This is a genomic window from Stenotrophomonas sepilia (assembly GCF_003244875.1).
GTDB lineage: Bacteria > Pseudomonadota > Gammaproteobacteria > Xanthomonadales > Xanthomonadaceae > Stenotrophomonas > Stenotrophomonas sepilia.
Genome location: NZ_LXXZ01000048.1, coordinates 56,763 through 113,347, shown reverse-complemented (window position 1 = coordinate 113,347; position 56,585 = coordinate 56,763). Strand labels below are relative to the sequence as shown.

Annotated in this window: 48 protein-coding genes and 1 riboswitch (1 of these 49 only partly in view); of the genes, 27 read left to right on the top strand and 21 right to left on the bottom strand. The window is 67.2% G+C overall.

Going from position 1 to position 56,585, the window contains the following annotated elements; translation table 11 throughout:
* Positions 1 to 91, bottom strand: partial view of a glutathione synthase gene (gene gshB / locus A7X97_RS09220; RefSeq protein ID WP_061478899.1) — the 5' end (the start) only. Its footprint begins 857 nt before the window's first position; 91 of the gene's 948 nt are visible here — the first part of the coding sequence; its start codon is at positions 89 to 91; its stop codon lies beyond the left edge, outside the window.
* A 240-nt stretch (positions 92 to 331) separates the two neighbouring features.
* Here gshB and pilG point away from each other — a divergent pair, with 240 nt between their 5' ends.
* From pilG to A7X97_RS09185, 7 genes are all read left to right on the top strand, one after another.
* Complete coding sequence (gene pilG, locus A7X97_RS09215) at positions 332 to 733, top strand: twitching motility response regulator PilG (protein ID WP_005418455.1); 402 nt, start codon at positions 332 to 334, stop codon at positions 731 to 733.
* Positions 734 to 751: 18 nt separating this feature from the next.
* Positions 752 to 1,114, top strand: coding sequence for a response regulator (locus A7X97_RS09210; protein ID WP_005410717.1), 363 nt, complete (start codon positions 752 to 754; stop codon positions 1,112 to 1,114).
* Positions 1,114 to 1,644 carry a chemotaxis protein CheW gene (locus A7X97_RS09205; RefSeq protein ID WP_065178184.1) on the top strand — a complete coding sequence of 177 codons (531 nt, stop codon included), beginning with the start codon at positions 1,114 to 1,116 and terminating at the stop codon, positions 1,642 to 1,644. Before A7X97_RS09210 ends, A7X97_RS09205 begins: the two co-directional genes overlap by 1 nt.
* A 41-nt stretch (positions 1,645 to 1,685) precedes the next feature.
* On the top strand, positions 1,686 to 3,722 hold the full coding sequence (locus tag A7X97_RS09200; RefSeq protein ID WP_049415562.1) for a methyl-accepting chemotaxis protein: 2,037 nt from the start codon (positions 1,686 to 1,688) through the stop codon (positions 3,720 to 3,722).
* A gap of 100 nt (positions 3,723 to 3,822) precedes the next feature.
* Complete coding sequence (locus tag A7X97_RS09195; RefSeq protein ID WP_088496838.1) at positions 3,823 to 10,563, top strand: Hpt domain-containing protein; 6,741 nt, start codon at positions 3,823 to 3,825, stop codon at positions 10,561 to 10,563.
* Entirely contained in the window at positions 10,550 to 11,887 is a 1,338-nt protein-coding gene (locus tag A7X97_RS09190) for a chemotaxis protein CheB (RefSeq protein ID WP_088496837.1), read from the top strand. The genes A7X97_RS09195 and A7X97_RS09190 overlap by 14 nt, the downstream gene beginning before the upstream one ends.
* Entirely contained in the window at positions 11,884 to 12,348 is a 465-nt protein-coding gene (locus A7X97_RS09185; RefSeq protein WP_005418442.1) for a chemotaxis protein CheW, read from the top strand. The genes A7X97_RS09190 and A7X97_RS09185 overlap by 4 nt, the downstream gene beginning before the upstream one ends.
* A gap of 88 nt (positions 12,349 to 12,436) precedes the next feature.
* On the opposite strand, the gene A7X97_RS09180 is transcribed toward A7X97_RS09185, so the two are convergent.
* Together A7X97_RS09180 and bioA are read right to left on the bottom strand one after the other, a co-directional pair.
* Positions 12,437 to 13,174: a 16S rRNA (uracil(1498)-N(3))-methyltransferase gene (locus tag A7X97_RS09180; protein ID WP_111007840.1), complete on the bottom strand. Its 738-nt coding sequence runs from the start codon at positions 13,172 to 13,174 to the stop codon at positions 12,437 to 12,439.
* Positions 13,165 to 14,556 carry an adenosylmethionine--8-amino-7-oxononanoate transaminase gene (bioA, locus tag A7X97_RS09175; protein ID WP_216358873.1) on the bottom strand — a complete coding sequence of 464 codons (1,392 nt, stop codon included), beginning with the start codon at positions 14,554 to 14,556 and terminating at the stop codon, positions 13,165 to 13,167. The genes A7X97_RS09180 and bioA overlap by 10 nt, the downstream gene beginning before the upstream one ends.
* Positions 14,557 to 14,633: 77 nt before the next feature.
* Here bioA and nudE point away from each other — a divergent pair, with 77 nt between their 5' ends.
* From nudE to gcvH, 7 genes are all read left to right on the top strand, one after another.
* Complete coding sequence (gene nudE / locus A7X97_RS09170) at positions 14,634 to 15,197, top strand: ADP compounds hydrolase NudE (protein WP_005418435.1); 564 nt, start codon at positions 14,634 to 14,636, stop codon at positions 15,195 to 15,197.
* Positions 15,194 to 15,997: a 3'(2'),5'-bisphosphate nucleotidase CysQ gene (gene cysQ / locus A7X97_RS09165; RefSeq protein WP_111007839.1), complete on the top strand. Its 804-nt coding sequence runs from the start codon at positions 15,194 to 15,196 to the stop codon at positions 15,995 to 15,997. The genes nudE and cysQ overlap by 4 nt, the downstream gene beginning before the upstream one ends.
* 13 nt (positions 15,998 to 16,010) lie before the next feature.
* Positions 16,011 to 16,850, top strand: a complete 840-nt coding sequence (gene mazG, locus A7X97_RS09160) for a nucleoside triphosphate pyrophosphohydrolase (protein ID WP_088496835.1) — start codon at positions 16,011 to 16,013, stop codon at positions 16,848 to 16,850.
* Positions 16,847 to 17,176, top strand: a complete 330-nt coding sequence (locus A7X97_RS09155) for a YnfA family protein (protein WP_072168556.1) — start codon at positions 16,847 to 16,849, stop codon at positions 17,174 to 17,176. The genes mazG and A7X97_RS09155 overlap by 4 nt, the downstream gene beginning before the upstream one ends.
* Before the next feature lie 124 nt (positions 17,177 to 17,300).
* Positions 17,301 to 17,603 carry an Mpo1-like protein gene (locus tag A7X97_RS09150; RefSeq protein WP_088496834.1) on the top strand — a complete coding sequence of 101 codons (303 nt, stop codon included), beginning with the start codon at positions 17,301 to 17,303 and terminating at the stop codon, positions 17,601 to 17,603.
* Between the two features lie 159 nt (positions 17,604 to 17,762).
* On the top strand, positions 17,763 to 18,875 hold the full coding sequence (gcvT, locus tag A7X97_RS09145; protein ID WP_049438098.1) for a glycine cleavage system aminomethyltransferase GcvT: 1,113 nt from the start codon (positions 17,763 to 17,765) through the stop codon (positions 18,873 to 18,875).
* A 93-nt stretch (positions 18,876 to 18,968) separates the two neighbouring features.
* Positions 18,969 to 19,364: a glycine cleavage system protein GcvH gene (gene gcvH, locus A7X97_RS09140; protein ID WP_005418426.1), complete on the top strand. Its 396-nt coding sequence runs from the start codon at positions 18,969 to 18,971 to the stop codon at positions 19,362 to 19,364.
* A 292-nt stretch (positions 19,365 to 19,656) separates the two neighbouring features.
* On the opposite strand, the gene A7X97_RS21685 is transcribed toward gcvH, so the two are convergent.
* Positions 19,657 to 20,028, bottom strand: coding sequence for a hypothetical protein (locus A7X97_RS21685; RefSeq protein WP_146260235.1), 372 nt, complete (start codon positions 20,026 to 20,028; stop codon positions 19,657 to 19,659).
* Positions 20,029 to 20,139: 111 nt separating this feature from the next.
* On the opposite strand from A7X97_RS21685, the gene A7X97_RS09135 reads away from it, so the two are divergent.
* Positions 20,140 to 20,646, top strand: a complete 507-nt coding sequence (locus A7X97_RS09135) for a hypothetical protein (RefSeq protein WP_032954412.1) — start codon at positions 20,140 to 20,142, stop codon at positions 20,644 to 20,646.
* A gap of 64 nt (positions 20,647 to 20,710) precedes the next feature.
* On the opposite strand, the gene A7X97_RS09130 is transcribed toward A7X97_RS09135, so the two are convergent.
* A complete protein-coding gene (locus A7X97_RS09130) occupies positions 20,711 to 21,625 on the bottom strand; it encodes a LysR family transcriptional regulator (protein WP_111007838.1) in 915 nt (304 codons plus the stop codon).
* A gap of 114 nt (positions 21,626 to 21,739) precedes the next feature.
* Between A7X97_RS09130 and A7X97_RS09125 the strand changes: the two genes are divergently transcribed.
* Positions 21,740 to 22,498: an SDR family NAD(P)-dependent oxidoreductase gene (locus A7X97_RS09125; RefSeq protein WP_088496841.1), complete on the top strand. Its 759-nt coding sequence runs from the start codon at positions 21,740 to 21,742 to the stop codon at positions 22,496 to 22,498.
* A gap of 93 nt (positions 22,499 to 22,591) precedes the next feature.
* Here A7X97_RS09125 and A7X97_RS09120 read toward each other — a convergent pair whose 3' ends face one another.
* On the bottom strand, positions 22,592 to 23,992 hold the full coding sequence (locus tag A7X97_RS09120; RefSeq protein WP_005418422.1) for a serine hydrolase domain-containing protein: 1,401 nt from the start codon (positions 23,990 to 23,992) through the stop codon (positions 22,592 to 22,594).
* A gap of 285 nt (positions 23,993 to 24,277) precedes the next feature.
* Between A7X97_RS09120 and A7X97_RS09115 the strand changes: the two genes are divergently transcribed.
* Together A7X97_RS09115 and A7X97_RS09110 are read left to right on the top strand one after the other, a co-directional pair.
* On the top strand, positions 24,278 to 25,606 hold the full coding sequence (locus tag A7X97_RS09115) for an NTP/NDP exchange transporter (RefSeq protein ID WP_072168559.1): 1,329 nt from the start codon (positions 24,278 to 24,280) through the stop codon (positions 25,604 to 25,606).
* Between the two features lie 42 nt (positions 25,607 to 25,648).
* Positions 25,649 to 25,999, top strand: coding sequence for a DUF1304 domain-containing protein (locus A7X97_RS09110; RefSeq protein ID WP_072168560.1), 351 nt, complete (start codon positions 25,649 to 25,651; stop codon positions 25,997 to 25,999).
* A gap of 192 nt (positions 26,000 to 26,191) precedes the next feature.
* Here A7X97_RS09110 and A7X97_RS09105 read toward each other — a convergent pair whose 3' ends face one another.
* From A7X97_RS09105 to A7X97_RS09095, 3 genes are all read right to left on the bottom strand, one after another.
* A complete protein-coding gene (locus A7X97_RS09105) occupies positions 26,192 to 26,659 on the bottom strand; it encodes a hotdog fold domain-containing protein (RefSeq protein ID WP_072168561.1) in 468 nt (155 codons plus the stop codon).
* A 76-nt stretch (positions 26,660 to 26,735) separates the two neighbouring features.
* Positions 26,736 to 29,213, bottom strand: coding sequence for an acyl-CoA dehydrogenase (locus A7X97_RS09100; RefSeq protein WP_088496272.1), 2,478 nt, complete (start codon positions 29,211 to 29,213; stop codon positions 26,736 to 26,738).
* A complete protein-coding gene (locus tag A7X97_RS09095; protein ID WP_032954411.1) occupies positions 29,210 to 30,127 on the bottom strand; it encodes an alpha/beta fold hydrolase in 918 nt (305 codons plus the stop codon). Before A7X97_RS09095 ends, A7X97_RS09100 begins: the two co-directional genes overlap by 4 nt.
* 153 nt (positions 30,128 to 30,280) lie before the next feature.
* On the opposite strand from A7X97_RS09095, the gene A7X97_RS09090 reads away from it, so the two are divergent.
* Positions 30,281 to 30,883 (top strand): TetR/AcrR family transcriptional regulator, encoded by a 603-nt coding sequence (locus tag A7X97_RS09090; protein ID WP_005418411.1) that lies wholly within the window; start codon positions 30,281 to 30,283, stop codon positions 30,881 to 30,883.
* A gap of 141 nt (positions 30,884 to 31,024) precedes the next feature.
* Here the strand turns inward: A7X97_RS09090 and A7X97_RS09085 are convergent, their stop codons facing one another.
* The 3 genes from A7X97_RS09085 to hslO form a co-directional block, all read right to left on the bottom strand.
* Positions 31,025 to 33,913, bottom strand: coding sequence for a TonB-dependent receptor plug domain-containing protein (locus A7X97_RS09085; RefSeq protein WP_053496147.1), 2,889 nt, complete (start codon positions 33,911 to 33,913; stop codon positions 31,025 to 31,027).
* A 373-nt stretch (positions 33,914 to 34,286) separates the two neighbouring features.
* Positions 34,287 to 35,135 (bottom strand): XOO1806 family protein, encoded by an 849-nt coding sequence (locus A7X97_RS09080; RefSeq protein ID WP_061478882.1) that lies wholly within the window; start codon positions 35,133 to 35,135, stop codon positions 34,287 to 34,289.
* 116 nt (positions 35,136 to 35,251) lie between these two features.
* A complete protein-coding gene (gene hslO, locus A7X97_RS09075) occupies positions 35,252 to 36,145 on the bottom strand; it encodes an Hsp33 family molecular chaperone HslO (protein ID WP_072168563.1) in 894 nt (297 codons plus the stop codon).
* Positions 36,146 to 36,222: 77 nt separating this feature from the next.
* Here hslO and mtgA point away from each other — a divergent pair, with 77 nt between their 5' ends.
* The 3 genes from mtgA (at position 36,223) to A7X97_RS09060 (ending at position 38,444) form a co-directional block, all read left to right on the top strand.
* Positions 36,223 to 36,972, top strand: a complete 750-nt coding sequence (gene mtgA / locus A7X97_RS09070; protein WP_088496273.1) for a monofunctional biosynthetic peptidoglycan transglycosylase — start codon at positions 36,223 to 36,225, stop codon at positions 36,970 to 36,972.
* 61 nt (positions 36,973 to 37,033) lie between these two features.
* Positions 37,034 to 38,053, top strand: a complete 1,020-nt coding sequence (locus tag A7X97_RS09065) for a glycosyltransferase family 2 protein (protein ID WP_072168565.1) — start codon at positions 37,034 to 37,036, stop codon at positions 38,051 to 38,053.
* A complete protein-coding gene (locus tag A7X97_RS09060) occupies positions 38,013 to 38,444 on the top strand; it encodes a CBS domain-containing protein (protein WP_005418405.1) in 432 nt (143 codons plus the stop codon). The genes A7X97_RS09065 and A7X97_RS09060 overlap by 41 nt, the downstream gene beginning before the upstream one ends.
* Positions 38,445 to 38,935: 491 nt before the next feature.
* Here the strand turns inward: A7X97_RS09060 and A7X97_RS09055 are convergent, their stop codons facing one another.
* The 4 genes from A7X97_RS09055 to A7X97_RS09040 form a co-directional block, all read right to left on the bottom strand.
* Positions 38,936 to 40,909 (bottom strand): AsmA family protein, encoded by a 1,974-nt coding sequence (locus tag A7X97_RS09055; protein ID WP_111007837.1) that lies wholly within the window; start codon positions 40,907 to 40,909, stop codon positions 38,936 to 38,938.
* 82 nt (positions 40,910 to 40,991) lie between these two features.
* On the bottom strand, positions 40,992 to 41,630 hold the full coding sequence (gene trhA / locus A7X97_RS09050) for a PAQR family membrane homeostasis protein TrhA (protein WP_005418403.1): 639 nt from the start codon (positions 41,628 to 41,630) through the stop codon (positions 40,992 to 40,994).
* 159 nt (positions 41,631 to 41,789) lie between these two features.
* Positions 41,790 to 43,394, bottom strand: a complete 1,605-nt coding sequence (locus A7X97_RS09045) for a peptide chain release factor 3 (RefSeq protein ID WP_049415910.1) — start codon at positions 43,392 to 43,394, stop codon at positions 41,790 to 41,792.
* Between the two features lie 66 nt (positions 43,395 to 43,460).
* On the bottom strand, positions 43,461 to 44,345 hold the full coding sequence (locus tag A7X97_RS09040) for a M23 family metallopeptidase (protein WP_088496802.1): 885 nt from the start codon (positions 44,343 to 44,345) through the stop codon (positions 43,461 to 43,463).
* Positions 44,346 to 44,492: 147 nt separating this feature from the next.
* Positions 44,493 to 44,611, top strand: a riboswitch (SAM riboswitch).
* A 76-nt stretch (positions 44,612 to 44,687) separates the two neighbouring features.
* Here A7X97_RS09040 and metX point away from each other — a divergent pair.
* The 3 genes from metX to A7X97_RS09025 are packed head-to-tail and all read left to right on the top strand — an operon-like array spanning position 44,688 to position 48,015.
* Entirely contained in the window at positions 44,688 to 45,719 is a 1,032-nt protein-coding gene (gene metX / locus A7X97_RS09035; protein ID WP_049415906.1) for a homoserine O-succinyltransferase MetX, read from the top strand.
* A complete protein-coding gene (locus A7X97_RS09030) occupies positions 45,716 to 46,951 on the top strand; it encodes an O-succinylhomoserine (thiol)-lyase (protein WP_088496803.1) in 1,236 nt (411 codons plus the stop codon). The genes metX and A7X97_RS09030 overlap by 4 nt, the downstream gene beginning before the upstream one ends.
* Positions 46,948 to 48,015: a homoserine dehydrogenase family protein gene (locus A7X97_RS09025; RefSeq protein ID WP_111007836.1), complete on the top strand. Its 1,068-nt coding sequence runs from the start codon at positions 46,948 to 46,950 to the stop codon at positions 48,013 to 48,015. Before A7X97_RS09030 ends, A7X97_RS09025 begins: the two co-directional genes overlap by 4 nt.
* Positions 48,016 to 48,122: 107 nt before the next feature.
* Here the strand turns inward: A7X97_RS09025 and A7X97_RS09020 are convergent, their stop codons facing one another.
* Positions 48,123 to 49,118, bottom strand: coding sequence for an alpha/beta fold hydrolase (locus A7X97_RS09020; RefSeq protein ID WP_072168570.1), 996 nt, complete (start codon positions 49,116 to 49,118; stop codon positions 48,123 to 48,125).
* 127 nt (positions 49,119 to 49,245) lie between these two features.
* A complete protein-coding gene (locus A7X97_RS09015) occupies positions 49,246 to 50,628 on the bottom strand; it encodes an L-serine ammonia-lyase (RefSeq protein WP_049415888.1) in 1,383 nt (460 codons plus the stop codon).
* Between the two features lie 100 nt (positions 50,629 to 50,728).
* Between A7X97_RS09015 and A7X97_RS09010 the strand changes: the two genes are divergently transcribed.
* Positions 50,729 to 50,959, top strand: coding sequence for a glutaredoxin family protein (locus A7X97_RS09010; RefSeq protein ID WP_072168604.1), 231 nt, complete (start codon positions 50,729 to 50,731; stop codon positions 50,957 to 50,959).
* A 71-nt stretch (positions 50,960 to 51,030) separates the two neighbouring features.
* Here the strand turns inward: A7X97_RS09010 and A7X97_RS09005 are convergent, their stop codons facing one another.
* Genes A7X97_RS09005 through A7X97_RS08995 form a run of 3 tightly spaced genes read right to left on the bottom strand, consistent with a single transcriptional unit; the run spans position 51,031 to position 52,822 of the window.
* Positions 51,031 to 51,603: a YceI family protein gene (locus A7X97_RS09005; protein WP_021202032.1), complete on the bottom strand. Its 573-nt coding sequence runs from the start codon at positions 51,601 to 51,603 to the stop codon at positions 51,031 to 51,033.
* A 3-nt stretch (positions 51,604 to 51,606) separates the two neighbouring features.
* The gene (locus A7X97_RS09000; RefSeq protein WP_088496805.1) at positions 51,607 to 52,179 is read right to left on the bottom strand and encodes a cytochrome b; all 573 of its coding nucleotides are present in this window, start codon (positions 52,177 to 52,179) and stop codon (positions 51,607 to 51,609) included.
* Between the two features lie 10 nt (positions 52,180 to 52,189).
* A complete protein-coding gene (locus A7X97_RS08995; RefSeq protein WP_088496806.1) occupies positions 52,190 to 52,822 on the bottom strand; it encodes a YceI family protein in 633 nt (210 codons plus the stop codon).
* Positions 52,823 to 52,986: 164 nt separating this feature from the next.
* Between A7X97_RS08995 and A7X97_RS08990 the strand changes: the two genes are divergently transcribed.
* Positions 52,987 to 56,529, top strand: coding sequence for a hybrid sensor histidine kinase/response regulator (locus A7X97_RS08990; protein ID WP_111007835.1), 3,543 nt, complete (start codon positions 52,987 to 52,989; stop codon positions 56,527 to 56,529).
* Positions 56,530 to 56,585 lie beyond the last annotated feature (56 nt).

Genomic DNA, 56,585 nt, shown 5'->3' with positions numbered 1-56,585 from the left:
GCTGGGCTTCCAGCAGCATGGCGAAGGTGGTGTCCTTGGCGATCTTGATGTGGGCGATGGGGTCCATCACCACGATGACGTTCAACGGCATGGGCGCACCTGTCAGGCAAGGCGTTGATGGTAGCGGCAACGCCGGTCGCGCGCCTCCCCGCCATACTGCAACGCAGCGTCCGCCCGGCGGTCGCGCACTCATTGCGAAACCCGTCACGTTCAGGAGGGGGCCATGCCCCGCGCCGTGGGGCGGCCTTGAAGCGGGCGCGGAAAGTGCGATATAGATACGCTTTCGCAGCGGCCCCCGCCAGAGATCGGGCCGTGCGCTTGGGGATAGGCAATGACTGAAAACACGACTGCGGGCGGGGAACTCGCAGGACTCCGGGTGATGGTCATCGATGACTCGAAGACCATCCGCAGGACTGCGGAAACGCTGCTCAAGCGCGAAGGCTGCGAGGTGGTCACCGCCACCGACGGCTTCGAAGCGCTTGCCAAGATCGCAGACCAGCAACCGCAGATCATCTTCGTCGACATCATGATGCCGCGCCTGGACGGGTATCAGACCTGCGCGCTGATCAAGGGCAACCAGCTGTTCAAGGCGACCCCGGTCATCATGCTGTCGTCCAAGGATGGCCTGTTCGACAAGGCGCGGGGACGCATCGTCGGCTCGGAGCAGTACCTGACGAAGCCTTTCACGCGTGAAGAACTGCTGGGTGCCATCCGCACATACGTCAACGCCTGACCAGGGGGGAAAGGCACAATGGCTCGTATCGTCCTGATCGAGGATTCACCGACCGACCGCGCGGTGTTCACCCAGTGGCTGCGCCGTGCCGGCCACGAAGTGCTGGAAGCGGACAACGCCGAGGATGGCCTGCAGCTGGTCCGCGACCAGGTGCCGCAGCTGGTGCTGATGGACGTGGTCCTGCCCGGCATGAGCGGCTTCCAGGCGACCCGTGCGATGGCCCGTGATGCGGCGATCAAGCACATCCCGGTGATCATCGTCAGCACCAAGGCGATGGAAACCGACAAGGCCTGGGGCCTGCGCCAGGGCGCCGCCGATTACATCGTCAAGCCGCCGCGCGAGGATGAACTGATCGCGCGGATCAACGAACTGGTGGCCTGATGCGCTCGCCCTTCGACATCCTTGAAGCCTATGAACGGCGCAGCCTGGCCCATGCGGTGCAGTTGCCCGGAAAACAGTTTGCCCAGGACCTGTGGCGTGGCGTGGGTTTCCGCGTCGGCCAGCGCCGGCTGGTGTCCGATTTCCGCGAAGTGGTGGAAATCGTACCGATGCCGCCGGTGACCCCGGTACCCTGTGCGCAGCCCTGGCTGCTGGGCGTGGGCAACCTGCGCGGCAACCTGTTCCCGGTGGTCGACCTGAAGTACTTCCTGGAAGGCACGCGCACCGTGCAGCAGGAAGGCCAGCGCGTGCTGATCATGCGCCAGGCCGGCGGCGACGTCGCACTGACCATCGATGAACTGTTCGGCCAGCGCAGCTTCGAGCTGGACCAGCAGATCGAAGCGGGCACGTTGGCCGATGGCCGCTACGGGCATTTCGTCGATCGTGCTTTCCATGCCGACGGCCATGACTGGGGCGTGTTCTCGCTCTCGCTGCTGTCGCGCACCCCTGAATTCCGGCAAGCCGCGGCCTGAGGCCAGGCATCGCCCCCTGCATTGAAGATCGAGGTTGAACGATGAGTACTGCTTCGGACGCCACCAAGACCGGCAAGCTGCGGCTGGGCGGCAGCAACCTCTGGCTGTTCCTGCTGCTGGCATCGATGATCCTGTTCGGCGTCAACACCGGCGTCGCCACCTGGCAGGGCAGCCGCCTTGCCGACGCCGGCTCCAAGGCCGCCGACCTGCAGGTGCTGTCGCAGCAGCTGGCCAACCAGGGACGTGACGCGGTCGGCGGCAACGCCCAGGCCTTCACCGCCTTCAAGGCCACCCGCAACGCGATCGAGCAGAACGTGTCGACCCTGCAGGGACGCTACGGCAAGGAGCCGGGCGTAGCCGGTGCCATCGCCACCCTCGGCGAGACCTGGGCGCCGCTGGGCAAGCAGGCCGGGCAGCTGGTGGCCAGCGAACCGGCCGTGCTGGCGCTGGCCGGCAACGCGAACAACTTCACCGGCGCAGTGCCGGGCCTGCAGGCCCAGCTGAACGAGCTGGTGCGTGCGATGTCCGCTTCCGGCGCGCCGTCGTCGCAGGTGTACAGCGCGCTGCAGCAGGTTGTGGTGGCCGGTTCGATGGCCCGCCGCGTGACCGAAATGCGTGCCGGTGGCAGCGCCGCGGCGACCTCCGGCGATGCGCTGGCACGTGACATCACCGTGTTCTCGCAGGTGCTCGACGGCCTGCGCAACGGCAACGAGGAACTGGGCATCACCGCCGTGCGCGGTGCCGCCGCCGTGGCCGCGCTGGAACAGTCGCAGCAGAAGTGGGAAGCGATGAAGCAGGACGCCGACGCGATCCTGGCCAGCTCGCGCCAGCTGTTCGCGGCGCAGTCCGCTGCCACCGCGCTGGGCCAGGGTTCGGCCCACATGCTGGATGACAGCCGCAAGTTGTTCGACGCGTTCTCCTCGTTCGGCTCGGTATCCGACACCCGCCTGTTCCCGAACTTCTGGATTGGCGTGGTCTCCGGTGCGCTGTCGCTGATCGCGATCATCGGCTTCGTCTCCACCAACGTGCGCAGCCGCTCGCGCGAGCAGGAACTGCGCTACCAGACCCAGGTGGAATTCAACAGCCGCAACCAGCAGGCGATCATGCGGCTGCTGGACGAAATCTCCTCGCTCGGCGAGGGCGACCTGACGGTGAAGGCCTCGGTGACCGAGGACATGACCGGCGCGATCGCCGACGCGATCAACTACGCGGTCGACGAGCTGCGCCACCTGGTGACCACCATCAATGACACCTCGGCCAAGGTCGCGATGTCCACCCAGGAAACCCAGGCCACCGCCATGCAGCTGGCAGAGGCCGCAGGGCACCAGGCCAACCAGATCACCTCGGCTTCGGACCGCATCGGGGAGATCGCGGCGAGCATCGAGCAGGTGTCGCGCAACTCGGCCGAGTCGGCCGACGTGGCACAGCGCTCGGTGGTGATCGCTGCCGAAGGTGCCGGCGTGGTGCGCGAGACCATCCAGGGCATGGACCAGATCCGTGACCAGATCCAGGAAACCTCCAAGCGCATCAAGCGCCTGGGCGAGTCGTCGCAGGAAATCGGCTCGATCGTGGAACTGATCAACGACATCTCCGAGCAGACCAACATCCTGGCGTTGAACGCGGCGGTGCAGGCCGCGTCGGCCGGTGAAGCGGGCCGCGGTTTCGCGGTCGTGGCCGACGAAGTGCAGCGCCTGGCAGAACGCACCTCGGGTGCGACCCGACGCATCGAAAACCTGGTCCAGGCCATTCAGGCCGACACCAATGAAGCGGTCACCTCGATGGAGCAGACCACGGCCGAAGTGGTGTCTGGTGCGCGCCTGGCCGAGGACGCCGGTACCGCGCTGACCGAGATCGAACGCGTGTCAAACGCGCTGAACACCCTCATCAAGAACATCTCGATCGCCGCCCAGCAGCAGTCGGCCGCCGCCTCGGACATCACCCGCACCATGGGCGTGATCCGGCAGATCACCGGGCAGACCTCGCAGGGTGCCGGACAGACCGCCGAGTCGATCGGCCACCTCGCGCAGCTGGCGGCGGACCTGCGCCGTTCGGTCGCCGACTTCAAGCTGCCGGCGTGACGCGGGCAGGGCGGCGAGCAAGGAACCAGTCGATGAAGCATTTCCATTCCCCACGCCAGAACTCGCGCGGCCACCGCGCGGCGGCGAACGGAGCGCGTCCATGAGCAGTCTGCGCGATGCGATGAGCCACGCAGCGCTGGGCTGGGTAAAGCCCGAGCTGGACGAGACCCTGCGCCAGGTGCGCAACGAGGTCGAGTACTACGCCGAAGACCCGACCGATGCCAGCCGCATGCGCATCTGCGCCGGCTACCTGCACCAGGTGCAGGGCACCCTGCGCATGGTCGAGCTGTATGCCCCGGCGATGGTGGCCGAAGAACTGGAGCAGCTGGCCAATGCCATCGGCGCCGGTCGCGTGGCCGACCGTGATGAAGCCTGCGCAACCCTGATGCGTGGCAGCGTGCTGCTGCCCGACTATCTGGAACGCCTGCAGAACGGCCATCGCGACATTCCGATCGTGCTGATGCCGCTGCTCAACGAGATCCGTGCGTCGCGCGGCGAAGAAGGCGTCACTGACAGTGTGCTGCTGGCCTTTGCGCCGGAGAGCGTCACCGCCACCGAGGCCGAGCTGGACCATGCCCGTGGCAGCCTGAGCGGACGCAACCGTGAGCTGCTCGACACGGTCGGCAGTGCGGTGAAGGAAGAACTGCTGCGCATCAAGGATGCGCTTGACCTGCACCTGCGCACCGGTGGTGCGCCGGAACAGCTGCAGACCCAGGCCAACGAGCTCGGCGCCGTGGCCGATACGCTGGGCATGATGGGCCTGGGCGTGGCCCGCGGCGTGGTCGTGCAGCAGCGCGATGCGCTGCGCGGCGTGGTCGAAGGTCGCCAGCAGATTGACGAGAACCTGCTGCTGGATATTGCCGGTGCACTGCTGTACGTCGATGCCTCGCTGGACGACCAGGTTGCCCATCTGGGCGCCGGCGGCAGTGGCGAGGACGATCCGAGCGCGGTCGAGAACCGGCGCACGGTGGAGGTGCTGGCGCATGAAGCCATCGCCAACTTCGCCGCTGCCCGCGAGCATTTCGTCGCCTTCATCGAAACCAGCTGGAACCATGCCGAGCTGCAGGATGTACCACGCCTGCTGGGCGATGTGTCCGGCGCGCTGCGCATGCTCGACCTGGGTACCGCCGCCGATTACCTGCGCGGCGTGCAGCAGTACATCGAGGCCGAACTGATCGGCCGCCAGCGCGTGCCCAGTGGCCGCCAGCTGGACACCCTGGCCGATGCCATGGCCAGCCTGGAGTACTACCTGGAAGCCCTGCGCGACCGCCGCCCGGGCCGCGAGGACATCCTCGAAATCACCCGCAGCAGCCTCGAGGCTCTGCGCTACTGGCCGCTGCCGGAGCACAATGCCGTCGCGCCGGACGCGCCGGCACTGCTGCCGGTCGAACGTGAGCCGGTTGCGTTGCAGGCCGAGCCCCTGCAGCCGGAGCGCGTCGAGGTTCCGGTGCAGCCTGCGGCGCCCGCTGCCGGCGACGTGCCGGTGCCACTGCCGGACTTCACCTTCGATCCGCCGCCGGCCTCGCCGGCGCCGATGGTGTCCGACAACCGCCTGATGTTCGGCGCACTGGGCACCGTGGCCGCCGTGGCCGCCAGCAAGGCTGATATCGATGCTTCGCCGTCGCCGACGCACGACGATGCGGGGGCATCGCTGGTCTTCGCGGCGTCCAGCGCACCTGCGCCGGATGTCCCGCAGTGGGAGCTGGCGCCGTTCCATCCGGAGGCCGACGCCATCGTGCCTGCCGATGACGAGCGCAGCCCGACCTTCGCCAGTTTCGATCCGGTCAGCTTCGAACTGGCTGACAGCGGCCCCCCCGGTGCACCGCAGTGGTCGCTGTCCGAGGCGCCGCAGATGCTTGAGGACACCGCAGCGCCTGTGATCGATGAGAGGACGGACGCGGTGGATTCCTCCGCGACCGCTTTCGATGCTGCACCGGTATTCGACCCGGTGGCGGCCGAACAGGATGCCGTGGCCGACGACGTGGTGTTCCGCTTCGATGCCGACGCGCTGGACAACGCTGACGACGTGCTGTCGCTGCATGCGATGGAAACGCTGTCGCTGGACGATGACGCCGCGTTGCATCCTTCGCTGGAGATCGTCGATGCCGTCGTCCCGCCGCTGGCCGATGTATCGCCCGCAGTGCTGGCCGAGGTGGATGAGGCCCCGGATGACCTGCCGGCAACGTTGATCACGCCGCCGTCGATCGAAGCGCCCATCCCGGCAGCGGAAACCTCGGCGCCGGCCGTGTCGGTGATCGATATCGACACCATCGCGCCGATCGATTTCAGCGAGGCCGACGCCCAGTTCTTCGCCGAGTTGAGTGCGGCCGCTGCCGGCTTCAATCCACAGGCGATGGCCGCTGCGGCAGCGCCGGAGGCGGTGGATTCGGCCGTTGCCGGGACCGATGCCGACACCAATGCGGGCTTCGACGCTGGTTTCGACGACGATGCCGAGAACATCGACGAGGACATCCGCGAGGTGTTCCTGGAAGAGTTCGACGATGAGCTGGCCAATCTCGGCACGCTACTGCCGGCATGGCGGATGCAGCCGGACAACATGGACCGGCTGCGCCCGATCCGCCGCATCTTCCATACCCTCAAGGGCAGTGGCCGCCTGGTCGGCGCACGCACCCTGGGTGAGTTCGCGTGGAAGATCGAAGGCATGCTCAACCGCGTGCTGGATGGCAGCCGCGCTGCATCCCCCGCCGTGCTGGCGATGGTCGACAACGCGCATGCGGCGCTGCCCCAGCTGAACGCGGCGCTGCGCCATGGCCAGCGCATCAGCGTCGACCTGCAGGCCATGCAGGCCATCGCCGATCGTGTCGGTGCAGGCGAGGAAACCTACTACGTCCCCCTGCCTGGGGCCACTGCACCGGTTGCACCGGTTGCACCGGTGGCCGAAGCCGAGGGCGAAGACGAGATCAGCCGCATTCTCGACGCGGAGATTGCCGCTTCGGCGCTGGCCGATACCGCCGAGGAGGCCGAAACCACCGGCACGCCGGCCAACATCGACAGCGTGTTGCGCGAGATTCTCGAGGCCGAGGTGGAAGTCCACCAGGCCACCCTGCAGGACTGGCTGCGTTCGGCGCAGCAGGCACCGCAGCCGGTCAGCGACGCACTCCTGCGCGCAGTGCACACCATGAACGGCGCCTTCGCGATGACCGAAGTGCCCGAAATCACGGCTGTAACCGGCGGTGCCGAGTCCTACATCAAGCGTGCGCTGGCCGCCGAGGTGGTGCCGAATGATGAAGGCGTGGCCGCGCTGGATGCGACCGCGCAGGCGATCACCGCCACCATGGAAGCGCTGCAGGCCGAACAGCCGCGCATCGCACCGCAACAGGTACTGGCACAGCGCCTGCAGGCGCTGGCCAGCGAGTTGCCGGAAGCGCGCTGGCCGATGGTGGGCCTGGAGGACGACGAAGCCGAGCTGGCGCTGGATGACAAACCGACGGCGGAATGGGATGCGGACGCCTCGGCAGCCATCGCGCCTGAAACCGATGCGGTACCGCCTTCGTCCGTCGCGCCGGAGCAGGAACCGCAGGCAGTTGCCGATGTCGCCGAAGCCCCGGTCGAGGATGCTGCGATCGAGGGCGAGGGCGGGCTGGAGGTCGGTGAGCTGACCGCCAGCGACGATCTTTCGCGCTACTTCGATGCCGGATGGCCGTCGGTACCGGGTGAGGGAGCGGCGTCGCTACCGGTGGTCGAATCGATCCAGGTGGCCGACGATGTTCCGGGCGTTGAGGTAGACGGTGTCGAGACGGAGGCCGAAAGCGCGCCGCTGTTGGCCGACGATGCCGGTTTGACCGTCGTGGACGATCTGTCGCCGTACCTGGATGCCAGTGCGCTGCCGGTCGACGACCGCGATGCCGAAGAGATTCCGGATGCTGTCGAAGCCGTCGCATCTGACCTGAATGCGTCCTCGTTCGATCACGTGCACGTCGCTGACCCTGAGGCATTCGAGACGCCTGCTGCACTGCCACTCGACAGCGAGCTGTCGAGCCTGCAGGATGAAATGGCTGCGCCGGGGTTTGCAGAACCGGTCTCGCTGGACGCCGCGCTCGAGGCCGGCCTGCACGTGATCGACGAAGAGCAGCCCCTGGCCGACGACGGGCAATGGTCCGTGCTCGGCCTGCAGGCCAGCGAACTCGCGCCGGGCGAGGCGGAAGCCTTTGCCGAGGATGCGGACGTCGGCGGGGAGGCGGCGATCGGTGAAGGAGAGAGCGCCGATCAGCCGTCCCCGGCGACGGTGAATGAGAAGATCGCGGAGGCCGCAGCGCCGGCCACCGCCGAACCGGTGCGGTTCTTCGAACTGGAAGACGCGCCGGGCCAGGTGGAAGTCCACGCCGAAGCTGCCGATGCCGAGGCCGATACCGCGTCGGATGCCCCGGCCGTTGGCGTGCCTGACGCCGACGTGGCTGAAACCGTGGCACCCGACGTCCTTGACATCCCGGTGCCGGAAGACAGCGCCGATACGCTCGACTTCAGCGTCTACGATCGCGAGCTGGTCGACATCTTCGTCGAGGAAGGCAAGGACCTGCTCGACCACTGCGATGGCCTGATCAGCGAGCTGCGCGATGCGCCGCAGGACCGCGAGGTGCTGGCCGGCCTGCAGCGTGACCTGCATACCCTGAAGGGTGGCGCACGCATGGCCGGCATCAACGCCATCGGCGATCTTGGCCACAGCATCGAATCGTTGCTGGAAGCCGTCGCCGCTGGTCGCACCGAGATCGAACGCCGCGATGTGCAGTTGCTGGAGCGCGGATTCGATCGCCTGCACCAGCTGCTCACCCGCACCGGTGACCACCGCGTGGTGGAACCGGCGCAGGACCTGGTCCACGCGTTCGAAGTGCGTACCACCACCGATATCGCTGCGGCGGCTGCTGCAGCCGCAGCCGCAGCCAACGTGCCGAGCGTCGCAGAAGCCACTTCTGCACCGGTTGCCAGCCCGGCGCCGGCACTGCTCGACGCGCCGCTGTCGGCACCGCTGCCGGCCGAAGGCGTGGTCGATGAAGATCCGCTGGCACGCCCGCAGCAGGAACAGGTGCGCGTGCGCGCGGATCTGCTCGACCGCCTGGTCAACCATGCCGGTGAAGTGGCGATCTACCGCTCGCGCCTTGAGCAGCAGCTCGGCGCGTTCCGTGGTGCGATGGGCGAGCTGGAGCGCACCAACGCGCGACTGCGCGACCAGCTGCGCCGGCTCGACCTGGAAACCGAAGCGCAGATCGTCGCCCGCTACCAACGTGAGCAGGACCAGGCAGACCAGAAGTTCGATCCGCTGGAGCTGGACCGCTTCTCCACGCTGCAACAGCTCAGCCGTGCGCTGAACGAATCGGCGGCCGACCTTGGCGGCCTGCAAGGGGTGCTGGACGATCTGTCGCGCCAGTACGATTCGCTGCTGCAACAGCAGTCGCGCGTCAGCTCCGAGCTGCAGGACGGCCTGATGCGCGCGCGCATGGTGCCGTTTGATGGCCTGGTGCCGCGCCTGCGCCGCGTGGTCCGCCAGTCCGGCATGGATACCGGCAAGCAGGTGCACCTGACCCTGGAAGGCACCCACGGCGAACTGGACCGCAATGTTCTCGACCGCATGGTCGCGCCGCTCGAACACATGCTGCGCAACTCGGTGGCCCATGGCCTGGAAGCGCCGGAACAGCGCCGCGCCGCCGGCAAGCCGGAAGAGGGCGAAGTTGCCATCCGCCTGCACCGTGAAGGCTCGGAAATCGTGCTGGAAGTGGCCGATGACGGTGCCGGCCTCGATCGCGAAGCGATCCGCCGCCGCGCAATCGACCGTGGCCTGTTGGCCGCCGACGCGCAGCCGAACGATCAGGAACTGGACAACCTGATTTTCGCCTCCGGTTTCTCCACCGCCGACCAGGTCAGCCAGCTGGCCGGTCGTGGCGTGGGCATGGACGTGGTGCGCAACGAAGTGCGCCAGCTGGGCGGCTCGGTCGACATCCAGTCGGTGCGCGGCCAGGGCGTGCGCTTCACCCTGCGCCTGCCGCAGACGCTGGCCGTCACCCAGGCGGTGTTCGTGCAGATCGGCGAGACCACCTTCGCCGTGCCGGTGGCCTCGGTCAGCGGTATCGGCCGCCTGTCGCGCGAACGTTTCGAGGCCGCCGACAGCAGCTACCGCTACAGCGGCGAAGACTATCCGTTGTATGACCTCGGCAGCCTGGTCGGGCAGGCCCCGGCGCGTGCCGATGGCCAGGACCAGGTGCCGCTGTTGCTGGTCCGTGCCGGTGACCTGCGTGCAGCCGTGGCGATCGACCAGGTGCTGGGCAACCGCGAAATCGTGGTCAAGCCGGTCGGCCTGCAGATCGCATCGGTACCGGGCATCTACGGTGCCACCATCACCGGCGATGGCCGCGTGGTGGTGATCCTGGACGTCGCGCCGCTGGTGCGCCGCTTCCTGGCCAATCCGACGGCACCGGTGCTGGCCAATGCGCCGCGCGACGAACGCCAGGTGCCGCTGGTGATGGTGGTCGATGACTCGCTGACCATGCGCAAGGTGACCGGCCGCATCCTCGAGCGCCACAACTTCGAAGTCAGTGTCGCCCGCGATGGCGTGGAAGCACTGGAGCGGTTGGAAGAGCGCGTGCCGGACCTGATGTTGCTGGACATCGAGATGCCGCGCATGGACGGCTACGAGCTGGCCACTGTGATGCGTGCCGATCCGCGCTACAGGGATGTGCCGATCGTGATGATCACCTCGCGCAGCGGCGACAAGCACCGCCAGCGTGCCTTCGAGATCGGTGTCCAGCGTTATCTGGGCAAGCCGTACCAGGAACTGGACCTGATGCGTAACGTGTACGACCTGCTGGGGATCGCCCGTGTCCGTGAGTGAAACCCATCCGGCCCCGGCCGTCGCCCTGCTGGCCCGCCCCGGTGCGGCGCGTGAACGCCTGCGCGAGGCACTGGCGCATGCCGATGTACAGCTGGTCCTGGAAGATGATCCGAACGGCCTGGAGCCGCAGGTCCTGCAGGCCGCGGATCCGCAGTTCGTGGTGATCGCGCTGGAAGCTGCCATCGAGGACGCACTGGAACGGTTGGAATCCGCGCTCTCGGCACCGGGGCTGACCCTGGTGTTCGATGAGGCTGAGCTGGCCGCCCGCCGCGACGGCTGGGAGGCGCAACGTTGGGGGCGCCACCTGGCCGCCAAGCTGCACGGCCACCAGCAGGTGTTGCCGCCGGGCGCCGAAGAAGAGCCCAGCCTGCAGCTGGAGCCTGGTCATCCGGCGCCCGCGCCGGCGCCGCAGGAAGAAGCCCTGCGCACGCACCTGGAACAGGCGCTGAGCTGGGCCGATGACGTTCCGGCCGACGGCCTGTATTCGCCACCGGCAGACCTGCACGAACCGATCGCGCTGGAGCAGGCCCTGGCGGCGCTGCAGCCGGTCGTGCCCGAGCCTCTGGATCCGCCTTCGGCGCCGCAGGCACTGGCCGAACCGGCGGCGCCCGCGACACCGCCGGTCTCCTTCGATCACACCGCCTGGTCGCTGGTCGAGGAATCGATCGAAGCACCTGTATCGGCAGAAGCCGTGGCGCCGGTCGTCGCGCCGCAGCCCTCGTTCGATACCGATCATTTGAGCCTGGTCGATCTGGATGCCGCCGCCCCGGCCGGTGCGCGTGCCGCATCGCTGCTGGTGCTGGCCGGCATCGGTGGCCCGGATGCGTTGCGTCGCCTGCTCGGCGCACTGCCTGCGTCGTTGAGCGTGCCGGTGTTGGTGCACATGCGTCTGGATGGTGGCCGCTACGGCAACCTGGTCAAGCAGATGTCCCGTGTTTCGCCGTTGCCGGTGCAGCTGGCCGAGGCCGGCCAGCACGCGGTGCCGGGCGAGGTGCACGTGCTGGCCGATGATATCGGCGTGCGCGCGGCCAGCGATGGCCTGCATTTCCAGAGCGATGCCAACGGTATTTCGCTCGCTTCGCTGCCGGCCGAACACACCGCACTGGTGCTGCTCAGCGGTGCCGACCTGGCCCACGTAGGCCCGGCGCTGGACCTGGCGGCCGCCGGTGCGTGGGTGGCCGGGCAGGTGGGCGAGGGCTGCTATGACCCGGCGGCGGCCACCGCCGTGGTGGCTGCCGGCATGGTGGCCGGTGAACCGCAGGAACTGGCGCAGGCAATTGCCGCGCGCTGGGGTGAGCAGGACGACAACGGAGACGCACCATGAGCTATGCCAGCAATGACGAAATCCGCGGCGTCCTGATCCAGGCCGGCAACGAGCGCGTGCTGCTGCCCAATGCCACCGTGGCCGAAATGATGTCGCGCGTGCCGGTGCAGCCGGTCTCCGATGCGCCGCGCTGGCTGGTAGGCGAGATCGGCTGGCACGGCTGGCAGGTGCCGCTGGTGTCGTTCGCGCGCCTTTCGGGGCTGGGCGAAGAGACCGTGGCCGGCCACAACAAGGTGGTGGTGCTGAAGTCCCTCAGCGGCAACGCGCAGCGCCCGTACTACGCGCTGCTGACGCAGAACTTCCCGCAGCTGATCTCGGTGCCACGCGATGGCCTGCTGGCCGACGCCTCCGAAGAAACCCTGCCGCAGACCGTGCACATGCGCGTGCTGTTGGGTGAGCAGAGTGCGCTGCTGCCGAACCTGGACGCGTTGGAAGCGGCGCTGGATTCGCTCGCCGCCTGATCCACCAGACCGGTAGTGCCGGCCGCTGGCCGGCAACCTCATGATCCCGTGGATGCCGGCCAGCGGCCGGCACTACCACGAACCTGTCTTATCCCAGGTCGCCCAACCGCGCCTGCAACGCCGCGACCGCGGCCAGCCCGGCCGTTTCCGTGCGCAGGATCCGCGGGCCCAGCTGCAGTCCCTGGAACCCTGCCGCCGCCAGCTGGTCGCGGTCGCGCGGCGACCAGCCCCCTTCCGGGCCGATCGCGAGCACGACGCCCCCTGCCGGAGCGGCCGTCAGCGTCGACAGGCGATGTGCGCCCCGCGGATCCAGGGTCAGCCGCAGCGTATCGGCCGGCAGCGCCGCCGCGGCCTGCGCCAGCGACAGCGGAGGCCCCACCTGCGGAATGCGCGCACGCCCGGACTGGCCGCAGGCCGACGTCACCACGTTGTTCCAGTGCGCCACGCGCTTCTCGGCGCGCGCGGCATCGAGCTTCACCTCGGTGCGCTCGGCGTTGACCGGAATGATCGCCGCCACGCCCAGTTCGGTGGCCTTCTGCAGGATCAGGTCCATCTTCTCGCCACGGGCGATGCCCTGCAGCAGGGTGATCGCCAGCGGTGATTCATTATCGATGGCCTGCACAGCATCGATGCGCACCTGCACTTCGCGCTTGCCGGCCACGGTCAGCGTGGCGCTGTAGTCATGGCCGTCGCCGTTGAACAGCACGCAGGTGTCTCCCTCGCGCAGGCGCATCACCCGCACCAGGTGGTTGGCCGTCTCTTCCGGCAGGGTCACGGTCTGGCCGCTGTGCAGCGCCAGGTCGATGGGGCAGCGGGTCACGCGCATGCAATCGCCTCGTCGATGGCCGCCAGCGTGGTGTGTGCCAGCAGCTCCAGTTGTTCGTCATCCACGCAATAGGGTGGCATCCAGTACAGCACGTCGCCCAGCGGGCGCAGCACCACGCCGCGCTTGAGGGCGGCCTTGTAAGCGTGCAGGCCCAGCCGCAGGCCCGGGTCGAACGGCGTGCGCCTGTTGCCGTCGCGCGACAGCTCGAACGCCACCACCATGCCGGCCTGGCGCACGTCGGCCACGTGCGGATGGTCGGAAAATGGCGCCGCCAGCGTGCCCATCACCGACGCGATGCCCCGGTTGCGGGCGATCACATCGTCGTCGCGGAAGATGTCCAGCGTCGCCAGTGCCGCCGCGCAGGCCAGCGGATTGCCGGTGTAGCTGTGCGAATGCAGGAAGGCGCGCTCGCGCGAGTCGTCGAGGAAGGCGTCGTACAGCGCCTGCGTGGCCAGCACGGCGGCCAGCGGCAGGAAGCCGCCGGTCAGGCCCTTGGAAAGGCACATCAGGTCCGGCATCACCCCTGCCTGCTCGCAGGCGAACAGGGTGCCGGTGCGGCCGAAGCCGGTGGCGATCTCGTCGGCGATCATGAACGCGCCATGGGCATCGCACAGTTCGCGCACGCGCTGCAGATAGACCGGGTCATGCATGCGCATGCCGCCGGCACACTGCAGGCGTGGTTCCAGGATCACCGCGCAGATCTCGCCCGGATGCTGGTCGAACAGCGTGGCCAGGCCGTCGGCAGCCTGCCGTGCGCGGTCGGCCGCGCTCTGGCCGGGTTCGGCCAGGTAGGCATCGGGCGACGGCGCGAACAGCGCTTCGGCCAGCAGCGGTGCATAGACGCGGCGATACAGCGGGATGTCACCCAGCGCCAGCGCGCCCAGGGTCTCGCCGTGGTAGCCGTTTTCCAGTGCAATGAAACGCGTGCGCCGCGGCTCCCCACGGTTCTGGAAATACTGGAAGGCCATCTTCAGCGCCACTTCCACGCCGGCCGAGCCGTTGTCGGCGTAGAACACCTTGGCCAGCGGCTCGCGGCCGGGCTGGCGTGGTGCCAATGCCAGCAGGCGTTCGGCCAGGGTGATGGCCGGCTCATGGCTGAAGCCGGCCAGCATCACCTGTTCCAGCTGCGTGGCCTGGGTGGCAATGGCACCGCCGATGCGCGGTTCGGCATGACCGAACAGGTTGGTCCACCAGCTGCTGACGGCGTCCAGGTAGCGGTGGCCGTCGTGGTCGATCAGCCACGCGCCTTCGCCACGGGCGATCGGCACCAGCGGCAGGGTGTCCGGATGCTCACGCATCTGCGTGCACGGGTGCCACAGCACCTGCAGGTCGCGCTGCCGCCAGTGGCGGGCCAGCGGGGAGGGGGTCGGGTCTGCTAGCATTTCGGGCTCATGAACATGTTGCTGCCTGCACATTCTATCGGCCCCGGCGCAGCCGCCGGTCGCCGCGGAGATTCCGCATGAACGATGACCGTGCCGGCCGTCGCTTGCCGATCATCCATCGGATCACCGATGAGGAGAACGGCCCCTTCCAGCGCCAGCATCTGGACCTGGAGTTCTCCAACGGTGAACGTCGCCGTTTCGAGCGCCTGGTCAGCCGTGGTCACGGTGCGGTGGTGGTGGTGCCGATGCTCGACGATGAAACCGTGCTGCTGGTGCGTGAATACGCCGCCGGCATGCATCGTTACGAACTGGGGCTGGTGAAGGGCAGGATCGACGCCGGCGAGACCCCCGAGCAGGCTGCCGACCGCGAACTGAAGGAAGAGGCTGGTTATGGTGCACGCCGGGTCGACGTGCTGCGCGCGATGACACTGGCCCCGACCTACATGAGCCACCAGTCGTGGCTGGTGGTGGCGCGCGACCTGTACCCGGAAAAACTGGCCGGCGACGAGCCGGAAGAACTGGAAGTGGTGCCGTGGAAGCTGGCCGAACTGGACCAGCTGATGTTGCGCGAGGACTTCTCCGAGGGACGCTCGCTGGCGGCGCTGTTCATTGCCCGCCAGTGGCTGCAGGGAACGCGATGATCAAGCTGACGACGGACCTGCGCGAGACCGCCATCGCCATCGCCCAGCAGGCCGGCCAAGCCATCATGCAGGTGTATGCCGATGGCTTCGAGGTCCAGATCAAGGACGACAACAGCCCGGTCACCGCGGCCGACCTGGCGGCCAACCAGGTCATTGAGCTGGGCCTGCAGCAGCTGACACCGGACCTGCCGATCCTGTCCGAGGAATCGGCGCAGGTGGGCTGGGAGCATCGCCGCCATTGGGGCGCTTACTGGCTGGTGGATCCCCTCGACGGTACCCGCGAGTTCGTCAAGCGCAACGGCGAATTCAGCGTCAACATCGCCTTGATCTACCAGGGCGCGCCGGCATTCGGCGTGGTGCTGGCGCCGGTCACCGGCATTGTCTGGCATGCCATGCGCGGCGAACTGGCCTATCGGCGGCAGGGCCTGCATGACACCGTGCTGCGCACCCGCACACCGGCCACGGCTCCGCTGCGCGTTGCCGCCAGCCGCTCGCACCGTTCGCCGGAAACCGAGGCGCTGCTGGCGCGCATGGGCCGCATCGAGACCATCGCGCAGGGCTCGTCGCTGAAATTCTGCCGGATCGCCGAAGGCGGCCTGGATGTCTATCCGCGGCTGGGCCCGACCTCCGAATGGGATACGGCCGCCGGCCAGTGCGTGCTGCATGCCGCCGGCGGCGCGGTGCTGTCGGCGGCGACCGGCAAGCCGTTCCGCTACAACCGCCGCGAGACCCTGTTGAACGGCGATTTCATTGCCCTTGGTGATACCAGCCTGCCGTGGCGCGACTGGTTGTCCGACTGATCCTGGAGGCCGCATGAGCGCGCACGACACCCCCACCACTGGCAGCGCCGCAAGCAACGAACTGGAGCGCCTGCTGGCGATCATGGCGCGGCTGCGCGACCCGCAGGGAGGCTGCCCGTGGGATCTGGAGCAGAACTTCGCGACCATCGCCCCCTACACCATCGAAGAAGCCTACGAGGTCGCCGATGCGATCGACCGCGGCGACCTGGACGATCTCTGCGACGAGCTTGGCGACCTGCTGCTGCAGGTGGTGTTCCACGCACGCATGGCCGAGGAGCAGGGGGCGTTTGCCTTCGCCGAGGTCGCCCGTGCGATCAGCGACAAGATGCAGCGCCGTCACCCGCACGTGTTCGCCGATGTCAGCGTGGACGATGCCGACGGGGTGACGCGCAACTGGGAGGCGATCAAGCGCGCCGAGCGTGCCGCCAAGGGCGAGCAGGACACCTCCGCACTGGCCGGTATCTCGCGCGGCCTGCCGGAATGGCAGCGGGCGGTGAAGCTGCAGTCGCGCGCAGCCAAGGTCGGTTTCGACTGGCCGGGTCCGCTGCCGGTGCTGGACAAGGCCGCCGAGGAGCTGCAGGAGCTGCGCGAGGAGTTCGAACGCGGCGATGTCGCGGGCAACAAGGCGCGCCTGCAGGAAGAACTGGGCGACCTGCTGTTCGTCTGCGCGAACCTGGCGCGTCATGCCGATATCGATCTGGGCGCTGCACTGCGCGGTGCCAACCACAAGTTCGAGCGTCGCTTCCGCGCGATGGAAGCGCAGGCCGACGCACAGGGTGAGGCGTTGGCCGCATTGGACCTGGATGCGCAGGAAGCACTGTGGCAGCAGGCCAAGGCAGCAGAGAAGGCGTGAAAACGCTCGGCCTGTTCCTGCTGACCGCGCTGGCCGAGATCGTCGGCTGCTACCTGCCATGGTTGTGGCTGCGCAAGGGAGGCAGCGTCTGGCTGCTGCTGCCGGCGGCGGCCAGCCTGGCCCTGTTCGCCTGGCTGCTGACCCTGCACCCGACTGCCAGTGGACGGGTCTATGCCGCCTACGGTGGCGTCTACATCGGCACCGCGCTGTTCTGGCTGTGGCTGGTCGATGGCATTCGTCCCAGCCGCTGGGACCTGCTGGGCGCAGCGCTGTGCCTGGCCGGCATGGCGGTGATCATGTTCGGGCCGCGCACCTCATCGGTGTAGAGCCGAGCCATGCTCGGCTGCTCTCCTTCCGACCGCGCTGGCGCGCGCAAGCCGAGCATGGCTCGGCTCTACAAGGTCCGCGATGGCGCATGATGTGGGCGACCCTGGTCCCCGGAGCCTGCACATGTCCCGCTTCGCCAGCTTCCGCGAGTTCTATCCGTTCTATCTCAGCGAGCACCGCCACCCGGTATCGCGGCGACTGCACTTCATCGGCAGTTGCGGGGTCCTGCTGCTGGTCGCCACTGCCTTGCTGCGCGGCCAGCCGCTGTTCCTGCTCGGCGCCCTGTTCTGCGGCTACGGGTTCGCCTGGATCGGCCATTTTTTCTTCGAGAAGAACAGACCGGCGACGTTCCGCCATCCGCTGTACTCGTTCATGGGTGACTGGGTGATGTTCCTCGACATCCTGCGTGGGCGGGTGCGCCTGTAGCGGGCGGCTGCGGTGCCTTGCGGGCATTGCCTCGCCGGCAGAGGAAAGGGTGGGGCGGGTTGCACTTCCGCTTGCATGAACCGCTGCGCTGCGGCACGCCTGCGGGCGACCGATCTGGGATAATGGGGTTTCCTGTTTCCTCTGCTGCCGGACCCGGTCATGACCCAGAAGACGCTGCTCAACGATACCCACCGCGCCCTTGGCGCCAAGATGGTCGATTTCGGGGGTTGGGACATGCCCATCCACTACGGCTCGCAGCTGGACGAGCACCATCTGGTGCGCCGTGAGTCCGGCGTGTTCGACGTCAGCCACATGACGGTGGTCGACCTGCGCGGTGACCAGGTCAAGCCGTTCCTGCGCCGCCTGCTGGCCAACTCGGTCGACAAGCTGAAGGTGACCGGCAAGGCACTGTACTCGTGCATGCTGAATCCGCGCGGCGGCGTCATCGACGACCTGATCGTCTACTACCTGGGCGACGACTTCTTCCGCATGGTGGTCAATGCCTCTACCCGCGAGAAGGACCTGGCCTGGCTGCGCGAGCAGGCTGCGCCGTTCGGCGTCGCCGTCGAGCAGCGCCCGGACCTGGCCATCCTCGCCGTGCAGGGCCCGCAGGCGCGCGACATCGTGATCGGCCTGGCCCGCGAAGCCGACCGCGCAGCGTTGACCAAGCTGGGTCGCTTCGCCGCCCTGCAGGTGCAGTCCGATGACGGCGTCGAGCTGTTCGTCGCGCGCACCGGCTACACCGGTGAAGATGGTTTCGAGATCCTGCTTCCGCAGGACGCCGTGGTCGCCTTCTGGAACCGCCTGCTGGCGGCGGGCGTGAAGCCGGCCGGCCTTGGCGCGCGCGACACCCTGCGCCTGGAAGCTGGCATGAACCTGTACGGCCAGGACATGGACGAAGAGATCAGCCCCTACGAAGCGGCGCTGGCCTGGACCGTGTCGCTGGACGAAGGCCGCGACTTCATCGGCCGCGACGTGCTGGAGGCGCAGAAGAGCGCCGGCACCGCGCGCCAGATGATCGGCCTGGTGATGGACGAGAAGGGCGTGCTGCGCCATGGCCAGACGGTCACCACGGCCAGCGGCCAGGGCGAGATCCTGTCCGGCACCTTCTCGCCGACGCTGGCCAAGGGCATCGCCTTCGCCCGCGTGCCGGCCGGTGAACTCGGCGAGGTCACCGTCGACATCCGTGGCCGTCAGGTGCCGGTGCGGGTGGTCAAGTTCCCGTTCGTTCGGGAAGGCCAGGCGCAGCCCGGCGTGCTCGCCGACGCCTGATCCGTACGTGCCGGTCGTCACTGACAGCAGTGGTGGCCGGTTGGTTACACTAGCCCCGTTTTTTCCACCCCTGCATATCTCTGGAGCAGTCCCATGAGCGAGATCCCCGGCGACCTCAAGTTCCTCAAGTCCCATGAGTGGGCCCGTGTCGAAGGCAATGGCCGCGTCACCGTCGGTATTTCCGACCACGCCCAGGGCCTGCTGGGTGACCTGGTCTACGTCGAACTGCCGGAAGTCGGCGCCGACGCCAAGGCCGGCGAGCAGATCGCCGTCGTCGAGTCGGTGAAGGCCGCCTCGGACGTCTACAGCCCGATCAGCGGCAAGGTCGTCGAGGTCAACTCGGCCCTGTCCGACAAGCCGGAAACCATCAACGAAGATGCCTACGGCGAAGGCTGGATGTTCGTGGTCGAACTGACCAACGCCGATGAGGTCAACGAGCTGCTGGATCCGGACGCGTACGCCGAAGCCCTGGAGAACGAAGACCACTGAGTCGTCGTTTCCGGATTCTGGAACGGCCACCTTCGGGTGGCCGTTTTTGTTTTGGCGACTGCACCGGACTCATGACGCGGGGTTCGCTGCGCACCCTCGGCGTGGCATCAGCCGACAGGCGAACGGTGCCGATGGGCGTGCGCAGTTTTGCGCAAATCCGCGTTTCAGCCCCGCGCCGACGCACTCGGATGTGAAAACTTTTCGCCCCCTGTTGCGGCGCCGTTGTGCTGGCGTTGGTGGCGGCGCCGGTGACCATCGACGTCGCACGCGCGATGCCGTTGCGAGTCTGTGTCTAAATGCGCGGAGTGCTTATTTCAAGTGTTTTTTGTTCAACGTATGCATCGATGCCGGTGCATGCAGCACGCTTGCGCGATGCTTCAACCGCCATCCCGGGCCGCGTAGAGCAGTGGCGCCGACGGCGCTCGGAAAGGCGCGGATGTGAAAATTTTTCGCGGGGGTTGTTGACAGTAAAAAAAACCGTGATTAGGTTTCGCCTCAGCAGACCTTGCCTGCCCAACCGAGTGCGCAGAATCAATCGTCCGATGCGAAGCAGCCCCTTCAAGACCACCGCGACCCTGATGACGGTGGACACGGCCCCGCTTCCCCCGGAGAAATGCAAGGCACCTCCCGTTCCGATGTCCGCTCCGCCGATCGAGGCGGGCATCGCCGCATCCGTAACGGCGCGCCTGACGCGCCGGCGGTCCCCGCACGCAGCATCCGCGGGTTTGATCCAACTGGGCGTTTCAACTCCCTATCACTGACGAGGAGCCATCCCATGGCAACCAAGAAAGCTGCGAAGAAGAAGCCCGCCGCCAAGAAAGCGGTGAAGAAGGTCGCGAAGAAGGCCGCTGCCAAGAAGGCAGTGAAGAAGGTCGCGAAGAAGGCGACTGCCAAGAAGGCAGTGAAGAAGGCGGCGAAGAAGGTCGCCAAGAAGACCACTGCGAAGAAGGCAGTGAAGAAGGCGGCGAAGAAGGTCGCCAAGAAGTCCACTGCCAAGAAGGCCGTCAAGAAGACCGCGAAGAAGGCGGCCAAGAAGGCCACCAAGAAGACTGCCAAGAAGGCTACGGCCCGCAAGCCGGCCAAGAAGGTCGCAAAGAAGGCGACTGCCAAGAAGGCCGTCAAGAAGACCGCAAAGAAGGCAGTAAAGAAGACCGCGAAGAAGGCTACCAAGAAGGCTGCCCCGAAGAAGGCAGCGAAGAAGGTTGCCAAGCGCAAGCCGGCCGCCCGCAAGAAGAAGGCCGCTCCGGTCGCTCTGCCGGCAACCCCGGCGCCGCTGATCTAAGTACTTCCCGATAGCCGCATCCTGAAACCCCCTTCCCTGGCTGCCCAGCGGGGAGGGGGTTTTTTTATGGGCGGCTTCGATCGCCTGGTGGGGTGACTACCGGCGGGAATCGTTCCACCAGGAAGTCGAGGAAGCTGCGCAGGCGGGTGGAGTGGTAACGGTCGTGCGCATAGACCACGTGCATCGGCCGACCGGCCTGGCCGTGCCCTGGGAGCAGCTGCACAAGTCGTCCAGCCTCGACATCGGCTGCCAGCAGCAGCGTCGACTGCAGGACGATGCCCAGGCCAAGCAGCGCCGCCGAACGCAGCGCTTCGCCATTGTTGATCTGCAGTCGGCCGTCGGGCACGTGGTCGAGCTCGCCAGCGTCGTCCTGCAGCCACTGCGCAAGTGCACTCGGTTCGAACGACAGGCATTGATGGCCGGCAAGTGCATGCACGCTGTGTGGCGTGCCATGCCTGGCCAGATACGCCGGCGAGGCGCACATCATCAGGCGATAAGGGGCCAGGGCTCGTGCCACCAGCACGCTGCTGTCGGCCAGCGTGCCGATCCGCAGCGCCGCTTCGAAGCCCTCTTCGGCAAGGTCGACCACGCGATCGGTCAGCGTCGCTTCGACCCGGACATCCGGATGGCGCGCCATGTACTCGGCCAGTGCCGGTACCAGCGCATGCGTACCGAAGATCACTGGTGCACTGATGCGCAGCGTGCCCGCCGGTGCCAGGTGCTGGTGCTGCGCCTGCGCATCGGTTTCGTCCACCAGGCGCAGGACCTCCCGGCAGCGCGTGTAGTAATCCTGGCCGAACGGGGTCGTGTGCTGGCGCCGGGTGGTTCGGCTCAACAGCTGCATGCCCAGCCGTGCTTCCAATGCACGCAGATGCTTGCCGGCCATCGTCGCGGAGATGTTCATCGCCGCAGCTGCCGCACTGAGGCTGCCCTTGTCCACGATCAGCACGTAGACCCGCATGCTTTCCAGCAGGTTCATCTGACACCCCGGGTGTTGAATGCTGAAACCTGCGCGGAGTTTATCAATCAGGGGTGATCAAACAGCACGTCGTGCAAGGGCTGGATTGGCCGGCCATGCGGACAGGAGAACACCATGGACTTGAATCTTGCAGGCCGTACCGCCTTGGTGACGGGCGCGGCCAGCGGCATCGGTGCCGCCGTCGCCAGGCAGCTGGCGGCCCAGGGCGTGCGCGTTGCCATCACGTCACGGCAGCGGGCACCCCTGCAGGCGCTGGCGGCGCGGATCGAAGCCGAAGGCGGCGTGGCACCGGTCATCGTGGCCGGCGATGTCACCGTGGCCGGTGACGTCCGGTACATCGCGCAGGCATCCCGGGAGGCATTGCAACGCGTCGACATCCTGGTCAACGCCGCAGGGGGCTCCCGGCCGACCACCGTCGATGCCGATGATGATGTCTGGGAGGAAGCGATCGCCCTGAACTTTTCCGCCGCGCGGCGGATGACCCAGGCGCTGTTGCCTGGCATGCAGGCGCAGGCATGGGGGCGGGTGATCAACTTCAGCGGTTCGATGGAACCGCGTGCGGTGAACGCGGCCACTGCGGCGAAGGCGGCGCTGCATCTGTGGAGCAAGGGGCTGTCGTCGGAGGTGGCCGGGCAGGGCATTACGGTGAATGCGATTGCACCGGGGCGCATCAACAGCGCGCAGATCCTGGAACGCCTGCATCCCACCGAGGAAAGCCGGCGTGCGTTCATCGCCAGCAATATCCCGATCGGACGCTTCGGTGAACCCGAGGAAGTGGCGCCACTGGTGGCCTTCCTGTCCTCGCCGCTGGCCGGCTACATCACAGGCGCGGTGATTCCGGTGGACGGCGGCATGCACTACTTCGCGCACTAGCGCCGCGGAACTGCTCTTTGCATCTGTAGAGTCGAGCCAACAAAAAGGGCGACCCGCAGGCCGCCCTTCGCACACACGATCGAGCCCGCCTGATCAGCGCGGCGACGCCACCGCACGATTGCCCGAGGCGCCCTTGCCCTTGCGCTTGTCCTGCTGCGCCGGGCTGGCGCCCTCGGCCATCAGGTTGTCGCTGCCGAAGTCGGTGTCCACGTCCAGCCAGCGCTGCGCCGGCAGGCCGAGCGCGGAGTCGAGCACGGTCGGCAGCAGGCCGCTGGGCAGGCTGCTTTCGCCATTCCACATGATGGCGATGCCCAGATCGCGTTCCGGCACCAGCGCGACCAGGCCGCGATAGCCCTGCACGGCACCGGCATGGAACACCACGTCGTGGCCGGCGTAGTCGAAGGTGCGCCAGCCCAGGGCGTAGCCGGCCGAGTGCAGGCGCTCGCGGCGCCAGCCCGAACGCATCTCGCCGGGGGTGCTGATCAGGCTCGAATGCAGGGTGGCCAGCAGCGGTGCCGGCAGCACGTCGGGGCGGTGGCCGGTGTGGGCGAGCAGCCACTGCGCCATGTCGCTGGCGCTGGCATTGACGCCGGCCGCCGGGGCGACCCGGTAGTAGGTCGGCTTCGGCGTCAGCGAGACCCAGCCGTTGCGGCTGCGCACGTGAGGACGCGCCCAGCGCGAGCTGGCCTGGATGCCGGCCAGGCCGAGGCTCGCATCGTTCATGCCCAGCGGCTTGAAGATGCGGCGCTCGACCGACTGCTCGTAGAAACTGCCGGAGGCCGCGTAGACGACATCGCCGATCAGGCTGAAGGCCACGTTCTGGTAGGCATAGCAGTCGCCCGGCAGGCACTTCAGGCTGGTGTTGGCCAGTTTCTGGGTCAGCGCGTAGTACTCGGCGTTGCCCTCGATGTCGCGGTCGTAGGCGTTGTACGGCAGGCCGACGCGATGGCTGAGCACGTCGGCCACGGTCAGGCGGTCGGTGGCTTCGGGCGAATTGAGGCGGAAGCCCGGCACGTAGTCGGTGACCTTGCTGTCCCAGCGCAGCGTGCCGTCGTTGACCAGCAGGCCGGCCATGGTGCCGGCGAAGGCCTTGGACAGCGAGGCCAGGCGGAACACGGTGTGCGCATCGACCGGCAGCGGATTGTTGACGTCGGTGACGCCATAGCCGCGCGCGCTGAGGATGCGGCCGCCCTGCACGATCGCCACGGCCATGCCCGGCACGCGTTCGCCATAGGTGAGCTGCTGCGCCATCGATTCGATGTTGGCGACGTTGAAGCCGGGCGCCGGGGCCTGCACGCGCGGCACCAGGCCGGTGCGGTAGGCCGCCGGCTGGGTGTGGGCGACAGTGGGACCGGCAGCGGATTCGATGTTGGTCGGCATCGGCGGCAATGCCGGCGGTGTCTGCGCGGTGGTGGACAAGGCAACGGGCATCAGCATGCCCAGCAAACCGGTGGCCGCCGAACGGATCGGGCGACGCAGGCTGTTCTTTTTCATCGGTTGGACCCGTGCGCGACTGCTGATGGCGATTCTAGCGCCGCTTTTCCCTTGTGCACAAACAAAGCGAAGATGAATGCGCATCTCGTTGAAAAATTTGGAATTTGAGGTGCTGAAAGCATGTATCGGAACGTGTCATCCGGGGCCGATCAGCGGAGCCGATCCGCCCGCAGGAAGGCGCGTCGCGCTGGCGATGTTGCGGTGCATTGGCTAACGTACGCGTTTCATCGCCCCGGAGCCTGCCATGCCGCTGTCCAACCGCCGTCTTCAGGCGAGGGACACCGCGTGAGTGCGGTACGGAAGAAGGGGTCGCTGCAGGGCCTGGCGTCGGCACTGCGCGAGTCGCCAGCGCTGTGGTGGTCGTTCCTGTACTTCTTCTGCCTGCTCAGCGGCTACTACGTGCTGCGCCCGGTGCGTGAGGCCATGGCCGCCTCGGCAGACCTGGAAACGGTGTTCCCACCCGTGCTGATCGCCTGGTTCGCCAGCCACGGCATTGCGTTGAAGGACTTCGTGCTGCAGTTCCTGTTCTCCTGCGTGTTCGTGATCATGCTGGTGCTGCAGCCGGTGTACGGCTGGCTGGTCAGCCGCTTCCCGCGACGGGTGTTCCTGCCGGCGGTGTATGGGTTCTTCATCGTGACCCTGCTGGGCTTCTACATGATGTTCGACAGCGGCGTGCCTGGCCGCGGCATGGCCTTCTTCTTCTGGATCACCGTCTTCAACCTGTTCGCGGTGGCGGTGTTCTGGAGCTTCATGGCCGATGTGTTCTCCAATGTGCAGGCCCGGGCCTTCTATGGATACATTGGCGCGGCGGGCACCGTCGGTGCCTTCCTTGGTCCGATCATCACCAGTGCGCTGGTGCAGAGCGTGGGCATCGCCAACCTGATGCTGGTCTCCGCAGCTTTCCTGGTCGTGTGCCTGTTGTGCATCTGGCGGCTGCGGCACTGGGCGGTGCTGCGCGAACGCGAGCAGCAGCTGGTGTCCGGCGAGCAGCCGATGGGCGGCAGCGTGCTGGACGGCCTGAAGTTGATCGTGCGCGAGCCGCTGCTGCGCTGGCTGGCGATCATGGTGGTGTTCGGGGTGGGCGTGGGGACGCTGCTCTACAACGAGCAGGCTGCGATCGTGCGTGCGGCGTTCACTGACCCCGCAGCCAGCACCGCGTTTTTCTCGCGCATCGACTTGGCAGTGAATGCGCTGGCGCTGTTGATGCAGCTGGGCCTGACCCGCTGGTTGCTGTCCCGGCACGGCATCGCCCCGGCGCTGCTGATTCCCGGTTTCGCGATCCTGATCGGCTTCTCGGTGCTGGCGGCCTCGCCGATGCCGCTGATGGTCGCGGTAGTGCAGGTGATGACCCGGGCCAGCGAATTCGCACTGGCCAAGCCGGCGCGCGAGACAATCTACACGCGCGTGGACCGGCAGTGGCGCTACAAGGCCGGCGCAGCGATCGACACCGTGGTCTACCGCGGTGCGGACCTGAGCTTTGCCTGGGTGCACAAGGGCCTGTCATTGTTCGGCTCGCACGTAGTGTTCATCGGCGGCATGCTGGTGGCCGCGTGCATGACCGCAGCCGCGTTCGGTGTACTGCGCGAAGAAAAGAAACTGCCGCGCGACCGATGATTTCCCGGGCTCCGAGCCCCATCCCTGTCCAAGGAACCGCCCATGTACTGGATCGCACTCGCCCTGACCTTGCTGGTCGCACTGCTGCACGTCTATTTCCTGGCGCTTGAGATGTTCCTGTGGACCCGCCCGCTGGGCCTGAAGACGTTCCGCAACACGCCGGAGAAGGCGGCGACCACGCGCGTCCTGGCGGCCAACCAGGGCCTGTACAACGGCTTCCTGGCAGCAGGCATCGTGGTGGGGCTGGTGATCGATCAGCCAGTGCTGGTGACGTTCTCGCTGGCCTGCGTGGTGGTGGCGGGGTGCTATGGCGCCTACAGCGTCAGCCGCCGCATTTTCATGATCCAGGCGGTGCCTGCGATCCTGGCGTTGGTGTTTCGCGCGGTAGCGTAGATTCCAGCCAACGGCGCGGCCCCTCGTGGGTTGGCCGCGTAGAGCTTGTCATGGGGTTGGCCGGGCGGGGTATCCGCGCCATGGATGGCGCGGCTAAGCCTACAGGGACGTACTTGCGGCCCCACCCCTCCGGCCCCACCGATAAACCGCATTCCGCGTCCACCCAAGAGGGGCTGCGCCGTTCGCGGGAACTTACTTGGCCGGCGACATCCACATGTCGATGATCGCGCTGAACACCTCGGTGCCCGCGCGGTCGCGCACGCTGACCGTCACCGGCAGCGCATAGCCCTCGGCCGCAACGACAATCGGTTGTGCCGGCAACGCCACCGCCTGCAGCGTGCCACGCGCCTTGGCCAGGTACTGCACCTGCATCCCCTTCGGGATCCAGCGCATGCCCTTCGGCAGCGATGCATCGACCATCAGCCCGGCGGTCAGTTCGGCCAGGTTGCACATCGCGATCGCGTGCACCGTGCCGATGTGGTTGCGTACTCTGCGGCGGTCGGCCAGCGTGCCTTCGCAGCGGCCGTGTTCCAAGCGGGTGATGCGTGGCGCGATGCTGGCGAAGTAGGGGGCCTTGAGGCACACCGCGCGCGAGAACAGCCAGGCGCCGGCGGGCCAGCGCTGCAGGCGTTGGTAAAGCGAGAGCAGGGGCGTGGACATGAGGGGTATTCCGGTCGGCGGATAACGCGACGGCGGGCCGAGGCCCGCCGTCGAAGGCAACGCGTGTCGCGGGCGATCAGGCCGCCTGCGAATGCGGATCCTTGCGCTGGCGGTCGTAGTAGCTGGCCGCGCGCAGGTCGTGGGTGTCGAAGTCGTCCACGGTGATGGTGTCCAGGGTCAGCGTGCGCAGCTCTTCCAGCAGGCTGCGCTCGTCCTGGGTGATCACGCCCTCGGCCACGGCTTCGTCCAGCTGCGCCTTGAAGTCCAGCGCCTCGATGCCCTTGCTCTTCAGCGCCTTGAGGAACTTGCGCTCCACCGGCTCGGCCATGATCGCCTTGCTCAGGTAACTGTTGATGCGGCCGCCCGGGTTGTTCTCGCACGGGGTCAGGAACACGCCATTGGCGAGACGGTCGCGGGCTTCATTCGGCGCCATCAGCAGGGCGGCGACGCGGCGGCTCAAGCGATCACCCGGAGCCTCGGCACGACGGCCCAACGGGAAGATGAGCGCCCACATCAGCCAGCCGATCGGACGGATCGGGAAGTTGCGCAGCGCGGCCGACAGCGACTCTTCGATCTTGTGCACGCTGTCATGGAAGGCCCAGGCCAGCAGCGGCTGGTCGGCCTGCGGTGCACCTTCGTCGTGGTAGCGCTTGAGCATGGCGCTGGTCATGTAGACATGGCTCAGCACGTCGCCCAGGCGGCCGGACAGCGATTCCTTGAACTTCAGCTTGCCGCCCAGGGTCATCATCGAGATGTCGGCCATCAGCGCCAGGTTGGCCGAGTAACGGTCCAGCTTGCGGAAGTAGCGGCGGGTGTAGGCGTCGCCGGGGGCGGCGCCGAAGCGCGCGCCGGTCAGGCCGAACCAGAACGAACGCACGGCATTGGAGATGCCGAAGCGGATGTGGCCGAACAGGCTGCGGTCGAACTCCTGCAGGCCGGCACGGGTATCCGGATCCTGCGCGGCCTTCATTTCCTTGAGCACCCACGGGTGGCAGAGGATCGCACCCTGGCCGAAGATCAGCAGGCTGCGGGTCATGATGTTGGCGCCTTCCACGGTGATCGCGATCGGCGCGGCCTGCCAGCTGCGGCCGGCGAAGTTGCGCGGCCCCAGGATGATGCCCTTGCCGCCGATCACGTCCATCATGTCCGAGATCACTTCGCGGCTCATGGTGGTGCAGTGGTACTTGGCGATCGCCGACGGCACCGACGGCACGTCACCACGATCGACCGCGGCGGCAGTGGCCTGCGACAGCGCGCTGATCTTGTAGGCCTTGCCGCCGATGCGGGCCAGCGCTTCTTCCACGCCCTCGAAGCGGCCGACCGACAGGCCGAACTGCTTGCGGATGCGTGCATAGGCGCCGGTCACCGCGGCGCCAGCCTTGGCACCGCCGCTGGCGGTGGACGGCAGGGTGATCGAGCGGCCCACGGCCAGGCACTCGTTGAGCATGTTCCAGCCCTTGCCGGCCATGGCTGCGCCACCGATCAGCTGGGTCAGCGGAATGAACACGTCCTTGCCGCGGATCGGACCGTTCTGGAACGTCGAGTTCAGCGGGAAGTGGCGACGGCCGATTTCGACGCCGGCGGTGTCACGCGGCAGCAGGCCCAGGGTGATGCCGATGTCGCGGGTATCGCCGATCAGGCCATCCGGGTCGTACATGCGGAAGGCCAGGCCGATCAGCGAAGCGACCGGGGCCAGGGTGATGTAGCGCTTGTCGAAGGTCAGCTTGACGCCGAGCACCTGCTCGCCGTTCCACTCGCCCTTGCAGACGATGCCGTAGTCCGGGATCGAAGTGGCGTCGGAGCCGGCGAACGGACCGGTCAGGCCGAAGCAGGGCACTTCGCGGCCATCGGCCAGGCGCGGCAGGTACTGGTCCTTCTGTTCCTGGGTGCCGTAATGCACCAGCAGTTCACCCGGGCCCAGCGAGTTGGGCACGCCGACGGTGGAGCTGACCACCGAGGACACCGAGGCCAGCTTCTGGATCACCTTGTGGTGGGCCAGCGCGGAGAAGCCCAGGCCGCCGTACTCCTTCGGGATGATCATGCCGAAGAACTTGTTCTTCTTGATGAAGGCCCACAGCTCCGGCGGCAGGTCGGCGTGGACGTGGGTGATTTCCCAGTCGTTGACCATCGTGCACAGCTCTTCCACCGGGCCATCGAGGAAGGCCTGTTCTTCAGCGGTCAGCTGCGGCTTGGGGTAGTTGAGCAGGATGTTCCAGTCCGGATCACCGGTGAACAGTTCGCCCTCGAAACCGACCGAACCGGTTTCCAGCGCGATGCGCTCGGTCTGCGACAGCGGCGGCAGCACCTTGCGGAACACCTTCATCATCGGGCTGGTCAGCAGCGGCTTGCGGATGAACGGCAGCAGCAGCGGCACGGCGATCACCGCCAGCACCGCCGCAGCGACGATGGTGGCGGTCTGGTTGACGTAGGGAATGAACCAGCAGGCGGCCAGCAGGGCCACGCTGATCAGCGTCCAGGTAACCAGCCGCATGCGGTGGTAGGCGACGAAGGCGCCTGCCAGCAGCAAGGCGAGGAAGGGAAGAACGATGCTCATGAGCGTGCTCCGGTGACGTGCTCGTTTGTGGCGGACGAAGCCGCAGCGTCCGCTGCGGGCAACACGTCCAGATAGTCCAACACAGTAGCGGTAAAGGCGTCGTTGTCATCGCCGGCGACCATGTGGGTCGCTTGCGGCAGCTGTACATGGCGCGCATGCGGCGCCAGCGCCAGGAATTCGGCCACGGTCTGCGGCGTGACCAGGTCGCTGCGGCCGCCGCTGACCAGCAGCAGCGGGCACTTCACCTGGCGTGCGGCCTCGGCCAGTGCGTCCTGGTGCTGTTCGCTGTCGCGGGCCAGCTCGGCCACCAGGCGTGGGTCCCAATGCCAGCGCCAGCGCCCGTGGCCGTCCTCGCGCAGCAGCGCACGCAGCGACTGCTCGGATTTGCGCGGCCGGTGCGGCATGTAGGCCGAGATCACGTCGGCGGCCTGGGTCAGCGAGGCGAAGCCGTCGGGATGGGCGGTCATGAAGGCGAGGATGCGCTCGACACCCGCGGTATCCCAGCGCGGGGTGATGTCGACCAGCACCATGGCCGAGAACAGGCCCGGCCAGCGCGATTCGGCAAGCAGGCCGAACAGGCCACCCATCGAAGCGGCAACCAGCACCGGCGGGCGCGGCTGTTCGCCGGCCAACACGATCAGGTCGTCGGCGAACTGTTCGCCGTGATAGGGCAGATCGGCGCCATTCCAGTCGGAATCGCCATGGCCGCGGGCGTCGTAGGCCAGCGTCTGCAGGCCGGCCGCGTTCAATGCGCGGGCAGTGGCATTCCAGGCGTGGCGGGTCTGGCCGAAGCCATGGGCAAACAGGACCCGGCCACGCCGGCCATGGTCGCTGACGGTCGCCGCCAGGCGGGCGCCATGGGCGGCGTCCAGGCGCAGGTCATGGAACGCAGCTGGAGTTGGGGACATAACCATACTTGCTAGTATGGAGAGCTTCGAGAGGAAGTCAATACTGCACGGTATGGTGCGTTGCAGAACGCGCGTGGAGGGACCCTTCCGACGGGCCTGCGACGGTTTCGACCGCAACCGCGTACTGCAACGAACCCCGGCGTATGGTTAAATCAGTCCATGAATCAACCTGACGCTTCCGCCGGCGAACCGCGCGCCGGCCGCAACAGCCGCCTGAGTGCCGAAGACTGGGCCCAGGCGGCCCTCGATCTGATTGCTGAACAAGGTGTCGGCGCCGTCGCGGTAGAGCCGCTGGCACGGCGGCTCGGCGTTACCAAGGGCAGTTTCTACTGGCATTTCCCTTCGCGCGATGCATTGCTGCAGGCGGCGCTGGAACGCTGGGAACTGTTCGAACAGGAACAGGTGTTCGGCAGCCTGGAAGACGTACCGGATCCGCGCGTGCGCCTGCGCCAGCTGTTCCAGATGGTGGCGCATGAAGTGCAGCCGCACATCATCTACAGCGAGCTGCTGAAGGCGCTGGATCATCCGATGGTGCGGCCGGTGATCGACCGGGTCTCGCAGCGTCGCCTCGACTATCTGGTCGCCTCGTTCCGCCAGGCCGGCCTCAGCTCGACCGATGCGCGTCATCGCGCACGCCTTGCGTACGCCGCTTATGTCGGCTTCCTGCAGTTGTCGCTGCAGCTGCAGCAGCCCAAGCAGGCGCGCGAGGATTTCGAAGCGTACGTCGAGCATCTGATCGAGACGCTGATTCCGAACGGATGAGCGCCCGGAAATGATCTCGAAGGAAGGCCGCAGCGATGCTGCGGCCTTTTTTGTTGTGCGCTGGCCAGCGCCCGTCCATGGCGCACAAAGAACAACGGCCCCTTTCGGGGCCGTTGCTGCATCAGCTGATCAGGTTCCCGATCAGAACTTCTGCTTGTACTGCATGTACATGAAGCGACCGATGTCGTAGCCACCGTAGTAGGAGTACTGCGAGTTCGGCGCCGAGTACATCTGCGGGCCGTAATGGTCGAACACGTTACGCGCGCCCACGGCGATGGTTGCATTCCACGGTGCGTTCCAGGAGACCTGGACGTCGTGGAAGGTGGTGGCGCCACGGCGGTTCATCGGCTGGTCGCGTGCCGGATCCGGCGAACCGAAGTCCGGCAGGCTGCACTCGGTCGAGAAGTAGCACTGTTCCTTCACGCTGGAGAAGTAGCGCGTACCCCAGGTGATGCCCCAATCGCCGTATTCCCAGCCAAGCACCAGGTTCGAACGCAGGCGGAAGTTGCTGCTGAAGCCGTTGAGGATCGACACCGGCACCTGTTGCGCGTTGGTGGTCTTCAGCACGTTCTTGCTGACGTAGGTGTTCTGCAGGTTGGCGTTGAAGCTGCCCCAGCTGCTGGTTTCGAAGCGATAGGCCACATCGAAGTCGAAGCCTTCGGTTTCCTGGTAACCGGCATTACGTGGTGCGTAGGTCAGGTTGGTCACGATGCCGCGGGTTGCGTCGCGGGTGAACGAGTTGCAGCGGTCGGCGATGCCGAGTACGTAGCAGTCGTTGAGCTGGGTGGTCGGATCGTCGGTGACGATGGTGTTGGTGATCTTGATGTTCCACCAGTCCAGGCTCATGTTCAGGCCCTGGGCGAAGGTCGGGCTCCACACCAGGCCGACGGTCTTGGACTTGGACTTTTCCGGAGTCAGGTTCGGGTTGGAGACGGCGTTGAACGGCACCGGGCTCTGCTCATCCTGACCTTCCGCCGGGACGTAACCCTGCTTCAGCTGGCGGAAATTCGGGGCCAGCGCGCCCAGGGCGGCGGCGCAACGCTGGGCGGTGGCCGGATCGCTGGCAGCCAGGCCGAAATCGGTATCGCACGGATCGGTGAAGTAGGCGAAGGTCTGCGAGCTGCCACCGTACAGATTGTCGATGGTCGGTGCGCGGAAGCCCTCGGCATAGGTGGCACGCACCAGCAGCTGGTCGATCGGCTTCCACTTCAGGCCGAACTTGTTGTTGGTGGTGTTGCCGAAGGTGTTGTACTTCGAGTAGCGCGATGCGGCGTTGAAGCTCAGTTCCTTGGCACCCGGCAGGTCGGCCAGGATCGGAACGTTCAGCTCCAGATACACTTCGTTGACGTTGTAGCCACCACCGGTCGGGCCGGCCGCCAGATCGGTCGAGTAGCCCGACTGTGACAGCGCATCCGGAACGTAGGTGCCCTTGTCTTCGCGGTACTCGTAACCCAGCGCGAAGCCCAGGTCGCCGGCTGGCAGGGTGAACAGGCTGCCGGCGATGTTCGCGTAGTAGGTCTTGGTGGTGACTTCACCGGTGTTCTTGGTGGTCGGGAACAGGAACTGCTGCAGGGCAGGGTTGCCGGTCAGGCCGCCGTCGCCGGTACGGCCGTACGGAATGGCCGGATTCCACGGAATGCAGCCGCCGGGGCCCGGGCCATAGATCGGGTTGGTGCCCGCGGCCAGGCCGGCGGCCGTGCCGCACTCGACGCGGCCGGTGGCCGGATTGAGGAACGACGCTCCGGTGGCCTGGGTGACCGCCAGCATGTTGTAGTTGCCGGTCTGGGTCTGCAGGTTCTCCGAGTTCTGGTAGATGTAGCCGGCTTCCCAGTCGAAGTACTTGTCATTGAACTGGAAGCTGCCCTGCAGGGCGCCAGTGAAGCGGAAGGTGGTCAGCTTGTTGGTCGACAGGCGCGGCACTTCCCAGCCACGACGGATGAAGCCCATGTCGGTGCCGAACGGGTTGTAGTAGCTGTCCTGAGAGAGCACGGTACCCAGCTGACGCTCATAGTCGGCCGATTGCAGCGGATAACCGGCGACCTGGGCCTGCGACTCGCGACGGGTGTACAGCAGGTCGGAGACGAAGCGGATGTTGTCGGTCAGGTCGTACTGTACGTTGGCGAACACCGAACGACGCTTGGTCGGCGTCAGCAGGTGCATCTGCTCGTTGGAGTTGCTGACGTCACCGGTGATCGGGGTGAGGTCGGTCTCGTGATAGGCGTTCGGATCGAACGGATTTCCACCACGGTTCAGCGTCAGCAACGGTGCATTCGGATCATTGACGTCATAGACCGCGCCCCACTGGCTGACCGGGGTCCAGCCGCGGTCCGGGTGGCGATCCGTGCGCTGCGACTTGCTGAACCAGCGATTCTTGGCCCAGACGGCCTTTTCTTCGGCGTATTCCGCACCGATGGTGACCGAACCACGATCACCGGTGAAGCCGGCCACGAAGTCGAAGCTGCTCTTCTGGCCGTCGCCTTCGCCGTACTGGCCGACGTAGGCGTTGGCTTCCAGGCCCTGGAAGTTCTTGCGGGTGATGATGTTGATCACGCCGGCGATCGCGTCGGAGCCGTAGATCGACGAGGCGCCGTCCTTCAGCACGTCGATGCGCTCGACGATGGCCGACGGAATCTGCGACACGTCCTGCAGGCCGCTGACGCTGGCGCCGAGGCGCTTGCCGTCGACCAGCACCAGGGTGCGCTCGGCACCGAGGTTGCGCAGGTCGATGTAGAAGCCACCGACGGCTTCGCCGGAGGACAGCGGCTCGGAACGGCTGATGGCCGGGCTGCCGGCGGCAGAGATGTTCTGCAGGACGTCGGCAACCGTCTTGAAGCCGCTCTTCTCGATCGAAGCGCGGCTGATGCTCAGGACGGGCTGGGCGGTTTCGGTATCGACCTGACGGATGCGCGAACCGGTGACCTCGATACGGTCGAGGTTGGTGGCTTCCTGGGCGTGGGCCGTCGCGGTGGTGGCACCGGCGACAAGCGCGATCACAACTGCGTCACGCAGCTGGCTGGACTTGAGTTTCATTGGCTCTCTCTCTCCAAGAAATCTTGGCTGGGGTTAATGCCCGGCGGGGGAGCGAAAAAAGCGCTCCCAAATCGCGAGGCTGACCCGATAGTAACGGGCGTTCGCCAAGAATTAAAGCTGTGTTAATGAAGTCTGTGATTTTGGTAAAAAAGCGCTTTTCCCAGCCTAATCAACGGGTTGCCGGTATGGTCATGCTGATCTGCCTCGTTTGTTAACACAGAATGATGAAAAAAGTTTCGACTGATATGTATCCCATTATGTCGATACGCTCTACGGTCGATACTGCTCATGCGAGTGCGAGGCAGGCACGCAGATGCAAAAAGGCGCCTTTCGGCGCCTTCGGGAATATCGTTGCTGAACCTGATTGAGGGGATCAGAGATCCTGTTCGTAACGCACGTACGGCACGGTGCCGTCGTCGTTGCTTTCGTTGCGCGGGGAGAATGGATTCTTGCCGCGGCTGATCACGTTCTCGGCGCCGACGGTCAGCTGGCCAGACCACGGGGTACGCCAGGTCAGGCCGATGCCCAGGCCTTCGAACTTGCCGGGCTTCCCCGGCACGTCGACCACGCGGCCGATGATGCTGCCGGTGAAGTTGCCGTAACCGGCACCGATGCTCAGGCTCTTGCTGTCCCAGCGATCGACGATGGCCGGCGAAGCGTCGGCCAGCGGTACCAGGCGTGCCTTGGCGTAGGTACCGGCGATGGAGACGAAGCCTTCGCGGCCAATGTTCTTCTGCGCGAACACGGTCAGATCGTTCTGCTCGGCGCGAAGCGAGGGCGTCTTGTTCGGGCCCGACAACCAGGCGGGCAGGGTTTCACGGCCGGTGCCGGCGGTGATGCCCAAGCGGCTGTTGCCCCGGTTCAACGCGGCGGTACCACTGAAACGACGGCTGTTCAGATCATCCTCGTCGCCCAGGCTGGCCAGCATGCAATGGCTGGCCAGGCCGCTGATGCTGGTGCCGCTGCTGCTGTTGCAGAGCAGGCCCAGCGAATCGCCGGAGGACAGGCCAAAGGCCGCGTCCAGCGAATTGCGGCCGAAATGCCAGCGGGCGCCGGCTGCCTGTTCGCCGGTCGGCTCCAGGTACAGCAGCGCCTCGACCTTGCCGCTGCCCTTGTTCCATACCGGCAACACGGTGCGGGTGTCCTTGCTCTGCGCATGCACGCCCGTGATCGCGCCAAGGGCGATCAGCAGGGCCAGCGGTAGACGCAGGAAGGTACGCATCGGACCAGTTCAGACAGGGACGGACAACGGAAGTTCCCGCGGGGACGGGAACTCGATCCTAGGGTGTTTATGAATTCTTAACAAGCCTTGATCCTCCCCAGGTACAAGACTGCCGTTTACTGAAGTCGTTCAGGCGCCGCCACAGCCCCCTGGGCGCCGTGGAACAGTATGCCGAACTCCGTCAATGGAAAGTGATACTCACGCCCGCAGAATTCGCAACGCACCTCGACGGCGCCGGTGGCCTCGGCGGCCGCGCGGGCTTCGTCCTCGCCCAATGACTGCAGCATGCCAGCCACCCGCTCGCGCGAGCATGAGCAGGCGAAGGACAGCGGCTTGTCGCCCAGCAGTTCCGGCCGCTCCTCGTGGAACAGGCGGTGCAGCAGCTGCTCGGCCGGGGTCGCCAGCAGTTCGGCCTTGCCCAGGGTTTCGAACAGGGCGCTGGCGCGGGCCCAGCCATCTTCGTCGCCTTCGTCGCCCGGCAGCTTCTGCAGCAGCAGACCGGCGGCACCGTTGCGGTCGGCGGCCAGCAGCAGGCGGGTAGGCAGCTGCTCCGACTGGCGGAAGTAGTCCTCGAAGGCCTCGTCCAGTTCCGGCGCAGTCAGCGCGACCAGGCTCTGGTAGCGCTGCGGCTCGCGCGGGTCCAGGCCGGGGTTCTCGATGGTGATGGCGAGGATTGCGTCATCACCGAGGCGGGACAGGTCACGCGGTGCGTCGCCACCCTCGCTGAGCTGGGCGATACCGCGCAGGGTGCCGACGGCGGTGCATTCGGCGAACAGGGTGCGCAGCGCGGTGCTGCTGCGCAGCTGCACCGACAGGCGCCCGTCGATCTTGGTGTGGCCGGTGAACAGCGCCGAGGCGACGCAGGCCTCGCCAAGCAGTTCGGCAGCGGCGTCCGGGTAGGCGGCATGGGACAGGATTTCCTGCCAGGTGGCCTGCAGGTGCACATGCACGCCACGCACGCCGGCGTCGGGGAGCAGGAAACGGATCAGGGAATCGGGGTTGGCGGTCATCGGCTCACATCGCGCGTAAACGGGGGCGGTTGCCGGATAATGCGCCGACAACCAGACAGAAGAAGGATGCACCAGTAATGGGGGCAGCGGGAGAGCAGCACAAGATAGAGGCCGTGGTCGCCGCGCCGCGCCGGCGACGCTGGCGCTGGAAGCGGCTGCTGTGGCTGCCGGTGCTGCTGGCCGCCTTCAGCTGCCTGCAGGTGCTGGTGCTGCGGTTCATCGACCCGCCGGTGTCCATGGTGATGCTGTGGCGCTATGGCGAGGCGCTGGGCGAGGCCGACTGGTCCTATCGGCTGCATTACCAGTGGCGCGACCTCGGCCAGATGGCACCAAGCCTGCCGATCTCGCTGGTGGCGGCCGAGGACCAGCGCTTCCCCGACCACAACGGCTTCGACCTGCAGGCCATCGAAAAGGCGCGCGACCACAACGCCAGGGGCGGGCGCCTGCGCGGCGCCAGCACGATCAGCCAGCAGGTGGCCAAGAACCTGTTCCTGTGGCAGGGCCGCAGCTGGATCCGCAAGGGCCTGGAAGTCTGGTACACGGTGCTGATCGAGGCGCTGTGGCCAAAGGAGCGGATCCTGGAGATGTACGCCAACATTGCCGAATTCGGTGATGGCGTGTATGGCGCGCAAGCGGCAGCGCAGAAATTCTGGGGCAAGGACGCGGCCCGGCTGAGTCCGGCCGAGAGCGCGCGCCTGGCCGCGGTGTTGCCGGCACCGCGTCGCTACAACGCGGCAAAACCTGGGCCGTATGTGCAGCGGCGGGCCGCGTGGATCCAACGCCAGGCGCGCCAGCTGGGTGGTGCGTCCTATCTGTCGGAGGACTGAGCCCGGCGCTGCAATTGGCAGGCGACGGGCCGGGCGCGTGCCGGCAACGTATAATCCGGGCATGACCCGCGAACGGCTTACCTTCGTCATCGCCGCCTACAACGAGGCCCTGGCACTGCCGCTGCTGCATCCACGGCTGTGCGCGGTGCTCGACGGCATGCCCGACATCGACGGTCACATCCTCTATGTGGACGACGGCAGCCATGACGGTACCTGGGACGTGATCGCCGGGCTGGCCCAGGCCGATGCACGCGTATCGGCGCTGAAGCTGTCGCGCAACTTCGGCAAGGAAGCGGCGCTGACCGCCGGCCTGGATCTGGTGCACGAGGGTGCGGCGATGATCCTCGATGCCGATGGCCAGGACCCGCCGGAGCTGGTGCCGCAGTTCGTTGCGCGCTGGCGCGAAGGGCATGACAACGTCTACGGCACGCGCATGGCCCGCGATGGCGAGGCCTGGATCAAGCGCGCCACGGCAGCGATGTTCTATCGGGTGATGGGCCGCCTGTCGCGGACACCGATTCCGGCCGATACCGGGGACTTCCGCCTGCTGTCACCGCGCGCGCTGAACGCCCTGCGCGGGATGCGCGAGCGCCACCGCTTCATGAAGGGACTTTTCAGCTGGGTGGGATTCAAGCGGATCGCCGTGACCTACCACCGCCACGCGCGTGTGGCCGGCACCAGCAAGTTCAGCCTGTGGCGGCTGTGGAATTTCGCCCTCGAAGGCATCACTGGGTTCTCGACCGTGCCGTTGCGGGCGGCGACCTACCTCGGGCTGGCAACCGCGGCCGTCGCTTTCGTGTTCGGCCTGTGGGTGATCGTGAAGGCGGCGCTGTATGGCGACCGGGTGGCGGGCTGGCCGACGATGATGGCGGTGATCCTGTTTCTGGGCGGCGTGCAGCTGATCGCGCTTGGCCTGATCGGCGAGTACCTGGGGCGGCTGTACGAGGAGTCCAAGCAGCGGCCGTTGTACCTGGTTGACGCCTGGCTAGCATCGTCCGTGGCAGACTCGGTCCCGCAACCCACCCTGGGAGGGCAGGCAGATGACCACGGTACGGCAACTGTTGGACGGCAAGTCTCCTGAAGTACATGCGGTCGCGCCGGATGCGGCGGTGATCGATGCGATCCGGTTGATGGCGGAAAAGGGCATCGGTGCGGTGCTGGTGATGGACGGCCCGCGGCTGGTGGGAATCCTGTCCGAGCGTGATTACGCGCGCAAGATCGTGTTGCGTGATCGCTCTTCGCGCGATACGGCGGTGGCAGAGATCATGACGTCGCAGGTGGTGACGGTGTCGCCGGGCGAGCAGGTGGAGCATTGCCTGCAGTTGGTGACCGATTATCGCATCCGCCATCTGCCGGTCGTGGAGGGCGCGCAGGTGCTGGGGGTGATCTCCATCGGCGACCTGGTGAAGTCGGTGATCGATGCGCAGCGGCGGGAGCTGGATCAACTGCAGCAGTACATCGTTGCCGGGTGAGGGTGTCGCTGGCGGGCCTGCGGCCCGCCGGCCCGCTTTTCGAAGCTCAAAGCCACAGCCAAAGCCAAAGCAGCGCCTTCCTGATACGTTGGGAGGCGGAGGGTGCGGCTGGGCAGGACACGCCGTAAACCCATCCATGGGGGCTCGATCGGCGCATCCATGCGCCTCACGGTCCTGCCCAGCCGCACCCTCCGCCTCTGGACACGTTCCTGTGAGTGCGGTGCGCACATGCGCGATGGCTCGCTTTTGGTAGCCGCCAACCTTGGTTGGCAACAGCTTTTGACTTTGCTTTCTTCTTTCGACTTTGAATTTCGCTCTCGTTCCGCGCGCGCAGGAAACTGTCCGGAGCCGGAGCAAGGCGGCAGGCAGGACCGTGAGGCGCATGGATGCGCCGACCGAGCCTACAGGGACGTATTTACGGCGTGTCCTGCCTGTCGCCCTGCTCCGGCTCTACGCGCGGGAAAAGAGGCGCCGCGAACAACGCTGTAAACCTACTTCGCATACTGCCCACCGCAGTCGGCATCCTTGCCCGGCCCCAGCTCGATCGTCGCCAGCAGCGCCGCCGGCGGGGCGATGCTGCCCAGTGCCAGGGCCACCGCACCGCGGATGCCCAGCGCTTTGAAGTCGGGGCGGAACGACGGGTCCTTGAACGTGCCGGCAACGTGCAGCGGCGAGCGCAGTACCAGGATGCTCCTGTCCTTGGGGCGCGGCTTCAACAGCAGGTCCAGGGTTTCGTCGCGCAGGCTGACGGTGCCTTCGCCGATGAGGATCGTGTCGGTGGTGTCCACCGCCAGTGCCTGGCTGGTCATCAGGCCGTCGCGCACACCGAAGTCGGCGAAGGCGCAGCGCAGGGGAATCTGCTTGTCGCCGGTCACCAGGAACTTCAGCGATTCGGTGATATCCAGGCCGGCCAGCTCCATCACCAGGTTGCCGACGTGGCCAGGACCCATCGCCAGGCCGACCTTGCCGCTGCTGCTGCCGAGCATCGCGGCGATCGAATTGCCGCGGCCACTCAGGTCCACCTCACCGCCGATGCCGCCCTTGGCCTGTTCGGCCAGCTTGGCATCGGGGAACAGCTGGCCCAGCTGAACGCCGCGCACGCTCGCCTTCAGCGCAGTGCTGATCTGCGGCTGGCGTGCGTCCATGCGGATGGTGCTGCGGATATCGCCGCCGGCGACGCCGAAGTTCAGCGGGGCCAGCCGCAGCACCCCGTCATCCAGCAGCAGATGGGCGTCCATGTCGTCCAATGGCAATGACGGTGCGTTGATGCGGTGGGCCTTCCAGCGCACATCGGCATCCATCGCACGCAGCTTGCCGAGGTTGTAGGGCGTGTCCGGAAGCACGCGCGCGCGCGCGGCCACCCGTGCGGCCTCGGCCTTCTGCTCCGCATTGGCGGTTTCGCCGCCGCCGGTCTTCGGCGGCGCGCCGACGAAGCCGGCCAGGTCATCGAAGTCCAGGCGCTTGGATTCCAGCTCCGCGGTCAGCCGCGGACGGTCGCGGCCCACCTCGAACTGAAGACTGCCACCGAGGTCGCTGTCGCCCACCTTGCCGGTGAAACCGTCGTAACGCCAGACGTCGTGGTCGCGCTCCAGGCGTCCGTTCAGCGCGTAGGGCGGGGACGGCGGAATGGCGATGCCGAGCAATGGGTAGAGATCGGCCAGGTCCTGGCCACTGAGTGCGAACTCCACGTCGAACACGCGCAGCTGGAACGGATTGGTCAGCGTGCCGCTGGCCACCGCGTGGGTGGCGCCGGCGCGGCCGTCGAGGTGGATGCGGAACGGGTGGTCGCTGTTGGTCAGTTCCAGCGGCGATTCGGTTCCGCCCTGCAGGGTGAACGCATTGCCCTGCCAGTGGCCCTTGCCCTGCACCAGCAGCGGCGGCGAGGCATCTGCCTGCTTCGGCTGGCCGCTGCGCACGCCCACGCGGATGTCGGTACGGCCCGGTGCGTCGAGGAACTGCAGCCGGCCGTCGTCGACGCGCAGGCGCTTGAGCTGCGGGCTGGTGCCGCCAGCGCTGTCACCGAGGAAGTCCCAGTTGCCCGGCTCGCCCTGGCGTGGGGCGGTTTCCAGCAGCACGTCCGGTCGGGTCAGGCGCACTTCCGGCAGCTGCACGCTGCCGCGCAGCAGGGGCCACACGCGCACGTCGATCTCGACGCGGTCGGCCGTGGCCATGTTCGGCTGCTTCGCCCAACCGGCATTGGCGAAGGTGATCGCATCGGCACGGATGGTGCTGGTCCGGCCGAGGTCGACATCCAGATGGCCGATGTGCAGTGCACGGCCGGTACGGGCCTGCACGGCGCGCTCGACAGGGCCTTTGAACCAGTTCCAGTCCCACAGTGCGATCAGTACCAGGATCGCCGCGAGCAGGAAGATCAGCAGCGTCAACCAGCGCCGGCCTCGCGGGCCGGGGCGGCCCAGGCGCCAGCGGTTCGTGCGCTTTGTGGCAGGGGAGGCGGCGGCATTCACGCTGCCATGGTTGCCCCCTCATCGTGGACGGGGCGCGAAGCGTCCATGTGCGCGGCGTGCACGCGCCACGCACGGGCCGGTGCTACAGCACCTGCATGGTGACCGCGACGAAGTGGCAGACGCTGCCACCGATGACGAACAGGTGCCAGATCGCATGCGAATAGGGAATCGATTCGCGGTGGTAGAAATAGGTGCCCAGCGTGTAGGACAGGCCGCCGGCCAGCAGCCAGCCCAGCGTCCAGCCGTCGATCGAGGCCAGCATCGGCTTGACCGCCACGATCACCAGCCAGCCCATGGCCACGTAGATGGCAGTGGACAGGCGCTTGAAGCGACCGGTGTAGAACAGCTTGAACACCACGCCGGCCAGGGCCAGGGTCCAGATCGCGGCGAACAGGCCCCAGCCCCACGGGCCGCGCAGGCCGATCAGGGTGAATGGGGTATAGGTGCCGGCGATCAGTACGTAGATCGCACAGTGGTCGAACACTTTGAGCCGGCCCTTGGCGACCGGGTGCTGGATGGCGTGGTACAGGGTGGACGCGGTGTACAGCAGCAGCAGCGCGATGCCGAACACGATGGCGCCGGCCAGCTGCCAGCCATCGCTGTAGATCGCGGCCAGGGTGATCAGCACCGCACCGGCGCCCAGGGCGAGCACGGCACCGAGGCCGTGGGTCAGGGCGCTGGCGATTTCTTCGCGGATCGAAGCAACGGAAGTCGTGGACATGGCGTAGGCATCGTTCGCGGGGAGGGGGACCCGCACCCCTCTATCATCGCCGCGATGGGCGGCACGTGCACGCCCGTCACCGTATGGTGGGTGAATCCCTGCGTTGCGACGGCGGGGTCAGAGCCCTTTCCTTGCGGAAAGGGATCCGACCCCGTGGCATCAGCCTGCCGAAACGGTGTGCGCCGCTTCGCGTGTGGCCGAGAAACGCACATCCGGCGAGCGTTCCTGGGCCAGCTGCAGGTTGACCCGGGTCGGAGCGAGGTAGACCAGGTGACCGGCCGCATCCAGCGCCAGGTTGAGCGCATTCTTCTCGCGGAACTCTTCCAGCTTCTTCTCGTTGCTGCAGTGGACCCAGCGCGCAGTGGTCACGCTGACCGGCTCGAAGGTGGCTTCCACACCGTACTCGTCCTTCAGGCGGTAGGCCGCCACGTCGAACTGCAGCACGCCGACGGCACCCAGGATCAGGTCGTTGCTGGTCAGCGGGCGGAAGAACTGGGTCGCGCCTTCCTCGGACAGTTGGGCCAGGCCCTTCTGCAGCTGCTTGAGCTTGAGCGGATCACGCAGGCGTGCGCGGCGGAACAGTTCCGGGGCGAAGTTGGGAATGCCGGTGAAGGTCACCGCTTCGCCTTCGGTGAAGGTATCGCCGATGGAGATGGTGCCGTGGTTGTGGATGCCGATCACGTCGCCGGGCCACGCTTCGGCCGCGATCTCGCGGTCGCTGGCCATGAAGGTCAGCGCGTTGGCCAGCTTCATTTCCTTGCCGGTGCGCACGTGGAAGGTCTTCATGCCGGCGCTGAAACGGCCCGAACAGACCCGCATGAATGCCACGCGGTCACGGTGCTGCGGGTCCATGTTGGCCTGGATCTTGAACACGAAGCCGGTCAGCTTGTTCTCTTCCGGTGCGATTTCGCGGCCGGTGGTGGTTCGCGCCTGCGGCGACGGCGCATGCTCGACGAAGAAGTCCAGCAGCGGCTGCACGCCGAAGTTGTTCACGCCCGAGCCGAAGAACACCGGGGTCTGCTTGCCGGCGCGGTAAGCGTCCAGATCGAACGGATGGCTGGCGCCCTGCACCAGTTCCAGTTCGTCGCGCAGGTCGGCCAGCATCTGCGCACCGATCTTCTCGGCCAGGCCGGGCGCATCGATGGATGGGAAGATGGTCGAGTCCTGGCGGGTGAAGTTGCGACCCGGTTCGTACAGGTGCACTTCGCCGGTCAGCAGGTGAACCACGCCCTTCAGGCGCTGGCCCATGCCGATCGGCCAGGTGACCGGCGCGCACTGGATGCCGAGCACGGTCTCCACTTCATCCAGCAGCTCGATCGGGTCCTTGCCCTCGCGGTCGAGCTTGTTGATGAAGGTCATGATCGGGGTGTCGCGCAGGCGGCACACCTCCATCAGCTTGATGGTGCGCTCTTCCACGCCCTTGGCCACGTCGATCACCATCAGCGCCGAGTCCACTGCGGTCAGCACGCGGTAGGTGTCCTCGCCGAAGTCGGCGTGACCAGGGGTGTCAAGCAGGTTGACGATCTTGCCTTCGTACGGGAACTGCATCACCGAGGAGGTGACGGAGATGCCGCGCTCCTTTTCCAGCGCCATCCAGTCGGAGGTGGCGTGGCGGGCGGCCTTGCGGCCCTTGACCGAACCGGCCATCTGGATCGCGCCTCCGAACAGCAGCAGCTTTTCGGTCAGCGTGGTCTTGCCGGCGTCAGGGTGGGAAATGATGGCGAAGGTGCGGCGACGCGACGCTTCGTTGGCGACTTCGGACATGGCAGTGGCGCCCGCCCGGGGCGCTTTTCAAAGAGATAAGCGCCCGATTATACCGGCCGGGGCCGGTCAGCGCCCGATACCGCCGTCGGCCTCGCTGTGGCGGGCGAACTGCAGCTGGCCCTGCCCGGCGAAGATGCGCACCGGCACCGAGCGCAGGCCCATGCCGCGGTTGACCTGCACCACGAAGTGCAGGTGCGGCGCAGTGCTGTAGCCGCTGTTGCCGGACAGGCCGATCGGTTGCCCGGCTCCCACCGCTTGGCCGCGGCGCACGCGCATGCCGCCGGCCTGGAGGTGGCCGTACAGGGCCATGCTGCCGTCGCTGTGCAGCACGCGGATGAAATTGGCACGGGCACCATCGCGCTCGCGGTCCTGGCCGTTGCCACGGAAGCCATCCTGGATCTGCATCACCGTGCCCTCGCGCGCGGCCAGCACCAGGGTGCCCTCCGGCAGTGCGAAGTCGACCGCGTCGCGGTTCTCCTCGTCGTCATGGCTGAATCGCCCCTGCGGTGCCTGGTCCACACGCAGGCGGGTCGCATCGAACGGCAGGCGATAGCCGACATCTTCGGCCTGTGCGGCCGGGTTGCCCGGCACCGACTGCAGGCGCAGATCCAGCATGCGGCCATCGATCGGGGCGGGCAGGTGGCCGACCACCAGGCTGCTGTCGCCCTGGATCAGCGACTCGACCGGGAGGCCTTCGACCGGGTGTCCGGGGGCGGCGCGCAGCTGGATCTGCAGCGGCCCTGCCAGCCCGTTGTCGATCCGCGCCTGCCATTGCGTACCGACCGGCTGCAGGCGCAACCGGGCCATGGGGACGGCGCCCTCGGCACTGCCTGCGCGGGTGGCAGGGGCGGAAGGGGGAGCCAGTCCCCAGCCCTGGCGCCAGTCGCCGGCGTATGCGGTCGCGCTCGCCAGCAGAGGCAACAGCAGGCAGGACAGGGGCAGGCGCGGCATCGGCGTTTCCAGCAAGAGGACCGCCGGGACTGTACCCGATCCTGAACGGGGCGACCGGGACGGCCCTCGCAGAGTGATCCTGGAAATATCTATCGCTTTATCCGCATGAAGGGATTGACAGTGCCGGAAAGGGCTGGCATCGTGGCTCCACCATCGAGACCGGCAGAGGGACAGGCCCTTTGAAGCCGGGGCAGCCCGCAGGCGCGCAAGCGTCTGCGTAGGTGCCAAATCCTGCGGGGACCGTGGCGTCCACCGAAAGATGGTTCGAACCATGCACCCCACGTGCATATCGAACGCGGGCCCGCGAAGGCTCGATGGCCGATTCCCCAACCGGATCCCGCCATGAGCTTCGCTGCCAGTACCGCCATTCGCCCCGAACCCTTTGTCCCCGTCAGCGTGCCGGTCGCAGACCGCGTGCACGCGGAGCGCGGTGAGTTCGCCGCGGTGCTGTCGATGCGCCATGCAGGCCCCAGCCCGGTGCGCCTGCGCTATGAGTGGGTGGGCCCGGCCAACGCACCGGTGGTGGTGCTGGCCGGTGGCATTTCCGCCCATCGCCACGTGGCGTCCAATGCACAGTTCAGCGAGAAGGGCTGGGCCGAAGCGCTTGTGGGTAGCGGCCGCGCGCTCGACCCGCAGCAGCTGCGCGTGCTGGCCTTCGATTTCATCGGTGCCGACGGTGCACTGGATGTGCCGATCGATACTGCCGACCAGGCCGATGCGCTGGCGCTGTTGCTGGACCATCTCGGCATCCGCACGCTGAAGGCCTTCGTCGGCTATTCGTATGGCGCGCTGGTCGGCCAGCAGTTCGCGATCCGTCACCGCGCCCGCGTGCGCCAGCTGGTGCTGGCCAGCGGCGCGCACCGCCCGCATCCCTATGCCGCCGCGTGGCGCGCGCTGCAGCGCCGCGCGGTTGCGCTGGGCCAGCTGCAGTGCGGCGAAGACCACGGCCTGGCCCTGGCCAGGCAGTTCGCCATGCTCAGCTACCGCACCCCGGAAGAATTCGGCGAGCGCTTCGACGCCGCGCCGGAGGTCATCAATGGCCGCGTGCGCGTGGCCGCCGAAGACTACCTCGACGCCGCCGGCGCGCAGTACGTCGCGCGCACGCCGGTGACCGCCTACCTGCGCCTGTCCGAATCGATCGACCTGCACCGTGTCGACCCCGCCGCGATCCTGCCACCGACCGTGGTGGTCGCCGTGGAGGGCGACCGCCTGGTGCCGCTGGCCGACCTGGTCGGCCTGGTCGAAGGGCTGGGCCCGCGCGGCAGCCTGCGCGTGCTGCGTTCGCCCTATGGCCACGACGCCTTCCTCAAAGAAACCGATCGCATCGACGCGATCCTCGCCACCGCCTTCCGCACCTCTGGAGAGTCCGCATGAGCCTGCACGCCAACGAGCCGTCCTGTAGTCGCACCACTGCCGCCGTCCGTGCGGGCATCGATCGGGACACCGCGCATGGCGCGGTCACACCGCCGATCGTGCTGTCGTCGAACTTCAGCTTCGACGGCTTCGGCAACAAGCGCCAGTACGACTACACGCGCAGTGGCAACCCGACCCGCGACCTGCTGGGTGAGGCGCTGGCGGAACTGGAAGGCGGCGTCGGTGGTGTGGTCACCGCCACCGGCATGGGCGCGATCAACCTGGTGCTGAACGCACTGCTGCAGCCGGGCGATACCCTGGTGGTGCCGCACGATGCGTACGGCGGCAGCTGGCGCCTGTTCAATGCGCTGGCCAGGAAGGGCCACTTTGAACTGGTCACCGCCGACCTGACCGATCCGCGTGCACTGGCGCAGGCGTTGGCCACCCAGCCGAAGCTGGTGCTGGTGGAAACGCCGTCCAACCCTCTGCTGCGCATCACCGACCTGCGCTTCGTCATCGATGCCGCGCACAAGGCCGGCGCTCTCGTGGTGGTCGACAACACGTTCCTGTCGCCAGCGCTGCAGCAACCGCTGTCGTTCGGTGCGGACCTGGTGCTGCATTCCACCACGAAGTACATCAACGGCCACAGCGATGTGGTAGGCGGGGCAGTGGTCGCGCGTGATCCGGCACTGCACGAGCAACTGGTGTGGTGGGGCAACGCGCTGGGCCTGACGGGTTCACCGTTCGATGCCTTCCTGACGCTGCGTGGCCTGCGCACGCTGGATGCGCGCCTGCGCGTGCACCAGGAAAATACCGCCTCGATCGTCGCCCTGCTGGACCAGCATCCGGCGGTCGGCACGGTGTACTACCCGGGCCTGGCCGAACATCCCGGCCATGCCATCGCCGCACGCCAGCAGAACGGCTTCGGTGCGATGCTGTCGTTCGAGCTTGCGCACTGCGCCGGTGAAGATCCGCACGCGGCAGTGCGCGCATTCGTGGATGGCCTGCGCTGCTTCACCCTGGCCGAATCGCTGGGCGGCGTCGAAAGCCTGATCGCCCATCCGGCGACCATGACCCATGCGGCGATGACCCCAGAAGCACGTGCCGCCGCTGGCATCAGCGAAGGGCTGCTGCGCCTGTCGGTCGGCATCGAGGCCGAGCGCGACCTGCTGGCCGATCTCGGTGCCGCGCTGCAGCGCGCCGAAGTCGTGATCGATGCGGCCGCACGCCGCAAACAGGTGGTGGATGCATGAGCGCGCTCGCCGCCGACATTCCTGCGCTGGGCGTGGGACGCCTGGCGCTGCTGGGCACTGGCACGGTCGGCTCGGCCTTCGTGCAGCGTTACCAGGCATTGCGGGCGCGTGGGCTGGAACTGCCCAGCGTGCAGTGGCTGGCCAATTCACGCACTGCGCTGGAGATCGATCGTGACCTGGTGCTGCCGCTGGAGCTGGCGCGACGTGCGCCACGCGATGGCCAGAGTTCGCCGGCGCGGGCCAGCACCGAAGGGCTGGAGCGTGGCGATGTGGTGGTCGATGCCACCGCCAGCGAAGACGTGGCCGCACGTCACGTGCAGTGGCTGGCGCGCGGCGTGCATGTGGTGACCGCCAACAAGCTGGGCCGTGGTGCGCAGCTCGCACGCGCGCAGGCGATTGCCGAAAGCTGCGCAGACAGTGGTGCGCGCTATGGCGACAGCGCCACCGTCGGCGCGGGCCTGCCGCTGCTGAGCAGCCTGCGCGCGCTGGTGGCCGGTGGCGATCACATCCATGCCATCGAGGGTGTGCTGTCCGGTTCGCTGGCGTGGCTGTTCCATCGTTACGACGGCCAGTCGCCGTTCTCGGCGGCGGTGCGCGAAGCGTTGGCGGCCGGCTACACCGAGCCCGATCCGCGCCTGGATCTGTCCGGCGAAGACGTGCGGCGCAAGCTGCTGATCCTGGCCCGCAGCAGCGGGCTGGCGCTGGATGCTTCGCAGGTGCAGGTGGATTCACTGGTACCTGAAACGCTGGCCGCGTTGCCGCTGGAGGGCGCAGTGGCTGCGCTGGAGCAGCTGGATGCGCCGTTGCAGGCGCGTTGGCAGCAGGCACGCAAAAACGGCCGCGTGTTGCGTTTCGTTGGCCGTGTTGACGGTGAGGGTGCGCAGGTGGGCCTGCGCGAGCTGCCGGCTGATCACCCGTTGGCGCAGGGTGCGGGGACCGACAACCGCGTCGCCATCCACAGTGATCGCTACCGTCGCCAGCCGCTGTTGATTCAAGGCCCGGGTGCGGGCGCGGAAGTCACCGCCGCCGCGTTGCTGGATGACGTGCTGCGGATCGTCGGCTGATCGCACAGTTCTTGTAGAGCCGAGCCCATGCTCGGCTGCTACTGGCGAGATCCCCTCCTGCTGGATGAGCCGAGCATGGGCTCGGCTCTACAGGGGCGCCCTGCCGGTCAGCGTGACTTCAAGGACTTCAGCAACGCGGCGTTGAACTGCTTCGGGTCCTGCACCTGCGGCGAATGGCCCAGTTCGGCGAACTCGACCAGCGTGGCGCCGGGAATCGTCGCGGCCGCGGACTTGCCGAGCACCGAATAGTTGCCCAGCGTCGCCTTCACCGCAGGCGGCGCCAGGTCGCGGCCGATCGCGGTGCGGTCCTTCTGGCCGATGAACAACGTAGTCGGCACCTGCAGGTTCTTCAGTTCGTAGACCACCGGCTGGTTGAACACCATGTCCGAGGCCAGCGCCTGGCTCCATGCGACGGCCTGCTTGCCGGGCCCTTCGTACATGCCTGACTGCATCCGCGCCCAGGGTTCGTAGGCCGGCTTCCATTTGCCGTCGTAGTACACATCCAGCTGGTAGCGGCGGATGCTGTCGTAGCTGATGTTCATTTCACCGGCATACCACGCGTCCACGCTGCGCCATGGCACGCCCAGCGCCTTCCAGTCTTCCAGTCCGATCGGGTTGACCAGCGATAGGCTGCGCAGGTCCTGCGGGTACATCAGCGCGTAGCGCACCGCCAGCATGCCGCCCATCGAATGTCCGACCAGGTGCACTGGCACGTCGCCCAGTTGCAGCTGCTGCAGCAGGGCATGGGTGTTGGCTGCCAGCTGTGCGAACGTGTACTGGTAGCGCTCGGGCTTGCTGGATTTGCAGAAGCCGACCTGGTCCGGAGCGATCACCCGGTAGCCGGCGGCAACCAGCGGCTTGATCGATTCCTTCCAGGTGGCCGCACAGAAGTTCTTGCCATGCAGCAGCACCACCACGCCGATCGGAGTCTTCTTCGGTGCGATGTCCAGGTAGGCCATCTCCAGCGGCTGCCGCTGCGATTCCAGCGCGAAGGTCTTCACCGGATAGCCGTAGTCGAAGCCCTCCAGGCGCGGCCCGTAGCTGGGCGCGGCCAGGGCAGGCAGCGGAAGGCAGGCAAGCAGGGCAGCAGCGATCACGCGCATGGGGCAATCCGGGATGGGGGAGCCCCGAGCCTAACCGGAACGCGGTGATGGTGTCGTCCGATGTAGAGCCGGGGCCACCCCCGGCTGCTCCTGCCCCATCAGCCGGGCAGGTGCCCGGCTCTACAACTCAGCACTCGATGACGTTCACCGCCAGGCCACCGCGGCTGGTTTCCTTGTACTTGTCCTGCATGTCGCGGCCGGTATCGCGCATGGTCTTGATCACCTTGTCCAGCGACACCTTGTGCTTGCCGTCGCCACGCATCGCCATGCGCGAGGCATTGATCGCCTTCACCGCGCCCATCGCGTTGCGTTCGATGCAGGGGATCTGCACCAGGCCACCGATCGGGTCGCAGGTCAGGCCCAGGTTGTGTTCCATGCCGATTTCTGCGGCGTTCTCGATCTGGCTGGGGTTGCCACCCAGTGCCGCGACCAGGCCGCCGGCCGCCATCGAGCAGGCCACGCCAACCTCGCCCTGGCAGCCCACTTCGGCGCCGGAAATCGAGGCGTTTTCCTTGTAGAGGATGCCGATCGCCGCCGAGGTCAGCAGGAAGTCGAACACGCGCTGTTCGTTCGCGCCCGGGCAGAAGCGGTCGAAGTAGTGCAGCACCGCCGGCAGCACACCGGCCGCACCGTTGGTCGGCGCGGTCACCACACGGCCACCGGCCGCGTTCTCCTCGTTCACGGCCAGCGCGTACAGGTTGACCCAGTCCAGCGTGGTCAGCGGGTCGCGCATCGCCGCTTCCGGCTTCGACGACAGTTCGCGGTACAGCGCCGGTGCACGACGGCCCACCTTCAGGCCACCCGGCAGCACGCCTTCCTCGCGGATGCCGCGCGCCACGCACGACTGCATCGCACTCCAGATCTCGCGCAGCTGCGCGCGGATCTCGTCTTCGCTGCGCCAGCACTTCTCGTTCTCGAACATCAGCTGGGCAATGCTCAGGCCGCTGCGCGCGGTCTGCGCCAGCAGCTCATCGCCGCTCTTGAAGGGGTAGGGCAGCGGGGTCTCGTCGGGCACGATGCGATCATCGGCCGCGTCGTCCTGGTTGACCACGAAGCCGCCGCCCACCGAGTAGTAGTCGCGGGTGGCGATCACTTCGTCGTCGGCGTTGTAGGCAGTGAAGCGCATGCCGTTGGTGTGGTAGGGCAGCTTCTGGCGCTTGTTCATGCCGAGGTCGCGCTTCTCGTCGAAGGCGATCTCGTGCTGGCCCATCAGCTGGATGCGCTTGCTGCTGCGGATGCGCTCCAGCGTGGCCGGAATGATGTCCGGGTCGATCAGGTTCGGCCGCTGGCCTTCCAGGCCCAGCAGGATCGCCTTGTCGGTGCCGTGGCCGCGGCCGGTCAGTGCCAGCGAGCCATAGACATCGGCGCGGATGCGCGCGACCTCGTGCAGGCGGCCCGGGTCGAGCAGCCAGCGATGGATGAATCGCTCGGCGGCCTTCATCGGCCCGACGGTGTGCGAGGAACTCGGGCCAATGCCGATCTTGAAAACGTCGAACGTGCTGACAGCCATGATTGCCGTACTGCGGGTACCGGAAGAGATCGCTATTCTAGCGGTTCACGCCGCACTTCCATGGCTGCGGCGCAGCATTTCCGCCACGGGAGCCCGGCCGGTGTTGACCCTTATCCAACGTGACGATTGCCACCTGTGCGACATGGCCCTGGCCGAGCTGGCGAGGGCACGGGCGCCGGAGTTCGAATCGCTGTTCCTGGACGACCAGCCGGCGCTGGAAGCGCGCTATGGCACGCGGGTGCCTGTGCTGCGTGACGAGCGCGGCGACCGCGAGCTGGACTGGCCGTTCGACGCCGCCACGGTTCGGGCGTGGTTGGCCGTCGATCGGTAGTGCCGGCCGCTGGCCGGCAACCCCTCTGTTCCCGGTGATGCCAGCCAGCGGCGGGCACTACCCGATGCGGTTTATTTCGCGTCGAACTTCACGATCGTGCTGATCGCGGTTTCGTCCGGGATGGTCTTGGTGTCGGCCCAGTCACCGCCGCCGACGCCGAAGTCCAGGCGCTTGACCGTGGCCTTGCCGGTCAGCACCGGTTGGGTGCCCGGCTTCCAGGTGAAGGTCAGCGTGACCGGCTTGCTGACGCCGCGCAGCTCCAGTGTGCCATCGGCGGCGAACTGGTCGTTGCCCACCGCGCGGAAGCCCTTGGCGGTGTAGCGTGCGGTGGCGAACTTGCCAACATTGAAGAAGTCGGCACCCTGCAGGGTCGAATCGCGGTCGCTGTTGCCGCTCTTGGCACCGGCCAGCGGGATCACCACGTCCAGCGAGCCGGCGGCCGGGTTGGCCGGGTCGAAGCTGAGCTTGGTCGCGAAGCCCGGGAAGCTGCCGGTGAACACTTCGCCGTCGTACTTGGTGGCGAACACCAGGATCGAACCGGCGCCGGGAGCCTGCGCGTAATCGGCAGCGAGTGCCGGAGCGGTGGCCAGCATGCCGGCCAGGGCGGCGGCCACGGCGGCCGGAGTGGTCAGTTTCAGGTTCATCGGTCAGTCCTTCTGAGGGGAGGCGAGCCAGCCGCGCGGCAACATGCGGGACAGCGTTGCATCGCGTTGGAACAGGTGGTGGTAGAAGGCAGCGCCGGCATGGGCCAGCACCACCGCGATCAACAGCCAGAAGCCGTATTCGTGGATGGCATGCGATACCGCGACAACCTGCGGGTCGGGTCCGCTCAGCTTGGGCACGTCGACCAGGCCGAACCAGCGGAACGGGCGCAGGCCGCTGGCCGAGTCGTACAGCCAGCCCGACAGCGGGATGGCGAACATCAGCACGTACAGCAGCACGTGGGTGGCGCCGGCGATGCGCTCCTGCCAGCTGGGCACGCCCGGCACCGGCTTCGGTGCACCGGCGTACAGGCGCCAGCCCAGGCGGAACAGCACCAGCGCCAGCACGGTGATGCCGATCGACTTGTGCGCGGTGTAGACCCAGAAGTACTTCGGGGTCTTGGGCAGTTCACCCATGGTCAGGCCGACCACGCCCAGGGCGAGGATCAGCAGTGCGATCAACCAATGCAGGATCTGGCTGACACTCCCCCAGGCGGCGGGGGTGTTCTTGGCGGTCATGAGGGGTCCTCTAGGGGGCCGTCTTGGGGTCGGAGTGCGGAACGGGAGCGGGAGTTCCCGGGGCGTCGCTGCGGTCGAGGGTGGCTTCAGCCTCGATCCTCAGTTGTACTGCATCACCGATGACGCCCGGCCAGGCGGTGATGCCGAACGCGCGCCGGCTCAGCGTGGTGCTGGCGGAAAAACCGGCGGTGCGTCGGAACGGGGGAAGCGGGTAGCGCTTGATGGCGTTGAGGGTCACATCCAGCGTGACTTCCTGGCTGACCCCGCGCAGGGTCAGCGTGCCGGACACGTGCGCGCGCCTGGCATCGATCGGCTCGACCTTGGTGGAGACGAATCGCGCGGTCGGGAAACGCTCGCCGTCGAGCAGGCTGCGGGCCAACGTGGCCTGGTTCCACTTGGCATCACCAAGGTCCAGTCGCGACACCGGGACATCCACTTCCACGGTGGCGTCGCGCCAGTTGTCGGGATCGAACCGCACGCGCCCCTCGCTGCCCGATACCGTGCCCATGGCCTGCGAGTAGCCTGCGTGGTCGATCGAGAACAGCACCCGCGTGTGCACCGGATCGAGGCGATAGGTGTCAGCGGCCGCCCAGGCAGGGGCGGTGGCGAGCAGCATCGGCAGCAGGGCCAGACAGGGACGCATCGATGGCGGGCTCCGGAAGGGGACGCTGCGATCATACGCACAGCCCCCTGCCAACGTTGCGTGCATGGGTGCAACAGTTCGTGGTGGTGCCGCCGCTGGAAACAGGCTGTTGCAGCCATGACCCCGGCCCTGTGTGACAATCGGCGCAGGACAGGGGGTTCAGGATGACGAGCGGCTGGCGCCTGTGGTGCCGTGGCATCGCAGGTATGGGACTGCTGCTGGTGGCGATGGCCACGGCGGCTGCGACCCTGCACATGGCAGAAACACCACGCCTGCGCCGCTTCGGTGCCGCCGAAGGCTTGCCGTCTCGCATGGTGGTGGCGCTGGCCGAGGATCGCCAGGGCCACGTATGGGCCGCCACCGATGGTGGACTCGCCCGCTATGACGGCAACAGCCTGCGGGTCTGGGAGCACGACCCGGAACAGCCGGGCTCGTTGCCAGGCAACGAGATCGAGACCCTGCTGATCGACCCGCTGGACCGGGTCTGGGTGGGCATCAATGGCAAGGGCGTGGCACGCCTGGATGCCGACCGCGAACGCTTCCAGACCTTCGATACGGTCAATTCCACCTGCCAGGGGCAGTTCTGGGCACTGGCCTATGTCGACGACGCCTTGTGGATCGGGACCAACAACCATGGCGTCTGCCGTTTCGGCGAAGACGGCAGCGTGCGCCTCTACACCCATGATCCGGCGCACCCGGGTGGCCTGCCCAGCAACAGCATCTTCACCAGCCTGGTCGACGCGCGGGGCCGCCTGTGGGTCGGCACCGAAGCCGGTGTGGCGCGTTGGAACGGCAGCGGCTTCGAGCCGGTGGCCGCGCGGGAACTGGGTAGGCTGAGCGTGCTCCGGTTGAGCCGTGATGCAGACGGTTCGATCTGGGTAGGCAGCCAGAACGATGGCCTCTACCGCATCGATGGGCAGGACCGGGTCAGTCGCCCGCGATGGGCCGACAGTGCCCAGCTGCGGTCGGCCCTGGTCCTGGCCGATCGCCAGGGGGGCTACTGGGCGGGTACCTCCGATGGCCTGTTGCGAGGGGATGCGGCGGCGTTGCGCCGCCTGGAGGGGGACCGCGGCAGCGGCTTCCTGACCGCGCACAGCGGTGTGCTTGACCTGCTGCAGGACCACGAGGGCGGACTGTGGGTGGCGTTGCTGACCCAGGGCCTGGCCTATCTGCCACCGGACTGGCGGCGCTTCTCGATCTGGAACCAGCTCGACGGCAAGCCCCTGGACAGCCAGTACCTGTTGAGCGCGGCCAGCGATGGGAAGAACTACTACGTCGGCTCGGCGCGAGGGGTGTACCAGCTCGATGCGCAGGGCACCCTGCGTCTGCTGGCCAGCGACCGGCAGCTCGGCAACGGCGTGGTGTGGTCGGTGCTGCCGCGCCCGGATGGTCGCCTGTGGCTGGGACGCGGCGGCCGCATCACCGTCTACGATCCGGCCACCGGCGCATTGCGTGACCTGCGGATCGATGGCAGTGCCGACCTGCGCCAGCGCATCGACCTGATGCGGCAGGCCCCTGATGGCACGGTGTGGGTGTCGGTGATGGGCCTGGACCTGCAGCAGCGCGATGCAGAGGGCCGGCTGCTGCACAGTCATCCGCTGGAACATTTCCGCGGGACGGCCGATGCGCCGATCGAGCAGATTCGCTTCGACGCCCAAGGCCGGCCCTGGGTGATGGGCGACACGGGCATCTGGCGTGAGCAGGCCGGACGCTTCGAGGCAGTGCCCGGCGTGTCGCGCGGCCCGATCTACGATCTGGTATGGATCGATCCGCAGCAGTTGTGGCTGGCGCGCCAAGGCGCCTTCGAGCGCTACCAGTGGGATGGCATGAGCCTGCGCCTGATCCAGCGCATCGACGGCAGTGCGGGCGTGCCGCCGGTGACCATGGGGGGGCTGGCGCTGGCCGACAATGGCCAGCTCTGGGCCACGACGCCGCGCGGCCTGCTGCGGTGGGACCCGAAGACGCGGCGCCTGCAACAGTTCAACGAACGCGATGGCCTGTCCGATGCCGAGTTCACCGGTCGGCCACCTGCGGTGAATGCCGATGGCCGCGTGTTGGCGGTTACCCAGACCGGCCTGGTCGCCTTTGATGTGAATGCCGACGACACCGTGCTGCCGCCTTCATCGCTGGTGATCGCCGAAGTGCGTGTGCGGCGCGACGACGCACGCGGCTGGCAACCGTTGCCGCTTACTGGCACCCTGCTGCTGGGACCGGACGACCGCGATCTGCAGATCGATGCGCGGCTGCTGTCCTATGCCAGCCCGCAGGGCAACCGGTACCGCTTCCGCGTGCAGGGTTACGACCAGGACTGGGTGGAGCAGGGGGGCGATGGCCAGCGCACCCTGTCGCGGCTGCCGACCGGCCGCTATGTCATCGAGGTGCAGGCTGCGACTGCCCGGGGCACGTGGACGCCTTCGCAGCAGTTGCAGGTGAAGGTGCTGCCGCCGTGGTGGCGCAGCGGCATGGCGATATTCGGCTACATCCTGCTGGGGTCGTTGCTGCTGGTGGTTCTGGTCTGGTCGATCCGCGCGCGGTTGCGCCGCCGCCAGCAATGGCAGCTGACGGTGCACAAGCAGCAGCTGGCCGAGCAGGCCTCGCAGGCCAAGAGCCGTTTCCTGGCCACGCTGGGCCACGAAGTCCGCACGCCGATGACCGGCGTGCTGGGCATGAGCGAACTGCTGCTGGCGACCCCGCTGGATCCGGTGCAGCGCGGCTACGCCGGGTCCATCCAGCAGGCCGGCAGCCATCTGCTGCGGCTGGTCAACGATGCCCTGGACCTGGCCCGGATCGAAGCCGGGCGGCTGGAGCTGGACCTGCGCCCGTTCGATCTGGGGGAGCTGCTGGACCAGGTGCAGGGCCTGATGCAGCCGATGGCGCAGCAACGCCAGCTGGTGTTCCAGCGCGGCGAAGACCCGCCCGGGCCGATCAGTGTCAGTGGCGACGAGATGCGCGTGCGCCAGATCCTGCTGAACCTGCTCGGCAACGCGATCAAATTCACCGAGCGCGGCCACGTCGGCCTGGCCGTACGCCTGGAAGAAAAGGGCGGCCTGTGTTTCGAAGTCCATGACAGCGGCCCGGGCATCAACGCCGAGCAGCAGCAGCGCCTGTTCCATCGTTTCGAACAGGCCGACGGCCCGCGTACCGCGTCGCGCTACGGCGGCAGTGGCCTGGGGTTGGCGATCTGCCAGGAACTGGCGGTGGCGATGGGGGGGCGCATCGAAGTGGACAGCCAGCCTGGCAAGGGCGCGCGGTTCCGCGTGCGCCTGCCCCTGCCCTGGACGCGCCAGGCCGCCAACAGTGCGGGCGACGTGGCGGCCCTGCCGGAACTGCCGCCGCTGCGCATCCTGCTGGTCGAGGACGATGCCACGGTGGCCGAGGTCATCGCCGGCCTGCTGCGCGTGCGCGGGCATGAGGTGGTCCACGTGCTGCATGGCCTGGGCGCGCTGTCGGAGATCGCCACCGATGGTTTCGACGTCGGCCTGCTCGATCTCGATCTGCCCGCGCTGGATGGTACGGCCATCGCCCGCCAGCTGCGCACCATGGGCTATGAACTGCCGCTGGTGGCGGTGACCGCCCGTTCCGATGCCTATGCCGAAACCCAGGTGCTGGCCGCAGGCTTCGATGGCTTCCTGCGCAAGCCGGTGACCGGCGACCTGCTGGTGACGGCCATCGCCCAGGCGCGTGCGAAACGACAGGCGACCGCGTGACGACGCCGACGCCGGGCGTGAACGGCGCGACTTTCGGTTTACCATGCCGACGCCCG

Bases quoted from the DNA above. Each gene is read 5' to 3' on its own strand.
- hslO (WP_072168563.1), bottom strand. From the start codon at position 36,145: ATGACCGCCAACCCCGATTCCCTGATCCGTTTCCTGCTCCCCGACGCC.
- cysQ (WP_111007839.1), top strand. From the start codon at position 15,194: ATGATCAAGCTGACGACGGACCTGCGCGAGACCGCCATCGCCATCGCC.
- A7X97_RS09025 (WP_111007836.1), top strand. From the start codon at position 46,948: ATGAGCGCGCTCGCCGCCGACATTCCTGCGCTGGGCGTGGGACGCCTG.
- A7X97_RS09000 (WP_088496805.1), bottom strand. From the start codon at position 52,179: ATGACCGCCAAGAACACCCCCGCCGCCTGGGGGAGTGTCAGCCAGATC.
- A7X97_RS09210 (WP_005410717.1), top strand. From the start codon at position 752: ATGGCTCGTATCGTCCTGATCGAGGATTCACCGACCGACCGCGCGGTG.
- A7X97_RS09085 (WP_053496147.1), bottom strand. From the start codon at position 33,913: ATGAAACTCAAGTCCAGCCAGCTGCGTGACGCAGTTGTGATCGCGCTT.
- A7X97_RS09105 (WP_072168561.1), bottom strand. From the start codon at position 26,659: ATGTCCACGCCCCTGCTCTCGCTTTACCAACGCCTGCAGCGCTGGCCC.
- A7X97_RS09135 (WP_032954412.1), top strand. From the start codon at position 20,140: ATGGCAACCAAGAAAGCTGCGAAGAAGAAGCCCGCCGCCAAGAAAGCG.
- A7X97_RS09125 (WP_088496841.1), top strand. From the start codon at position 21,740: ATGGACTTGAATCTTGCAGGCCGTACCGCCTTGGTGACGGGCGCGGCC.
- A7X97_RS09080 (WP_061478882.1), bottom strand. From the start codon at position 35,135: ATGCGTACCTTCCTGCGTCTACCGCTGGCCCTGCTGATCGCCCTTGGC.
- A7X97_RS09120 (WP_005418422.1), bottom strand. From the start codon at position 23,992: ATGAAAAAGAACAGCCTGCGTCGCCCGATCCGTTCGGCGGCCACCGGT.
- gcvT (WP_049438098.1), top strand. From the start codon at position 17,763: ATGACCCAGAAGACGCTGCTCAACGATACCCACCGCGCCCTTGGCGCC.
- bioA (WP_216358873.1), bottom strand. From the start codon at position 14,556: ATGCTAGCAGACCCGACCCCCTCCCCGCTGGCCCGCCACTGGCGGCAG.
- A7X97_RS09020 (WP_072168570.1), bottom strand. From the start codon at position 49,118: ATGCGCGTGATCGCTGCTGCCCTGCTTGCCTGCCTTCCGCTGCCTGCC.
- A7X97_RS09195 (WP_088496838.1), top strand. From the start codon at position 3,823: ATGAGCAGTCTGCGCGATGCGATGAGCCACGCAGCGCTGGGCTGGGTA.
- A7X97_RS09205 (WP_065178184.1), top strand. From the start codon at position 1,114: ATGCGCTCGCCCTTCGACATCCTTGAAGCCTATGAACGGCGCAGCCTG.
- A7X97_RS09185 (WP_005418442.1), top strand. From the start codon at position 11,884: ATGAGCTATGCCAGCAATGACGAAATCCGCGGCGTCCTGATCCAGGCC.
- A7X97_RS08995 (WP_088496806.1), bottom strand. From the start codon at position 52,822: ATGCGTCCCTGTCTGGCCCTGCTGCCGATGCTGCTCGCCACCGCCCCT.
- A7X97_RS09065 (WP_072168565.1), top strand. From the start codon at position 37,034: ATGACCCGCGAACGGCTTACCTTCGTCATCGCCGCCTACAACGAGGCC.
- gcvH (WP_005418426.1), top strand. From the start codon at position 18,969: ATGAGCGAGATCCCCGGCGACCTCAAGTTCCTCAAGTCCCATGAGTGG.
- A7X97_RS09180 (WP_111007840.1), bottom strand. From the start codon at position 13,174: ATGCGCGTGACCCGCTGCCCCATCGACCTGGCGCTGCACAGCGGCCAG.
- A7X97_RS09040 (WP_088496802.1), bottom strand. From the start codon at position 44,345: ATGCCGCGCCTGCCCCTGTCCTGCCTGCTGTTGCCTCTGCTGGCGAGC.
- pilG (WP_005418455.1), top strand. From the start codon at position 332: ATGACTGAAAACACGACTGCGGGCGGGGAACTCGCAGGACTCCGGGTG.
- A7X97_RS09200 (WP_049415562.1), top strand. From the start codon at position 1,686: ATGAGTACTGCTTCGGACGCCACCAAGACCGGCAAGCTGCGGCTGGGC.
- A7X97_RS09150 (WP_088496834.1), top strand. From the start codon at position 17,301: ATGTCCCGCTTCGCCAGCTTCCGCGAGTTCTATCCGTTCTATCTCAGC.
- A7X97_RS09130 (WP_111007838.1), bottom strand. From the start codon at position 21,625: ATGAACCTGCTGGAAAGCATGCGGGTCTACGTGCTGATCGTGGACAAG.
- A7X97_RS09045 (WP_049415910.1), bottom strand. From the start codon at position 43,394: ATGTCCGAAGTCGCCAACGAAGCGTCGCGTCGCCGCACCTTCGCCATC.
- A7X97_RS09095 (WP_032954411.1), bottom strand. From the start codon at position 30,127: ATGGTTATGTCCCCAACTCCAGCTGCGTTCCATGACCTGCGCCTGGAC.
- A7X97_RS09005 (WP_021202032.1), bottom strand. From the start codon at position 51,603: ATGAACCTGAAACTGACCACTCCGGCCGCCGTGGCCGCCGCCCTGGCC.
- mazG (WP_088496835.1), top strand. From the start codon at position 16,011: ATGAGCGCGCACGACACCCCCACCACTGGCAGCGCCGCAAGCAACGAA.
- metX (WP_049415906.1), top strand. From the start codon at position 44,688: ATGAGCTTCGCTGCCAGTACCGCCATTCGCCCCGAACCCTTTGTCCCC.
- trhA (WP_005418403.1), bottom strand. From the start codon at position 41,630: ATGTCCACGACTTCCGTTGCTTCGATCCGCGAAGAAATCGCCAGCGCC.
- A7X97_RS08990 (WP_111007835.1), top strand. From the start codon at position 52,987: ATGACGAGCGGCTGGCGCCTGTGGTGCCGTGGCATCGCAGGTATGGGA.
- A7X97_RS09015 (WP_049415888.1), bottom strand. From the start codon at position 50,628: ATGGCTGTCAGCACGTTCGACGTTTTCAAGATCGGCATTGGCCCGAGT.
- A7X97_RS09090 (WP_005418411.1), top strand. From the start codon at position 30,281: ATGAATCAACCTGACGCTTCCGCCGGCGAACCGCGCGCCGGCCGCAAC.
- A7X97_RS09030 (WP_088496803.1), top strand. From the start codon at position 45,716: ATGAGCCTGCACGCCAACGAGCCGTCCTGTAGTCGCACCACTGCCGCC.
- nudE (WP_005418435.1), top strand. From the start codon at position 14,634: ATGAACGATGACCGTGCCGGCCGTCGCTTGCCGATCATCCATCGGATC.
- A7X97_RS09100 (WP_088496272.1), bottom strand. From the start codon at position 29,213: ATGAGCATCGTTCTTCCCTTCCTCGCCTTGCTGCTGGCAGGCGCCTTC.
- mtgA (WP_088496273.1), top strand. From the start codon at position 36,223: ATGGGGGCAGCGGGAGAGCAGCACAAGATAGAGGCCGTGGTCGCCGCG.
- A7X97_RS09060 (WP_005418405.1), top strand. From the start codon at position 38,013: ATGACCACGGTACGGCAACTGTTGGACGGCAAGTCTCCTGAAGTACAT.
- A7X97_RS21685 (WP_146260235.1), bottom strand. From the start codon at position 20,028: ATGCCCGCCTCGATCGGCGGAGCGGACATCGGAACGGGAGGTGCCTTG.
- A7X97_RS09110 (WP_072168560.1), top strand. From the start codon at position 25,649: ATGTACTGGATCGCACTCGCCCTGACCTTGCTGGTCGCACTGCTGCAC.